Consider the following 52,079-nt stretch of genomic DNA (forward strand, 5'->3'; position numbering starts at 1 on the left):
GTCGGCGACATCTGCGATCTCTTCGAACCCGACGAATGCTGGAACTACTTCAAGGCCGCAGGATATGCCCACGATTAAACGCACGAAGCTCTAGCTAGTCTCGGTCTCGGTTTCCGTCTCTGTTTCGACCTCGGGCGCCGGATCGGGCGCCGGCGGCGCGGTGTTGGCCGGCGGCGCCGGGGAAATCGGCACTTCCAGGGCGCCGCCCCCCATCACCAGCGTGTACCAGACCTTGCCGGTGCTTTCCTGGTGATAGGCAAAGCCCAGATCCTCCGCGTCCGGATGCAGGATGACCTCGCGCGTTGCGGCCTGCTTCATCCAGGCGGCCAGCGTCTCGGTATCCGTCTCGTAGGTTTCCGAGATGTTCTCGCCCAGCATCCGCTTCTGATACCCGGCCCTTGCCACGCGCTCGACCGGAGACGAGCCGTTGGAGCCGAAATGCCACGGCCGGTTCTGCCGGGCCATGTCGTTCGAATGGGTCAGCGCGGCCGCGTTCAGCGCCGAATCGAGCTGGACCGCGGGCAGCCCCTTCGCCCGGCGCAGCGCATTCACCGAGTCCAGCATCCGAAGCTGGACCGGACCCTGGTTGCTGTTGCTCAGGCGAAACACGCCGCCGCTGCCGTCAGGCGCCGGGGCGCCGCAGCCCGCAAGCAGAATCATGCCGGTCAGCAGCAAGAGAATTGGACGCATCATTGCCTGTCACCCTGGATTTGGCCCACAAACCACCTAGCTCGCTGGCCCGTGGGGTTCAAACCGTAGAGGCCCGCGTGCGCGAAGTAGCGCTTGTTTGAATTGCGACTGCGGCTTTGTAGCCATAAGATGCGGGCGCAGCAAATAATACATGGCTGGAGAGACCGATGTCCTCGGACAAAAAACCGAACCTGACCCGGCGTGTCTTCCTGGGTGCGAGCGCCGCCGCCATAGGCGGCCTGTCCGCGCCCGCGGTCGCCCAGACCGAGAACACGACGATCTACGATGCCGACAACCCCAAGCGGAACATCTCCAGTTTCCGCGCGCTGGATTGGCGGCCCTATTTCAGCAACACCCGCAACGGCGCGATCCTCGTCGACACCCGCTCGCGCGCGCTGCATTTCTGGTCCGAGGACCAGACGGTGTACAAGCTGTACCCGACCAGCGTGCCGCTGACCGAGGAGTTGACGCGCCGCGGCCGCACCAGCGTCGTTCGCAAGGTCGAAGGCCCGTCCTGGCGCCCGACGCCGTCGATGAAAAAGCGCAACCCGGAATGGCCGGACTATGTCGGCCCGGGGCCCGACAACCCGCTGGGCACCCACGCGCTGTATCTCGGCTGGACCTATTACCGCATCCACGGCACCCACGACACGCGCAAGATCGGGCGCCGGTCGTCGAACGGCTGCATCGGGCTCTACAACGAGCACATTCAGGAGCTGTTCGGCCTGACGAAAGTAGGTTCTCAGGTGTTGCTAATTTGACGACGCCGCGCCGCTTCACGCGCGCGAGGGCATGTTGGGTTTGCCATGGCGAAGCGGTGGTGCTTATTGAGGAATTGCGGGGTACAGTAGACGTTCCACGTGTATCCAACCGTAAGCCAGATCCAAGTCCTGGAGGATAAAAATGAAAAAAGTCGCACTCGCTGCCGCCTTCGCAGCCGCTGCGTCAACGGCGTATGCCGGCAACTACGAGAAAGTCGTGGTTGTCGAACCCGAAATCGTCGTGGAAGAAGCCGCTTCTTCCTCGAATGCCGGCCTGATCGTGCCGCTGCTGGCGCTGATCGTGTTCGCCGCGGCCGCGGCCAACTGAGTCAGACCAAGGCTTTGTGAAAAGGCGGCAGGGTTCTGCCGCCTTTTTCTATTTCAGCCAGCCCTGCAGCTCGGTCTCGATCACCGTCGACAGCACGTCGATATGCGCCGCGTCGTCGTTCAGGCACGGGAAATAGGTAAAGCTCTCGCCGCCGGCTTCCTCGAAGCTTTCGCGGATCTCCTCGTTGATCTCTTCCAGCGTCTCGATGCAGTCGGCAGAGAAGGCCGGCGCGATCACGGCGATCCGTTTCTTCCCCGCCTCCGCCAGCCGCGCGACCTCTTCCACCGTGTAGGGCTGCAGCCATTCCTCGGGGCCGAAGCGCGACTGGAAGGTGGTCACCAGCTCGTCCGCCGACCAGCCCAGCCGCTCGCGCAGAAGGCGAGTCGTCTTCCGGCACTGGCAATGGTACGGGTCGCCCTCCTCGGTCAGGTAGCGTAGCGGCAGACCGTGATACGAGGCGACCAGAACATCCGGCTTCTGGTCCAGCGCGGCATAGCCCCGCTCCACCGTTTGCGCCAGCGCGTCGATATAGTCGGGGTGGTCGAAATAGGGCGGCACCGTCCGCACCGCGGGCTGCCATTTCTCCGCCATCAGCGCGCGGAACAGCTGATCGTTCGCGGTGGCCGTGGTGGCGCCGGCATATTGCGGATAAAGCGGGAAGAACAGGATCTTGCGACAGCCCCGCGCGACCATCCCGCGCAGCACCGACTTCGTCGAGGGATTGCCGTAGCGCATGCAGTAATCGACGATCACGTCGTCGCCGTAGCGCGCCTGCATCTTCTGTGAAATCCCCGCCGTCTGCGCCTTGGTGATCGTGGCCAGCGGGCTTTCCCCCGCCTCCTCGTTCCAGATCGACCTGTAGGCCGCGCCCGAGGAGAACGGCCGCTTCGACAGGACGATCCCCTGCAGGATCGGCTGCCATTTCCACTTGGGATAGTCGATCACCCGCTGATCCGACAGGAACTCGTTCAGATAGCGCCGCATCGACCAGTAGTCATAGCCGTCCGGCGTGCCCAGGTTCGCCAGCAGCACGCCGACCTTGTCCTGCGCGATCTTCGGATGATCCGCCGGCGCGTGCTCCGGCCGCTTCTCCACGATGTCTTTCATGTGCATCCCGTCCTGTGATCCCGGGGGAGATAACGGCTGTGCCGTCCCGGTCAATTGCGCAACTTTGTCTCGGTCGTGCCCAGCGCGTCCGCCAGGCTCTGCGTGGCCGAGCCGGGGCGCAGCGGTTCCGGCTGATCCGGGCCGGGCGCCCAGCCGGTCAGCAGGATGATCTCGAAGGTCGCGGGAATACGCCCGTCTTCCGTCCCGAACGCCTCCACATAGCGCCGCGCCGCCTCCAGCAGCACCGCGCGCCGGGTGAACCGCCGCGGCCGCTCGGTCATCGCGTTCGTCTCGCCCATCGCCCGCAGGTCGCGCATCAGGCGCAGGGGGTCGGCATAGCTGACCGTCTTCGGCAGGTTGTCCGCCACCGGCAGCGCGAAGCCCGCCCGCTGCATCAGCGCGCCCACGTCGCGGATCTCGGCCATCGGCGCCACGCGCGGCGACAGCCCGCCGGTGACGGCCGCTTCCGCCTCGGCCAGCGCACCGCGCAGCTCGGTCAGCGTCTGCCCCCCGAACAGTGCCCCCAGGAACAGCCCGTCGGGCTTCAGCGCCCGCCGCGCCTGGATCAGCTGCCCGACGGGATCGTCGGCCCAGTGCAGCGACATCGCGTGAATCACCAGGTCATGCGCGCCGGGTTCCAGCGAAAGCGTCTCTAGATCGGGCGAAATCGCCGCCTCGGGCAGGCGCGCGCGCCACAGATCGGGCCAGGCGGTCACCACGGCCGGCGCCGTAAACCGCCTGTTAACCATCATGAGTCTTTCCTGGATCTCGTCGGCCGCTTCCTCCTGCAGGAACAGCGCCGCGTCGCCGGTGGCCCGGGCGCGGGCCCGCTGGCGGTCAAGCGCGGCGCGGTCGGTGAGGGGTCTGGTCATGCGATACGGGCCCGTGTTGTCCGGCCGCCTAGATAGGAGTCTCGTGCCCGAATGCAAAGCCTGCTGCGCATCGCCTTCCCGCCGCAATGCGTCAGCTGCGGCGCGCTGGTGGAGGAGACGTTCGGCCTCTGCGGCCCCTGTTGGCGCGACACGCGGTTCGTCACCGGGCTGGTCTGCGACCAATGCGGCGCGCCGCTGCCGGGCGAATCGGACGGGCAGGCCGAGCTGTGCGACGATTGCATGAGCATCGGACGCCCCTGGGCGCACGGGCGGGCGGCGCTGCTCTACCGCGACAACGCGCGGCGGCTGGTGCTGGCGCTGAAACACGGCGACCGGCTCGACCTGGTGCGCCCCGCGGCGCGCTGGATGGCGGGCGTGGCGGGGCCGTGCCTCGACGCGGACAGCGTGATCGTCCCGGTTCCGGCGCATTACCTGCGCCTGCTCCGCCGCCGCTACAACCAGTCCGCCGCGCTGGCGCAGGCCGTGGCGAAAAGCGTGCGCCGTCCCTGCCTGCCCGACCTCCTGCGCCGCAGCCGCCGCACGCGGATGCAGGACGGCATGAGCCTGGAGGACCGGTTCCGCAACCTGTCCGACGCGATCCGCCCCGCGCGCAACGCCCGCGACCGCCTGGCAGGCCGTGCCGTTCTGCTGGTCGACGACGTGATGACCTCGGGCGCCACGCTGGCCGCCTGCGCCGAGGCCGCCCATGCCGCCGGCGCGCGGCAGGTTTGCGTCCTGGTACTGGCGCGCGTTGCGAAGGATGCCTAAGTCCCTATAGGTTAACGGACCAAGGGGAAACGGGCGAGAAATGCAGCCAGTCGAAATCTACACCACGCCGTTCTGCGGCTTCTGCCAGATGGCGAAACGGCTTCTGACCCAGAAGGGCGTCGATTTCTCGGAAATCGACGTGTCGGGCGATTCCGGGAAACGGCAGGCGATGATGGCCCGCGCGAACGGCGGCTATACCGTGCCGCAGATCTTCGTGGGCGACCGGCATGTCGGCGGCTGCGACGAGCTCTACGCGCTGGAGCGGGCGGGCAAGCTGGACCCGCTCCTGGCCGCATAGGTGCGCGCCGCCCTGCTGCAGATGACGGCCTCGGACGACCCCGAGGCGAACCTGCCGGACACGCGGCAGGCGGTGGCCGACGCCGCCGGGCAGGGGGCCGAACTGATCCTGACGCCGGAGGTCACCAACTGCGTCTCGGCCAGCCGCACGCGGCAAAACCAGGTGCTGCGGCCGGAGGCCGAGGATGCCACGCTCGCCGCGCTGCGCGAGGACGCGGCGCGGCTCGGCGTGTGGCTGAACATCGGCTCGCTGGCGCTGAAGACGGACGATCCCGACGGGCGGTTCGCCAACCGGTCCTTCTTGATCGGCCCGACGGGAGAGATCGCCGCGCGCTACGACAAGATCCACATGTTCGACGTGGTGATCTCCGAGACCGAGAGCTACCGCGAATCCGCCGGCTATCGCCCCGGCGACCGGGCGGTGCTGGCCGAGACTCCCGTTGGCCGGATCGGCCTGACGATCTGCTACGACATCCGCTTCCCGCATCTCTACCGGCAGCTGGCGCAGGCCGGCGCCGACATCCTGCTGGTCCCGTCGGCCTTCTCCGCCGTGACCGGCGCGGCGCATTGGGAAAGCCTGCTGCGCGCCCGGGCGATCGAGACCGGCTGTTTCGTGCTGGCCGCCGCGCAGACCGGCACGCACCCGGCGACCCGCGGCAAGGCGCGGCAGACCTACGGCCATTCGCTGGCCGTCGCGCCCTGGGGCGAGGTGCTGGCCGATGCGGGCGAAGCGCCGGGCGTGACCATCGTGGACCTGGACCTCGCCGAGGTGGCCTCAGCCCGGTCCCGCGTCCCGTCGCTCGACCACGACCGCACGTTCGAGCCGCCGGCATGAGCGATTCCAACGAAAGCCTCTCGGTGGCCCTGTTCAGCGAGCTGTTCATGGCCGATCAGCTGGCGCGGGTGAAGCTCGCCCGCGTGCTGCCCAAGGGGATGGAGTTGAGCCATTTCTCGGTGCTCAACCACCTGTCGAAGTCGAAGGGCGAAAAGACCCCGGGCCAGCTCGCCCGCGTGTTCCACGTCACCCGCGGCGCGATGACCAACACGCTGAACAAGCTCGCCTGGGCCGGCTATGTCCATATCCGCCCCGACTGGGACGACGCCCGCCGCAAGTTCGTCGCGATCAGCCCCGCCGGCCGCCGCGCCTGCGAGGAGGCGTTCCAGGTCATCGCCCAGACCGTCAGCGAGATGGTCGAGGATATCGGCGCCGACAAGGTCCGCGCCGCGCTGCCCGTCCTGCGCGAGGTGCGCGAGCGGCTGGGCGACGAGGACTGAGTCGCGTTCACGCTTTCCGTGAAATCGAGTCCCATCGGTTGAATTCATGCTATGATCGAGTCGCCTCTCGATTGTGAGAGCCGATTGAACACAGTGATTTCGACAGGAGGACGCCATGGCGAAGCCCGACAAGCACAGCGCCGCATCCGGCGCCGCGGCCAAGGAACTGGAACTGCGCAAGGCCGAGGACGCCGCCGAGGAGGCCGCGAAGCTTCTTCACGTCTATGCCCGCGGTGCGATCTGCGAGACCGAGACCCGCGGCTTCCCCACGCCCGACAACCGGTCGCCGACGGAACTCGTGGTGGACGCGACCGAAGGCTTCATCCCGCTCTGGGCCCCCGGCACCACCCTGCGCTGGCGCTTCAACGCGCTGTCGATGACCGCCTTCGTGAACCCCGAGGCGGCCAAGTCCTATGTCCGCACGCTGATGGCCGACGCGATCCTGGCCTGGGGCAACGCGGCGCCGGTGCGGTTCAAGGAGGCGCACGACGCCTGGGATTTCGAGATCGTGGTGCGGGCGCAGGAGTACTGCTCGCCCAACGGCTGCGTCCTGGCCTCGGCCTTCTTTCCCGACGGCGGCCAGCACGAGCTGATGATCTATCCGACCATGTTCCAGCAGAGCCGCGAGGAACAGGTCGAGACGATGGCCCACGAGATCGGCCATATCTTCGGCCTGCGCCACTTCTTCGCGCAGGTGAGCGAGACCGCCTGGCCGGCCGAGATCTTCGGCACGCACGAGCGCTTTTCGATCATGAATTACGGCGAGGACAGCCGCCTGACCGACACCGACCGCGAAGACCTGATCCGGCTTTATCACCATGTCTGGTCGGGCAACCTGACCGAGATCAACGGCACCCCGATCCAGCAGGTACATCCCTACAGCCATACCCGCGCGACGCCGGTGAACCCGATGGTCGCGATGGTCCAGCCGACGGTGGCGCGGCGCGCCTGATCCTCCCCGGGGCGGCGGGCGCGGGGCTAGTCCGGCTTCACGCTCGCCGTCACGTAATTCACCGACAGGTCGCGGTCCGAGATCGACCACGACCAGCCCAGCGGGTTGAACACGAACCCCTTGCGGTCGACCGGCTCTAACCCGGCCTGTCGCAGCAGGTCGAACAGCTCGTCCGGGGTGATGAACTTCGCCCAGTCATGCGTGCCCTTGGGCAGCCAGCGCATCACGTGCTCGGCGCCGACGATGGCCATGACATAGCTCTTCGGAGTCCGGTTCAGGGTGGAGCAGATCATGATCCCGCCCGGCTTCAGCAGTCTCTGACACGCCGCCAGATAGGCCGGCGGGTCCGAGACATGCTCCACCACCTCCATGTTCAGCACCGCGTCGAATTGCTCGCCCGCCTCGGCCAGCGCCTCGGCGGTGGTGTGGCGATAGTCGATCTCCAGCCCCGACTGCTCGGCATGGATGCGGGCGACGGGGATGTTGCGTTCGGCCGCGTCGGCGCCCACGACCTCGGCCCCCAGCCGCGCCATCGGTTCCGCCAGCAGCCCGCCGCCGCAGCCGATGTCCAGGATGCGCAGCCCGGCGAACGGCGAGGGGTCCGCCAGATCCCGCCCGAACTCCGCCGCGATCTGCCCGGTGATGTAATCCAGCCGGCAGGGGTTCAGCATGTGCAGCGGCTTGAACTTGCCGTTCGGGTCCCACCACTCGGCGGCCATCGCCTCGAACTTGGCGACTTCCTCACTGTCCACGGTCGTCGTTTCGGCAGCCATCGCATCCCCTCGATTTCCATGCCCGGCCCCATGGCGGGGGCGGGCCGGACACTATATAGGGGGCTTATGGATAAGGTCGCGACCAGACGAAAGGGAATCCAGCATCTGTACCCGCCGATCGACCCCTTCGATCAGCGGATGATGGATGTGGGCGACGGGCACAAAGTGTATGTCGAGCAATGCGGCAACCCCGCCGGCATCCCCGTCCTGGTGCTGCACGGCGGCCCCGGCGGCGGCTGCAGCCCTGCCATGCGGCGCTATTTCGACCCCGACATCTACCGCGTGATCCTGTTCGATCAGCGCGGCTGCGGCCGGTCACGCCCGCATGCCAGCACCGACGCCAATACCACCTGGCACCTCGTCGATGACATAGAAATGATCCGCCGTGTGCTGAAGGTGCGCCAATGGGTCGTGTTCGGCGGCTCCTGGGGCGCGACGCTGGCACTGATCTATGCCCAGGCGCATCCCGAGCGCACCGCCGCGCTGATCCTGCGCGGCGTGTTCCTGATGACCCGCTCCGAGCTCGACTGGTTCTACGGCGGCGGCGCCGGGCGGTTCTTTCCCGAGCTCTGGGCGCGGTTCGAGTCGCTGGTCCCCGAGGACGAGCGCGACGACCTGATCTCGGCCTACAACCGCCGCCTGTTCTCCGAGGACATGATGGTCCAGACCCGGTACGCCCGCGCCTGGACCGCCTGGGAAAACGCGCTCGCCTCGATCGACAGCGAGGGCATCGGCGGCGACAGCCCGGCCGATTACGCCCGCGCCTTCGCCCGGCTGGAGAACCACTATTTCACCAATGCCGGGTTCCTGGAGCGCGACGGCCAGATCCTCGCCCGGGCCGACCGGCTGACGGGGATCGCCGGCCATATCGTCCAGGGCCGCTACGACATGATCTGCCCGCCGCATTCGGCCCATGCGCTGCACCACGCCTGGCCGGGATCGAGCCTGTCGATGATCGGCCGCGCCGGCCACGCCCTCTCGGAACCGGGGATCAGCGCCGAGCTGGTGCGGATCATGGACAAGCTGCGCTTCGACGCCGGGCTGCGCGGCCTGGCGCAGGGCCTGCGCTGAGATCACAAGGCTTTACACAGGTCCGGTTTTTGTTAACTTGCCAGTCAACGAAAAATCGGGACGGAGGTGACGGGGGCCGTGCACCCGGTATTGAAGATCGTCATTCAAAGGCTTCTGCTGGGTCTGCTTACGCTCCTCGTGGTCTCGATCGTGATCTTCCTCGCGGTCAACGCCCTGCCCGGTGACTTCGCCCAGGCGATCCTCGGACAATCCGCCACGCCCGAGGCCGTCGCCGCCATCCGCCGCGATCTCGGCCTCGATCAACCCGCCGTCACGCGGTATTTCTCCTGGCTGGCCGACATGCTGACCGGCGACCTGGGCGTCAGCTTCGCCCAGGCCAACTTCGCCAGCTTCGTCGGCACCAGCGCCGAGAGCGGGTCAGGTCCGGTGACCGTGCTGCAGCAGATCACCCCGCGCTTCCAGAACACCATGTTCCTCGCCGGCGTGACGGCGATCATCGCGGTCCCGGTGTCGCTGACCCTGGGCATCCTCGCGGCGCTCTACCGCAACTCGGCCTTCGACCGCGGCGTGAACATCTTCGCGCTGTCCTCGGTCTCCAGCCCCGAGTTCTTCCTGGCCTATATCCTGATCCTGTTCCTGGCGGTGCTGAACCCGGTGCTGCCGTCGCTGTCGAACATCTTCTCCGACATGGGGCTGGGAGAGCGGCTGCGCGCCACGCTCCTGCCGGCGCTGACCCTGACGCTGGTGGTGACGGCCCAGATGATGCGGATGACGCGGGCGGCGATCATCAACCTGCTGGCCTCGCCCTATATCGAGATGGCGCGGCTCAAGGGCATCTCGCCGACACGGGTGATCGTGACCCACGCGCTGCCCAACGCGCTGGCGCCGATCATCACCGTCATCGCGCTGAACCTCGCCTATCTCATTACCGGCGTCGTGGTGGTCGAGGTGGTCTTCGTCTATCCCGGCATCGGCCAGCTCTTCGTCGACAGCGTCAAGATCCGCGACATCCCGGTGGTGCAGGCCTGCTGCCTGATCTTCGCCTCGGCCTATATCCTGCTGAACCTTCTGGCGGACGTGCTGTCGATCTTGTCCAACCCGCGTCTGAGGCACCCGAAATGAGCCTCTGGGTCTGGATCCTCCTGGCGCTGGCCGCCATCGCGCTGGGCGGCTGGCTGTTCCGCTATGCGGGGCAGCGGATCACCGCAAACCGTCCCTATTTCCGCGATATGCCCTATGGCGTCGCCTTCGGCTACGTCTTCGCGGGGGCGGCGGTGCTGGGCGGCATCTGGCTCTATTTCCAGGACGGCGCGGTGTTCTTCCGCTGGGCGGTCCACGGGCTTCTGGGCTTCGCCGCCGCCGCCTGGGTCTTCCGCACGCTGGGCCGCACCGTCGGAACGGACCGGACGCGCAAGTTCTTCCGGTCGATGCCGCTGACGGCGTCCTTCGGCCTGCTGATCATCCTGATCTACGCGGTCCTGGCGATCTTCGCGCCGCTCATCGCGCCCTACGGGCAGGAAGAGGTGTTCCAGCAGGTCAACGCGCTGCCCGGCGGCGACCCGGCGGCCGGCGGCAACCCCGACCACCTGCTCGGCACCGACCAGATCGGGCGCGACCTGCTCTCCCGTCTGATCTACGGCGCACAGAACACGGTGGGCATCGCTTTCGCCACCACCTGCCTCGCCTTCTTCCTCGGCGGCTCCTTCGGCTTTCTCGCGGCGACGCTGGGCGGCTGGCTGGACCAGGTGCTCAGCCGCACGGTCGACGTGCTGATGGCGATCCCGTCGCTGATCTTCGCGCTTCTGCTGATGACCATCGCCAGCGCCTGGGCCGGCACGCAAAGCTGGCAGCTGACCTTCTATATGATCGTCATCATCGCGGTGATCGATTCCACCCGCGTGTTCCGCCTGTCGCGCGCCGTGGGGGCGAATATCGTCGTGATGGACTACATCGAGGCCGCGAAGCTCCGGGGAGAGGGGCTGCGCTATCTGATCTTCCGCGAGATCCTGCCCAACGCCTACGCGCCGCTTCTGGCCGAATTCGGGCTGCGCTTCTGCTTCGTCTTCCTGACCATCGCCTCGCTGTCCTTCCTGGGCGTCGGCATCCAGCCGCCGCTGGCCGACTGGGGCACCATGGTCCGCGACCTGGCGCAGTTCATCAACTTCGCCGCCTTCTCGCCGCTGGCCGCCGCGCTTCCGCTGATGGCGGCGGGGGCGATCGCGCTGCTGACCGTGGCGGTGAACTTCGTGGTGGACTGGATGCTGCAGAAATCCTCGGGGCTGAAGGAATGAGCAATCTCGTCGAAATCCGCGATATCTGGATCGAGGGCCGCTCCGACGAGGACTGGCTGCCGATCATCAACGGCATCGACCTGACCCTGGCCAAGGGCGAGGTGCTGGGCCTGATCGGCGAATCCGGCGCGGGCAAGTCCACGCTGGGCCTCGCCGCGATGGGCTATACCCGCGACGGCGTGCGCATCAAGTCGGGCTCGGTCACCTTCGACGGCATCGACCTGATCGCCGCCTCCGCCGCCACGAAACGTGACCTGCTGGGCAAGCGCATCGCCTATGTCGCGCAATCCGCCGCGGCCAGCTTCAACCCCGCGCACAAGCTGATCGACCAGCATATCGAGGCGCCGGTGCAGCACGGCATCTCCGGCCGAACCGAGGCCACGCAGGACGGCATCGAGCTCTACCGCCGCCTGCGCCTGCCGAACCCCGAGGAGATCGGGTTCCGCTATCCCCACCAGGTCTCGGGCGGACAGCTGCAGCGCGCGATGACGGCGATGGCGATGTCCTGCCGTCCCGACCTGATCATCTTCGACGAGCCGACCACGGCGCTCGACGTGACGACCCAGATCGAGGTGCTGGCGGCGATCCGCGACATCGTCGAACAGTTCGACACCGCCGCGATCTACATCACCCACGACCTCGCCGTCGTCGCCCAGATGGCCGACCGCATCAAGGTGCTGCTCCGCGGCGACGAGGTTGAGACGGCCGACACCCGCACCATGCTGTCGGCGCCGCAACAGGATTACACCAAGAGCCTCTGGGCCGTGCGCAGCTTCGACCGGCCGGCGAAACCGGCGCCCGCCACCGATGCGACGCCGGTGATCTCGGTGCAGAACATCACCGCCGCCTACGGCAGGATGCCGGTGCTGTTCGACGTCAGCTTCGACATCCACGAGGGCCGCACCGTCGCCGTCGTGGGCGAATCCGGCTCCGGCAAGTCCACCGCGGCGCGGGTCATCACCGGCCTTCTGCCGCAGAGTCAAGGCGTGATCGAGTACCGGGGCGACCCGCTGCCCGCCGACTACCGCAAGCGCGACCGCAACCAGCTGCGCCAGGCGCAGATGATCTACCAGATGGCCGACACGGCGCTGAACCCGCGCAAGACCATCGGCGAGATCGTCGGCCGGCCGGTCGAGTTCTACATGGGGCTGAAGGGCCGCAAGAAACGCGAACGGACGCGCCAGCTTCTGAACCAGATCGAGCTGGAGCCCGACCAGTTCATCGACCGCCTGCCGTCCGAGCTGTCGGGCGGCCAGAAACAGCGCGTCGGCATCGCCCGGGCACTGGCCGCCGAGCCGGAATTCATCATCTGCGACGAGGTGACCTCGGCGCTCGACCAGCTGGTCGCCGAGGGCATCCTGCGCCTGCTCGCCCGGCTGCAGGACGAGCTTCACCTCAGCTACATGTTCATCACCCACGATCTCGCCACCGTGAAGGCCATCGCGGACGAAGTTGTGGTGATGAAGGACGGCCGCGTGGTAGAACACGGGCCGAAGAAAGAGATGTTCACGCCGCCGCACCATCCCTACACCGACCTGCTGCTCAGCTCGGTGCCCGAGATGGACCCGGACTGGCTGACCGAGCTGCTGGCCGAGCGGGGGCGGGAGAATATCGGCGACGCCGCCGTCGGCAAGATGTAATGATCCAAGGCCACAGGAATCGCCGAGACGCGCGGACCGGGACGGCCCCATGAAGACGAAACCAAGGGAGTTCTACCAATGACACGTTTCACGAGACGCGGACTGCTGGGGACCGGCGCCGCCGCCGGTGTGCTGGCCGCCACCGGCCTGCCCGTCCGGGCGCAGCCCAAGCGCGGCGGCCGCCTGCGCATGGGCCTGAACGGCGCCAACACCTCGGACAGCTGGGACGGCCGGACCCATTCCGACATCTTCATGTCCTCGGCGGCCTCGGGCTGCGTGTTCGACACGCTGACCGTCGTCGCGGCCGACGGCTCGCTGCAGGGCGAATTGTCCGAAAGCTGGGAGGCGTCCTCCGACGCCAAGACCTGGACCTTCAACCTGCGCCAGGGCGTGACCTTCCACAACGGCAAGGGCTTCGGCGCCGACGACGTGATCGAGTCGCTCAAGATGCATGTGGGCGAGGGCGTGAAATCGGCCGCCAAGCCGATCGTCGAATCGATCGCCGAGATGAACAAGATGACCGACCACCAGGTGCAGTTCGTGCTCGACGAGGGCAATGCGGACTTCCCGTATCTCTTGGCCGACTATCACCTGCTGATGTACCCCGCCGGCCAGATCGACGAGGCCATCGCCAAGGGCATCGGCACCGGGCTGTACCGGGTGCAAAGCTTCGATCCCGGCGTCCGCTTCGTCGGCACCCGGGTCGACAGCCACTACAAGGACGGCGAATTCGGCTGGTTCGACGAGGTCGAGATCATCGCCGTCAACGACATCACCGCCCGGATGAACGCGCTGCTGACCGGGCAGGTGGACGTGATCAACGACATCGACTTCAAGACCGAGTCGCTGCTGTCGGCGAACCCGAACACCGAGATCTTCGAGGTCACCGGCAACCAGCAGTTCACCTTCCCGATGCTGACCGACGTGGCGCCGTTCGACGACAACAACGTCCGCATGGCGATCAAGCACGCGGTCAACCGGCAGGAGATGGTGGACAAGATCCTGCTCGGCCACGGCTCGGTCGGCAACGACAGCCCGATCGGCCCGGCGAACCAGTACTATTTCGCCAACATGGAGCAGCACAGCTACGACCCCGAAAAGGCGAAGTGGTATCTGAAACAGTCCGGCATGGACTCGCTTTCGGTCGACCTGTCGGTGTCGAACGCCGCCTTCACCGGCGCGACCGACGCGGCACAGCTCTACCAGGCCTCGGCCAAGGGTGCGGGGATCACCATCAACCTCGTGCAGGAGCCGGCCGACGGCTACTGGTCGAACGTCTGGCTGAAAAAGCCGTGGTGCGCCTGCTACTGGTCCGGCCGCGCGACCGAGGACCTGATGTTCTCGACCGCCTACGCCACCGGCGCGCCGTGGAACGACACGCATTTCGAGAACGAGCGCTTCATGGAATTGCTGGTCCAGGGCCGCACGACCTTCGACCCGGACAAGCGGCGCGACATCTACTACGAGATGCAGCAGATCGTCCACGACGAGGGCGGCGCCGTCATCCCGATGTTCGCGAATTTCGTCGGCGCGAAGTCGTCCAAGGTGACCAATTCGGGCACCATCGGCAACGTCTACAAGGTGGACAACGCCCGCGTGGCCGAGCGGTGGTGGATGGCGTAAACCGCCTTTGACCTGCTTACGAAACGCCCCGTCCTCGCGGCGGGGCGTTTCCGTTTCGGTCGCGCCTCAGCCGAACCGCGACCACGCCTGCCGCATCGCCGACTCCATCTCGGACCAGGACTTGTCGAGCCCCTTCTTCATGTCCCAGAAAGCATCCTGCCCGGACTTCTGGTATTGTTCCAGCTGCGCCTGCATCTGGTCGCGATGCGCCTTCAGCTCCTCCAGCTTCTGCTGATAGTGGATGCGCGCATCCGCCTCGGCCTTGTCGGCCTGGGCCTTGAGCTTCTCGATCTCGGCGCGCCATTCCTCCAGCTGGGCGCGGGCCCGCTTTTCGTAGGCGTCCTTGTCGGTTTCGTCGGTCATGATGGGTTCCTCCTCTCGGTTGACCGTCAGGATATCAGATAGACTGCGTCGCGTATGCCGCAATCTCGCCCCTTGCAGAGTCGCATCGCCGCGCGTATATCCCCCCTCAACAGCGGCGCCTTGGCTTCCACCCCCACGGCTCCACCGGACAAGTGTGACGGGCCGCGCGCCCGTTTTTTCGTTTCTGGACCCTGCATGTCTGACCTGATCGCCAAAGCCCCCATCGACAAGCGCCTGGCCGAGATCCTGACCCCGATCATCGAGGGGATGGGGTTCGAGCTGATCCGCGTGCGGCTGATGGGCGGCAAGTCCAAGACCGTGCAGGTGATGGCCGAACGCCCCGAGGGCGGCGGCATCGAGGTGGACGACTGCGCCGAGATCTCGACCGCCGTCTCCGCCGTGCTCGACGTCGAGGATCCGATCGAGGACGCCTACACGCTGGAGGTCTCCAGCCCCGGCATCGACCGGCCGCTGACCCGGCTCAAGGATTTCGACACCTGGGACGGCTACGAGGCAAAGCTGGAGACCGCCGAGCTGATCGACGGCCGCCGCCGCTTCAAGGGCATGCTGGCCGGGACCGAGGGCAGCGAGGTGCTGATCGAGATCGAGGATCAGGGCGCGCCGGTGACCATCGGGCTGCAGTTCGACTGGCTGAGCGACGCCAAGCTGGTGCTGACGGACGAGCTGATCCGCGACGTGCTGAAGAGCCGCAAGGATGCCGGCATCGTGGATGAGGACAAGTTCGACGAGATCGAGACAGAAGAGGGCGACGGAGACGACGCCGGTGCGGTATGAGTGGGATGCGGACAAGCGCAGAGCCAATCTGGACAAGCACGGACTGGATTTCGCCGATGTGGAGCGCGGGTTCGATTGGGAGCTTGCCCTCTTGGACGAAGACGACGCCCGCGCGGAGCAGCGCGATCAGGCCATCGGGTATCTGTTCCAGCAGGTCGTCGTCCTTGTCTACACGCTACGCGGCGATGCATGCCGCATCATTTCGCTGAGACGCGCCGATCCGAGGGAGCGCAGAGCTTATGAACGAAGCTGAACACGGGATGCCCGACGAAGAGAACCCGCCCTTCGATTTCGCCAGCGCCCGCGCGTGGCGCCCCGGCGATCCGCCGTCCTCGCCCGAGGCGCGGCTGTATCGTGCCCTGCGCCAGGTCGTCGCCGCCCGGAAGTCCGGGCAGGAAAAGGAACTGACAGAGGCGCTCGACGCCGCCGAGAGCGTCCTCTCCCGTTACGAAGACAAAGGATAAGAGCAATGGCCATCACCTCTGCCAACCAGCTGGAACTGTTGCAGACCGCCGAGGCGGTCGCGCGCGAGAAGATGATCGACCCGGGCCTCGTGGTCGAGGCGATGGAGGAATCGCTCGCCCGCGCCGCCAAGAGCCGCTACGGCAGCGAGATGGACATTCGCGTGTCCATCGACCGCAAGACCGGCAAGGCCACCTTCACCCGCGTCCGCACCGTGATCGGCGAGGACGAGGAGCTGGAGAACTACCAGTCGCAGCTGACCGTCGAGCAGGCCAAGCAGTACCTCGACGACCCGCAGCCCGGCGATGTCATCACCGACGAGGTGCCGCCCGTGGAAATGGGCCGGATCGCCGCGCAATCGGCCAAGCAGGTGATCCTGCAGAAGGTCCGCGAGGCCGAGCGCGACCGCCAGTTCGAGGAATTCCAGGACCGCGTCGGCACCATCATCAACGGTGTCGTCAAGCGCGAGGAATACGGCAACGTCATCGTCGATGTGGGCCGGGGCGAGGCGATCCTGCGGCGCAACGAGAAGATCGGCCGCGAAAGCTATCGCCCGAACGACCGCATCCGCTGCTACATCAAGGATGTGCGCCGCGAGCCGCGCGGCCCGCAGATCTTCCTCAGCCGCACCGCGCCGGAATTCATGGCCGAACTGTTCAAGATGGAAGTGCCGGAAATCTACGACGGCATCATCGAGATCAAGGCCGTGGCCCGCGACCCGGGCTCGCGCGCGAAGATCGCGGTGATCTCCTACGATTCGAGCATCGACCCGGTCGGCGCCTGCGTCGGCATGCGCGGCAGCCGGGTGCAGGCCGTGGTGAACGAGCTTCAGGGCGAGAAGATCGACATCATCCCGTGGAACGAGGATCAGCCGACCTTCCTGGTGAACGCGCTGCAACCCGCCGAGGTGTCGAAGGTGGTGCTGGACGAGGAAGCCGAGCGGATCGAGGTCGTGGTCCCCGAGGAGCAGCTGAGCCTGGCCATCGGCCGGCGCGGCCAGAACGTGCGGCTGGCCTCGCAGCTCACCGGTCTCGACATCGACATCATGACCGAGGAAGAGGAAAGCCAGCGCCGGCAGGCCGAGTTCGAGGAGCGCACCAAGCTGTTCGTCGACACGCTGGATCTGGACGAGTTCTTCGCCCAGCTGCTGGTGGCCGAGGGCTTCACCACGCTGGAAGAGGTCGCCTATGTCGAGCTGGACGAGCTGACGGTGATCGACGGCGTCGACGAGGAGACCGCCGAGGAATTGCAGGCCCGCGCCAAGGACTTCATCGACGAACAGAACCGCAAGGCGCTGGAACATGCGCGCGAGCTGGGCGTCGAGGACAGCCTCGTCGGGTTCGAGGGGCTGACGCCGCAGATGATCGAGGCGCTGGCGCTGGACGATGTGAAGACGCTGGAGGACTTCGCCACCTGCGCCGACTGGGAGCTGGCCGGCGGCTGGACCACCGTCGACGGCGAGCGGGTGAAGGATGACGGCCTGCTGGAGAAATTCGACGTCAGCCTCGCCGAGGCGCAGGAACTGGTGATGAACGCGCGGGTCCAGCTGGGCTGGGTCGACCCGGCCGATCTGATATCCGAGGCGGACGAGGCCGAAGGCGAAGCCGCCGCGGAAGTCCAGGAGGTCGGGGCCTGATCCCAGGCCCCGGAGGCGCCGGATGGCTCGGGGTGGCCAGCGGAAAGACCGCGATGCGGGACCGGAGCGGCGCTGCATCGCCACGGGAGAGGTCCGGCCCAAGGCCGGGCTGATCCGTTTCGTCGTGGGGCCGGACGCGGAAATCGTCCCGGATGTCCTTGAAAAACTTCCCGGAAGGGGCATCTGGGTAGGATCGGAAAAGTCCGCGCTGACCCTCGCGGTCAGGAAGCGGCTATTTTCCCGGGCGGCGAAACAGTCGGTTTCCATCCCGGAAACGCTTATCGAGCAGGTCGAACGGCAGCTCCTGCAGCGGGTGATCGAGCTGATCGCCCTCTCGCGCAAGGCGGGCCAGGCGGTGGCCGGATACGAGAAGGTCCGCGCCTGGCTGGACGCGGGCGAGGCCGAGGTTCTGATCCAGGCGTCGGACGGGTCCGAGCGGGGGAAGACGAAACTGAGGACGCCCGAGGACGGCCAGTTCATCGGCTGCCTGACGGCGCAGGAATTGGGTTTGGCATTCGGGCGCGAACATGTGATACATGCGGCGCTTGCGGCTGGCGGACTCACCACACGTGTAGTAGAGGATGCCGCACGGCTTTCCGGCCTGCGCATGACGGACGGGGGAGATGGGGCCCCCGGAAAGGATTTGAAGACGCGATGAGCGATACCGACGGCAAGAAGACACTTGGGATTCGCGGCGGCCCCCGGTCGGGGCAGGTGAAGCAGAGCTTCAGCCACGGCCGGACCAAGAACGTCGTTGTGGAGACCAAGCGCAAGCGCGTTGTCGTGCCCAAGCAGGGTGCGGGGGACAAGTCCGGCGGCGGCGGCAAGCAGGGCGGCGATCCGTCCAAGCGCCCGGCCGGGATTTCCGACGCCGAGATGGAGCGCCGGATGAAGGCGCTCGCCGCCGCCAAGGCGCGCGAGGCCGAGGAACAGAAAAAGCGCGAGGAAGATGAACGCCAGCGCGCCGAGGAGCGCGAGCGCCGCCGCGCCGAGGCCGAGGCCAAGGAACGCGAGGAGCGCGAGCGCGAGGAGAAGGCGCGCCAGAAGGCCGAAGAGGACGAGCGCCGCAAGCGCGAGGCCGAAGAGGCCAAGGTGAAGGCCGCCGAGGAAAAGGCCAAGCCGGCCGAGCCCGAGGCCCAGCCCGCCGCGCCGGTCGAGGACGCCCGCTCGGGCAAGCCCTCCTCCGCCCCGCGCAAGACCGAGCGCCGCGACGACAGCCGCGAGAAGCAGGGCAAGCCCGGCAAGGGCGCCCGCGACGGCGGCGGCCGCCGCTCGGGCAAGCTGACGCTGAACCAGGCGCTGTCCGGCGGCGAAGGCGGCCGGCAGAAATCGCTCGCCGCGATGAAGCGCAAGCAGGAGCGCGCCCGCCAGAAGGCGATGGGCGGCGCCGAGAACCGCGAAAAGATCGTGCGCGACGTGCAGCTGCCCGAACATATCGTGGTGTCCGAGCTCGCCAATCGCATGGCCGAGCGGGTGCCCGACGTGGTCAAGGCGCTGATGCAGAACGGCATGATGGTCACCCAGAACCAGACCATCGACGCCGACACCGCCGAGCTGATCATCGAGGAATTCGGCCACAAGGTCGTGCGCGTCTCCGACGCCGACGTCGAGGACGTGATCGACACGGTCGAGGACAAGGCCGAGGATCTGCAGCCGCGGCCGCCGGTCATCACCATCATGGGCCATGTCGACCACGGCAAGACCTCGCTTCTGGACGCGATCCGCAAGACCAAGGTCACCAGCGGCGAGGCCGGGGGCATCACCCAGCATATCGGCGCCTATCAGGTGCAGACGCAGGACGGCACGACGCTGTCCTTCCTGGATACGCCGGGCCACGCCGCCTTTACCTCGATGCGCGCCCGCGGTGCGGACGTGACCGACATCGTGGTGCTGGTCGTGGCCGCCGACGACGCGGTGATGCCGCAGACGGTCGAGGCGATCAATCACGCCAAGGCCGCCGGCGTCCCGATGATCGTGGCGATCAACAAGATCGACCTGCCGGCCGCGAATCCCGACAAGGTGCGCACCGACCTGCTGCAGCACGAGGTGATCGTCGAGAAGCTGTCGGGCGACGTGCAGGACGTGGAAGTCTCCGCGCAGTCCGGCGACGGGCTGGAGGAACTGCTGGAATCCATCGCGCTGCAGGCTGAGATCCTGGAGCTGAAGGCCAACCCCGAGCGCGCCGCGCAGGGCGCCGTGATCGAGGCCCAGCTGGACGTGGGCCGCGGCCCCGTCGCCACGGTCCTCGTGCAGAACGGCACGCTGCGGCAGGGCGACATCTTCGTCGTCGGCGAGCAGTGGGGCAAGGTCCGCGCGCTGGTCAACGACAAGGGCGAGCGCGTGAAGGAGGCCGGGCCGTCGGTGCCGGTCGAGGTGCTTGGCCTGAACGGCACGCCCGAGGCCGGCGACGTCCTGAACGTGGTCGAGACCGAGGCGCAGGCGCGCGAGATCGCCGAGTACCGCCAGAACGCGGCCAAGGAGAAGCGCGCCGCCGCCGGCGCCGCGACCACGCTGGACCAGCTGCTGGCCCAGGCGAAAGAGGACGAGAACGTCGCCGAACTGCCGATCCTGGTGAAGGCCGACGTGCAGGGCTCGGCCGAGGCGATCGTCCAGGCGATGGAGAAGATCGGCAACGACGAGGTCCGCGTGCGGGTGCTGCATTACGGTGTCGGCGCCATCACCGAGACCGATATCGGCCTGGCCGAGGCGTCGAAGGCGCCGGTCATCGGCTTCAACGTGCGGGCCAACGCGCCGGCGCGTCAGGCCGCGAACCAGAAGGGTGTCGAGATCCGCTATTACAGCGTGATCTACGACCTCGTGGACGACGTGAAGAAGGCCGCGAGCGGCCTGCTGGGCGCCGAGATCCGCGAGAACTTCATCGGCTATGCCGAGATCAGGGAGGTCTTCAAGGTCTCCAAGGTCGGCAATGTCGCGGGCTGTCTCGTCACCGAGGGCGTCGCCCGCCGGTCCGCCGGGGTGCGCCTGCTGCGCGATGACGTGGTGATCCACGAAGGCACGCTGAAGACGCTGAAGCGCTTCAAGGACGAGGTGTCCGAGGTCATCTCGGGCCAGGAATGCGGCATGGCCTTCGAGAACTACGAGGACATCCGCCCCGGCGACGTCATCGAGATCTTCGAGCGGGAAGAGGTCGAGCGCACGCTCACCTGATCCCGGCCCGAGATCCCGGCCCGAGACGGAAATGACAAAGGGGAAGGCCGCGGCCTTCCCCTTTGCGTTTCGTCCGTGATGTGGTGGTGGTCAGGCGGCCAGAGCATCCACCGGCCGGCCGGTGAAGATCTTGTCACCGACCCGCACCGATACCGAGCCGTTCGGCAGGGTCTTCACAAGAAGGCCCTGGACCGAAACACAACTCCCGATGGTGATCGTCCTCAGCATGGCATGCGTCCCCAGATGTCATGGTAATGCCAAAAATAGGCTCAAATCGTTCTAAAATCACTAACAAATTCGGCGGAGACCCGCTTTTCTGCCAAAATGACAGGCCGGAATCGGCTAAGGCCACAAAACATAGGTAAAATCCCTTCGCGACAAAATCGCGAAAATCACAACCAGTCGCGCAAGACCGGGATCAGCGGTACATCCGCAGGTGGCATAGGATAGCTGCGCAGGTCTCGTGCGGCGACCCATTTCAGCTGCTGCCCCTCGCGCGATTGCGGCACGCCCTCCCACTTGCGGCAGGCGAAAAGCGGCATCAGCAGATGGAAATCGTCGTAGCCATGGCTGGCGAAGGTCAAGGGCGCCAGGCAGCTTTCCCAGGTGTCGATACCAAGCTCTTCCTCCAGCTCGCGGATCAGCGCCGCCTCGGGCGATTCCCCGGGTTCCACCTTGCCGCCGGGAAACTCCCACAGCCCGGCCATCGCCTTGCCCTCGGGGCGCCGGGTCAGAAGCACGCGGCCGTCGCGGTCGATCAGCGCGACGGCCGAGACCAGGACGACCTTCATGACCGGTAGTCGGCGTTGATCTCGATATAGGCGTGGGTCAGGTCGCAGGTCCAGACGGTCGCGGCGCCGTCGCCCAGCCCCAGGTCGACCCCGATCACCAGGTCCTCGCGCTGCATATAGGCCGCGCCGTCCTCCTCGCGGTAGCCCGGGTCGACCCAGCCGTCGCGCGCCACCTGGATGTCGCCGAAGGTGATCGCCAGCCGGTCGCGATCCGCCGCGGCGCCGGACTTGCCGACGGCCATGACGATCCGGCCCCAGTTCGGGTCTTCGCCGGCGATGGCGGTCTTGACCAGCGGCGAGTTGGCGATCGCCATCGCCGCCTTCTTCGCGTCGGCCGGCCCGGCCGCGCCGGTCACCCGGACCTCGACGAACTTCGTCGCCCCCTCGCCGTCGCGCACCACCTGATGCGCCAGGTTCCGCATCACGTCGCCCAGCGCCGCCTCGAAGGCCTGCCCCGCGCTCGTCCGCCCGTCGCCCACGGTCACGCCCGACGCGCCGGTCGCGGCGAGCAGCACGGTGTCCGAGGTCGAGGTGTCGCTGTCCACGGTGATCGCGTTGAAACTGGTCTCGGTCAGCTTCGACAGCATGCGCTGCAGATCCTCGCGCGCGATCTGCGCGTCGGTGAAGAGATAGACCAGCATCGTCGCCATGTCGGGCGCGATCATCCCCGAGCCCTTGGCGATGCCGGCGATCTTCACCTCCTGCCCGTCGATATCCACGACCATCGACGCGCCCTTGGGGTAGGTGTCGGTCGTCATGATCGCCTGCGCGGCCCCGGCGATGCCGTCGGGGGACAGCGCGTCCTTCAACTCGGCCAGCTTCGCGGCGATGCGGTCATGCGGCAGCTTCTCGCCGATCACCCCGGTCGAGGAGGTGAAGACCCGCGACTGCGGCACGCCCAGCACCTTCGAGGCCTCGACGCACAGCGCCTTCACCGCCTCCATCCCGTGAGTGCCGGTGAAGGCGTTGGCGTTGCCGGAATTCACCACGATGGCGGCGCCGCTTTTCGACGTGCCGGCGATCTTGTCCTGGCAATCCAGCACCGGCGCCGCCCGGGTGGCCGACTTGGTGAAGACGCCGGCGATCTCGGTCCCCGGCGCCAGCTCGGCCAGCATCACGTCGGTCCGCCCGGCATAGCGCACCCCGGCCTGCGCCGCGGCAAAGCGGACGCCGCCGATCTCGGGCAGGTCGGGAAACCCGCCCGGCGGCGCGAGCGGCGAGACGGCCGGCGCCGTCTTGGTCCCGGGTGCGGCGGGCTCGGCCGCCTGCACCCGTGCCTTCAGCGCCTTCAGCTTGCGCTTGAGCTTCCGGATCGTCTTTTTCTTGCCGGCCATCCGCTGTCCGCCCCTGTCACTCGGTGATCAGCGACAGATCCTTCAGAACCGCCGGGTCGATCTCGGACACGTCGGCGCGGTCGATCTCGGCGGCTTCGACGATCTCGTTGATCTCGGCGCGCAGCTTCTGCTCCCACAGCTCGGTCTCCAGCGTGCCGCGGACCTCGGCCAGCTCCGGCGCCTCGGGCAGGCGGGTCTCGTTCAGCTTGACCACGTGCCAGCCGAACTGCGTCTGCACCGGCGCGGAAATCTCGCCCGGCTCCAGCGTCACGACGGCTTCCTCGAACTCCGGAACCATCTGGCCCGGCCCGAACCAGCCCAGGCTGCCGCCATTGGCGCCCGACGGGCCGGTGGATTTCTCCTTGGCCACGGCGGCGAAGTCGGCGCCGCCCTCCAGCTCCTCGATCACGGCCTGCGCCGCCTCCTCGGACTCCACCAGGATATGCGAGGCGTTGAATTCCTTCACCGGCTCGTAATCGGCATACTTCGCGTCATAGGCGGCCTGCAGGTCCTCTTCGGTGACCGCGATGGTCGAGGCCAGCGCGTTCACCTTGCTGGCGGCGATCAGCGAGCTTTCCTCGTTGTCGATGGTCAGCTCGGTCGCCTTGTCGACCTCGTCCACCGACAGGCTGACGGCGCGCTGCTGGATCAGCCGCTCCATCAGGCCCTCGAAGATCACCTCGTCCGGCAGGCCCTTGTTCTGGTCCGACAGCGTCTCGCGCATGGCGATCATGTGGCCGATGGTGATGTCGACGCCGTCGACGGTGGCCACGACGGTGTCGGCGGTGACCTCGGCGGGCGCGCTGTCGTCCTGCGCCAGGCCGGGGGCGGCCAGCGTCAGGCTGAGTGCGGCGCTTGCCAGAAGGGTCTTGCAGTTTGCCATGGGTCGGTCCTTTTTTCGATCCGGGCCGCGGCCGTCCGCGACGTTGACACTATTGGGGCGGCCCCTTACATCGCCGTATGGCGCGCAGGGCCGCCGTCTCCCCGCATTTCCTATGGGCTTGGGCGAGGGCGGGCAACCATTCGTCGCACACTTTGACGTCAGAAAAGCATCCAGGCGGAGAACACATGCTGGGTTTCGGAACAATCGCCAAGAAGGTCTTCGGCACGCCCAACGACCGCAAGATCAAGGCGACCCGCCCGCTCGTCGCGAAGATCAACGCGCTGGAGAGTGACTACGAAGCCAAGAGCGACGACGAGCTGAAGGCCAAGACCGCCGAACTGGTCGATCGGGTGGCGAACGGCGAGGCGCTGGACGACCTGCTCCCCGAGGCCTTCGCCAACTGCCGCGAGGCCGGCAAGCGCGCGCTGGGCCTGCGCGCCTTCGACGTGCAGCTGATGGGCGGCATCTTCCTGCACCAGGGCAACATCGCCGAGATGAAGACCGGCGAGGGCAAGACGCTGGTCGCCACCTTCCCGGCCTATCTGAACGCGCTGACCAAGAAGGGCGTGCATATCGTCACGGTGAACGACTATCTCGCCAAGCGCGACGCCGAGTGGATGGGCAAGGTCTACGAGGCGCTGGGCATGACCACCGGCGTCGTCTATCCGCAGCAGCCCGAGGCCGAGAAGAAAGCGGCCTATGCCTGCGACATCACCTATGCCACGAACAACGAGCTGGGCTTCGATTACCTGCGCGACAACATGAAGCCCGAGCTGGACGACATGAACCAACGCGGCCACCACTATGCCATCGTCGACGAGGTCGACTCGATCCTGATCGACGAGGCGCGCACGCCGCTGATCATCTCCGGCCCGTCGCAGGACCGCTCCGAGCTTTACACCACGATCGACAAGATCATCCCCGAGATCCAGGACGAGCACTACAACCTCGACGAAAAGTCGCGCAACGTGACCTATACCGAGGAAGGCAACGAGTTCCTGGAGCAGCGGCTGAAATCGGCCGGCATCCTGGACGAGGAGCACACGCTCTACGACCCGGAATCCACCACCGTCGTCCATCACGTGAACCAGGGCCTGCGCGCCCACAAGCTGTTCACCAAGGACAAGGACTATATCGTCCGCGGCGGCGAGGTGGTGCTGATCGACGAATTCACCGGCCGGATGATGCCCGGCCGCCGCCTGTCGGACGGCCTGCACCAGGCGATCGAGGCGAAGGAGGGCTGCAAGATCCAGCCCGAGAACGTGACGCTGGCGAGCGTGACCTTCCAGAACTACTTCCGCCTCTACGACAAGCTCGCCGGCATGACCGGCACCGCCTCGACCGAGGCCGAGGAATTCGCCGAGATCTACGGGCTGGGCGTGGTCGAGGTACCGACCAACCTGCCCATCGCGCGGCACGACGAGCACGACGCCGTCTACCGCACCGCGACCGAGAAGTTCGACGCCATCATCGCCGAGATCAAGGCGTCGCACGAAAAGGGGCAGCCGGTGCTCGTCGGCACCACCTCGATCGACAAGTCGGAATACCTGTCGCAGCTTCTGAAGCAGGAAGACATCCCGCACAACGTTCTGAACGCCCGCCAGCACGAGCAGGAGGCGCAGATCATCGCCGATGCCGGCAAGCTCGGCGCCGTGACCATCGCGACGAACATGGCCGGCCGCGGCACCGACATCAAGCTGGGCGGCAACGTGGAATTCCAGGTGATGGAGGCCATCGCCGCCAACCCCGAGCGCGACCCCGAGGAGATCCGCAAGGAGATCGAGGCGCAGCACGAGGACGAGGAAAAGGCGGTGATCGAGGCCGGCGGCCTGTTCGTCCTGGCCACCGAGCGGCACGAAAGCCGCCGCATCGACAACCAGCTGCGCGGCCGCTCCGGCCGGCAGGGCGACCCGGGTCGGTCGGCCTTCTTCCTGTCGCTCGAAGACGACCTGATGCGCATCTTCGGGTCGGAACGGCTGGACAACATGCTGGGCAAGCTGGGGATGAAGGAAGGCGAGGCCATCGTTCACCCCTGGGTCAACAAGTCGCTCGAACGGGCGCAGGCGAAGGTCGAGGGGCGCAACTTCGACATCCGCAAGCAGCTGCTGAAGTTCGACGACGTGATGAACGACCAGCGCAAGGCGATCTTCAGCCAGCGCCGCGAGATCATGGAGGCGACCGACCTGTCCGAGATCGTGCAGGACATGCGCCACCAGGTCGCGGACGATCTGGTCGACACCCATATCCCGCCCAAGACCTATGCCGACCAGTGGGACGCCGAGGGGCTCTATGTCGCCGCGCTGGAGAAGCTGGGCGTGGACGAGCCGATCATCGCCTGGTCCGAAGAGGAAGGCGTCGATGCCGAGGTCTTCAAGGAGCGGCTCTACAAGGCGTCGGACGAATTGATGGCCGGCAAGGCGGCGCAGTTCGGGCCGGACAACATGCGCTCCATCGAGAAGCAGATCCTGCTGCAGACCATCGACGCGAAATGGCGCGACCACCTCCTGATGCTGGAGCATCTGCGCTCGGTCGTCGGCTTCCGCGGCTATGCCCAGCGCGACCCGCTGAACGAATACAAGACCGAGGCTTTCCAGCTGTTCGAGTCGATGCTCGACAGCCTGCGCGCCGAGGTCACGCAGAAGCTGTCCCAGATCCGCCCGCTGACCGACGCGGAACGCGAGCAGATGATGAAGGACATCACGGCCCAGCGGGAGGCCATGCAGAAGCAGACCGAGAACGCGCAGGCCAAGCAGCCCGAGGTCGTCGGCGCCGGCGGCGAGGCGACCGAGCGGACGCCGCAGACGGCCGAGCCGGTCGGCGCGGCGAAGCCCGGCTTCGACGAGAGCGATCCGTCCACCTGGGGCAATCCCGGCCGGAACGAGGCCTGCCCCTGCGGCTCGGGCAAGAAGTTCAAGCATTGCCACGGGCGGCTGACCTGACCTGACGCGGGCCGAGTCGGCTGGATGAACCGACTCGCCACGGTGGACCAGCCCGGACTGCTATACACGTTATGCGTGTACGGCGCGTCTGTTGCACCCGGGTAACAGACGAACCCACAACTCGTTAATTGTTTCGCACCTGCAACACAAATTCGGGGGGCCGCCATACTGTTTCCTCAATTGCGCGGCATGACCGCGGCCGTGTGGGTAAAGAGAAAAGAACATGAGGGCATGGGCATGAAGCAGAAGAAACGTATCGTGACGGCGCTGGTGACGGTCGGCGCCATCGTCGCGGCCGCCCAGCTCATGCAGCACGGCAACAGCCTCTCCGCGCTGAACCCCGCCGCGCCGCCGGTCACGACCGCCGGAATGGTCACCACGCCCACCCCGCAGCCCGAGGAGACGGCCGCCGCCGAGACCCCCGAGACGGCCGCGCCGGACCCCGAAGAGACGGCCGCCGCCGAGGCCCCGGAGACGGGCCTGCCCGAGACTACCGCGCCCGAGACGGCCGAGGCGCCGGAGGCCACGGACATCCCCGACCCCGCCATCGTGACCGAGGCCGTGCAGCCCGAACCGCTGGTCCCCGCGCCGCCGGTTCCTGCCCCCGACACTGCGCCCGACACCGAGACGGCGGACGCCGCCCCCGAGACCACGCCCGAGACCGGCCCCGCGCCCGAGACCGACAGCGAGATGGCCGAGGCGCCCGAAAGCCCCGCGCCCGAAACCCCGGCCGGCGAGACCGGGGCGGTGGCCGAGGCCCCCGAGACGGTCGTGCCCGAAACCCCCACCGAATCCGAGCCCGAGATCGCCGAGGCTCCCGAGGACGCGCCCGACGAGGCGACCGATCCCGACGGCATCGCCCTCGCCGCGCTGGACGAAAAGCCGACCCCGGCCGCCCCAGAAACCCCGGTCGTCGCCCCCGAGATGCCGGCCGAGGCCGAGGCGCCCGGCCCGCTGCCGCTGCCCAAGCGCGACCTGCCCGACCGCGTGACCGCGGCCGACACCGCCGTCCCCGACGACATGGCCGAGCCGCCGGCGCGCAACGAATACGGGCTGACCTGCGGCATCGTCCTGTCCGCCTCCGAACAGCGCAGCGCCATGGTCAAGCTGACCGTCACCGCCCCCTGCCGCCCGGACCAGCGGATCACCGTCCGCCACGCCGGCATGGTGTTCTCGGCCGAGACCGACGGGCTGGGCGACTACCGCGTGGTGATCCCGGCGCTCGCCGCCGAGGCGGAGTTCGAGGTAACCTTCCTCGACGGCACCCGGGCCGAGACCGCGCTGACCGTACCGCAGGCCGCCGCGACCGAGCGGGTGGTGCTGCAGTTCAACGGCAAGACCGGGCTGCAGATCCACGCGCTGGAATTCGGCGCCGACTATGGCGATCCCGGCCATATCTGGTCGGGCAACGCGCGCGACGCGACGCTGGCGATGAAGGTGGGCGGCGGCTTCCTGACCGCGCTGGGCGATCCCGGCCTGAAGGACGCCTTCATCGCCCAGGTCTACACCCTGCCGCCGCAGACCTCCGGCCGCGACGGCGTGGTGCGCCTGAACGTCGAGGCCGAGGTGACCGAGGACAACTGCGGCCACGACATCGCCGGGCAGACGATCCAGCGGACGGCCGAGGGCACGATGCGGCCTGTGTCCCTCACGCTATCCATGCCGGACTGTGATGCGGTCGGCGAGTTTCTGGTGTTGAAAAACCTCCTGCGAGACCTGAAGATCGCCTCCAACTGAGACCGAGGCACTCGCGGTAGCCCGACATGCGCCATCTTCGTGCGGCGGTTCTCGCCGCACTTTCCCTGATTCCAACGGTCTGCCCCGCACCTGCGGCCGACGTCACGCTGACCTCCCGCGACGGCACGGTGGAGGTGGAAGGCGACCTGCTGGGCTATGACGGCGAGTTCTACCGGGTCGACACGGTCTATGGCGTGCTGACGGTCGACGGCAGCGGCGTGGTCTGCGAAGGCCCCGGCTGCCCCGACCTGACGGCGTTCGTCGCCCGCTTCACCTTCTCCGGCGCGCGGACCATGGGCGAGGTGCTGTTGCCCTCGCTGGTCGAGGCCTTCGCCGCGCGCGCGGGCTACCTGGTCGAGCGGCAGATCATCGACGACACGCATTTCGCCTATATCCTGACCGACCAGACCACCGGCGCCAAGGCCGCCGAGATCGGGTTCCGCGTGACCTCGACCGAGGAAGGCTTTGCCGACCTTTTGGCCAACGAGACCGACATCGTGCTGTCCACCCGCCCGGTCAACGCCACCGAGGTGCGGCTGGCGCGCGAGGCGGGGCTGGGCGACCTGTCGGACCCGCGGCGCAGCAAGATCCTGGCGCTCGACGCGATGGCGGTGATCGTCTCGGCGGAGAACCCGATGCAGGGGCTGACCCTGTCCCAGATCGCGCGCATCTTCTCGGGCGAGATCGCCGACTGGTCCGATCTGGGCGGCCCGGAGGCGCCGATCGCGGTGCACCTGCGCGGCGAGGACTCCGGCCTCGCGCAGGCCTTCGACGCGCGGCTGCTGGCCCCGCGCGAAAAGGCCGCGGCCGAGGGCACGATCCGCCACGACAGCAACCGCGAGCTCGCCGACGCGGTGGCCGACGACCCGCTGGCCATCGGCATCGCGCCCTATTCGGAAACCGGCAACGCCCGCGTGCTGGACATCTACGGCACCTGCGGCATGGTCTCGGTCCTCGACGAGCTGACGGTGAAGACCGAGGACTATCCGCTGACCCTGCCGCTCTTCGTTTACACCCCGGCCCGGCGCCTGCCGCTGCTGGCCCGCGAGTTCCTGAAATTCGCCCGCTCGCCGGCGGCGCAATACGTGGTGTCGCGGGCCAATTTCGTGGACCTGCGTCTCTATCGCGTGCCGGTGGCCGAGCAGGGGCACCGGCTGGTCAACGCCATCGCCGAGGCGGGCGACGAGATCATGCTGGACGAGCTGCAGCGCCTGGTCCGGGCGATGGAGGGGACCGAGCGGCTGACCCTGTCCTTCCGGTTCGAACCCGGCGGCACCCAGCTCGACGCGCAGTCGCGCTCGAATGTCGAGGTGCTGGCGCAGCAGATCGAATCCGGCCAGTTCGACTATCGCCCGCTGATCTTCGTGGGCTTTTCCGACAGCGAGGGGCCGGCCGACGGCAACGAGCGGCTGTCCGGCCGCCGGGCCGCCGCGGTGCGCGACGCGGTGCTGGACGCCGCGCCGACGGCGGATCGCGACAAGCTGGTGATCTCGGTCGACGCCTTCGGCGAGGCGATGCCGATGGCCTGCGACGACGCCGAATGGGGCCGCGAGATCAACCGCCGGGTCGAGGTCTGGACGACTCAGAGATAGCCCTCGGCGCGAAAGCTGAGCTCGGTCGATTTACCGACGATCAGGTGGTCGTGCAGCGTCAGCCCCAGCGCCCGCGCCGCCGTCTCGATCTGGCCGGTCATCGCGATGTCCTGCTCCGACGGGCTGGGGTCGCCCGAGGGGTGGTTGTGCAGGAGTCTACTCAAGTTGCTCTTTTAATTGATATATAAGCAGAAATAGAGATTTCGCCAATGCACTGGTGCCGGTACTTGGGATCGGTATTGAAGGGCTGACCGTGAGCATTACTGTTCGTCTTGGTCCGTCACGTCCAAGCGTTGAGAGGCACGGCAGATCACGAGATTCGTTCTATCCCATTCGTCGAGCTCTTGAACAGGGTAGAGAACCGCCTTTCCGACTTTTACGTATGGTGGGCCAACGCGCATAGCACGCCAATTGCGCAGCGTGCCTACGCTGATCTCTTGGCGATATCGCTCTGCGACTTCCTCCGCTGTGAGATATTTCCGTCCTTCCATCATCACCACTCCTGGGCATCGTGACGCATGGGCGTAAGATGACAGTCCCGGCAGATCATGGAAGAGCTTGAGGAGCGGAGTAGTACGAAGACGAGCAATCGGCGGAGAAAGGCGAACATGCGTAAGGATTCTCCGGTGCTTGCTTATTTGCGTAGCAAATTCCTGGCAGTTGATTGAGCGCTGCCCTCCGAAGGCGAAGGCCCCAGGTTCGAATCCTGGTGGGTGCGCCATCTTCCACCAAAAACCGATGACATACGCCGCTGTCGACTGAGGCATCCGTGTGCGGCGCCCGAAGACCTCACGGCATTGGTTGGGTTTGGGCCTCCGGGTGACTGCGCTTACCACCGGCCCAGACGCCGCCCCTGGCGGGCGATATTTCTCGAACGGTCGGCTGGCCGAAGCCTGATTGATAGCGGACTGTGCATGTTTAGGCGCTCATCGGATTGTGTGCCGGCGCTTCCTGCTTGCGGCAAGGACCTCCATCCTGCGGATCGCCGTCCAAAGTTCGATCGAAATTCGGAAGCGTGGATCTTTTGAACTGTTTCTGCGTGTGTGGACACCTCTCAACCGAGGCTTCCCGACCCTCTCGCGTGCTTGGTCTCAGCCGCCTCGCCTCACTCGCTGCCCGCCACCTCCTGTCGCGATAAACGACATGACCGCGTTTTGGTGATGGCTTTGAATATCCCCCGGTTATTCCGTACTCTGCCTGGAGCGAATCTCCTTTACCAAATCGATCAGTGCTCGCAAAGCGGCAGGCACGTGGCGGTGGCCGGGATAGTAGAGCACCAAGCCCGAGTCTGGTGGGCACCAGTCATCAAGGACTGCCACCAGACGGCCCGCTGCAAGGTGCTCGCACGCGGCGGTTTCGGGCACGTAGGCGATACCCAAACTGCGAATTGCCGCTTCGGCTATCAGGTCGTTATCGTTCAGTGTCAGGGTTCCTGGGGGATCCAGGGCGATTTCCTGCCCACGCTTCTCGAATTCCCATCGATAACGCTTGCCGCTCGGCAAGCGCTGGCGGATACAGCGATGGTTTCGCAGGTCATCGGGAATGTCAGGCTTGCCGAAACGGTTCAAATAGTCCGGTGAGGCGACGGCGAGAAATCGGAAATCATCGCTGAGGCGCACCGCGATCATATCCTGGGGCACCGCCTCGGCGAGCCGTATGCCCGCATCGAACCCTTGTTCCACAATGTCGACAAGCCGTCCATCGCAGACCAGATCAATTTCTACATCCGGGTATCTTTCCAGATAGGTCGGCATGACATGACGGAGCATCATCCGGGCGCCCCCCTTGTCCGCATTGATGCGTAACACTCCACTGGGAGTGCCGCGCTCATCCGCTAGCGTATCGATCGCGGAATCAAGGTTCCGCAGAACCGGCTCGATCCGTTTCAGCAGTCGTGATCCGGCGTCTGTCGGCGAAACACTGCGGGTGGTCCGGTTGAGAAGCCGCAGTCCCACTTGCTGTTCCAGCTTCTTCATGCGGTGACTGAGCGCGGATCGCGATACACCCATGAGATCGGCGGCGCGCCGGAAACTGCGCTCGGCGGCAACGACGGCAAATGCCTCCAGATCAGCCAGCGACGGTTTTTCCATTCGTGAATTTCTTTCACCTAATCATGCAACAATAGCGCTCTTATAGCACCAATCATGGCGGACTACATTATGATTTACTCATGAAAGGAGTGTCATATGAGCAAAACATGGTTGATTACCGGCGCATCCTCGGGCCTCGGTCGGGAGATGACGGCGCAATTGCTGGCGCGAGGAGATCGCGTCGTGGCGACGGTGCGGCGCGAGGACACGCTTGCCGATCTCGCGCAGCAGCACGGTGCGAACCTTATGGTTCTGACGCTGGACGTTACCGATTTCGCGCGTGCGCGAAGCGCGATGGATGACGCATTCGCCAAGGCGGGGCGGATCGATGTTATCGTCAGCAATGCCGCCTACGGGCTGTTCGGCGCGGCGGAAGAACTCACCGACGAACAGATCGAACACCAGATCGCCACAAACCTCACGGGATCGATACACATCATCCGGGCAGCGCTGCCGCATTTGCGCCGTCAGGGCGGCGGACGTATCGTCCAAGTCTCGTCGGAAGGCGGGCAGATCGCCTATCCCAATTTCAGTCTGTATCATGCCACCAAGTGGGGGATCGAGGGCTTCATCGAATCCGTTGCGCAGGAAGTCGCGCCCTTCGGTATCGACTTCATCATTGCCGAGCCCGGCCCGACAGGGACGAACTTCGGCCCCAACCTTGTGCGCCCGGCGTCGATGGCGGTCTACGAGGACACGCCGGCCGGAGACGTGCGGCGCGCCGTCGACAGCGGGAGTTTCGAGATAAAGGGCGACGCGGTACGGACGGTGGAGGCCATGATCGCAGCCGCCGACAGCGAGGCCCCTGCGCTGCGTCTCACGTTGGGCAGCATTGCCTATGAGTCCATTTCCAAGGCACTGGCCGAGCGGCTCGCATCCCTGCAGGCGCAACGTGACGTTGCCTTTTCTGCGGACCGCGATGCGCAATAGCGCTGCCAAGTCTGGCTGGTCACCGATATCGCCTGGGCAACGCAAAGCCCGGGCGCGTTCCGGAAAATCATGACTCATTACTTCGCAAAGGAAATCGGCTGTCGCCAAGATCCTTCAACGCCATCAGACACGTCGGATGGGGAAACCAATTTCAGCGGAGGGCGGTGCGTGATGCGCCCGATCGAAATCGTGAAGTTGTAAGCCAAGATCTGGGGACGCGGATGAGCAAGGCGTGGTGCATCACACCAGTCCAGCTGTTTGCGGTGCACAAGCGCGAATCGAAAATAACGCACTATGATCGAATTCCGTCATCTTCGTTACTTTGTGGCAGCGGCAGAGCACGGTAGCCTTCGCAAGGCGGGCATGGCCCTAGGCATACAGGAGTCGACTATTAGCCGGGCGATCCGTGATCTCGAAGACCAGCTCGGCGCTTCTCTCTTCCAGCGTCACATCGGTGGCGTCCGCCTGACTATCGCCGGCGAACGCTTCCTCCACCGGACGCGTACCGCGCTTCAACAAATCAGTGCCGGTGTCAGGGACGTAGGTGCAATCGGACGGTGTGAGGACGGACGCGTTAGGGTCGGCATACTTTCCTCGATTGCGTCTGGATTCCTGTCAGACCTACTGCGGGAGTACAACAAAGATCATGCCGGTATCCGAATCGATCTCGTTGACGGGCATCCTACAGACCATGTCACAGCGATCCGCCATTCCCAACTTGATGTCGCGTTCGTTGTTGGGACAAAGGCGTGGACGGACTGCGAATCTGATTGGTTGTGGGTTGAACGAGTTTTTGCGGTGCTGCCGGAGACCCATTCTCTTGTGGGTAAACAGGAACTCGACTGGTCTGATCTTGTGGGAGAAAGCTTCATCGTAGGCGATGCCGCGCCCGGTCCGGATATCCATAATTACTTGGTAAATCGGTTAGTGGATTTCGGAAACCATCCCGAGGTCGAAGTTCAACGCGTGAGCCGAGACAATCTCCTGTCTCTCGTCGCGGTAGGACGCGGGCTGACACTCACCAGCGAAGCAACAACTCTTGCACAAGTGCCCGGCGTCACTTATCGCCCAATATCTGGAGAAGCTCTTCCTTTCAGCGCAATTTGGTCCGCTCGGAACGACAATCCGGCAATGCGTCGCCTACTCAGCATGGCGCGCTCAATGTCAAATGCCGCCATTTCCTGATCGCTGCACGGTAGTTGCTGCTTTCGATCGACGCCCTTCCTTCCGCGCTTTGGCAAAACCTCGATCTGTCGCCATGAAGCGCGCCAGCATCGGTGCGACAAGCTTTACCGGCTCGTTCTTCTGTCCGGTTTCGCGCGCCAACACCTCTGCATAGGCGACGAGATCGCGATGAATGTCAGCGGGGAGTTCAATGTTCAGTTTGACAGGTTTGTCGTCGGGAATGGCGCCCAGTTTGAGCTTGGTCATGGATCAACTCCGATAGGGTTCAAGAATAAGGTCACGCGTGACCATGACGCGCACCGGGAAGCCGGGGTCCACGGTCAGGGTCGGCGGGATTGAAATCTGACGGCGGACAATTTCGTCGCCGGCGCGACCGACCGTGTCCTGCGTTCCTTCACGGATAGCGCGGGCGATGTCGTCATCATCGTCGGCGCCCAGTTCAACGCCGATATTCAGGATAGTGGCGAGCCCGGCCGCCATGAACAGACGCCCCCAATGATGATCGACGCCATCTTCGAGCCCGGCGTAACCGGCTTCGTCGGCGCCAGGCTGGCGTTCAAGAGTGATGGAACGGCCGTTGGGCAGAATCAGCCGGGTCCAGGCAAGAAGCACCCGGCTCTGCCCGAAGGCGACGCGGCTGTCATATTCGCCGATGAGACGCGAGCCTTGAGGGATCAACAGGAAACGGCCGGTCGGGCTGTCATAGACATGGGATGTCACCTGGGCGGTGATCTGGCCGGGAAGATCCGAGCGAAGGCCGGTAACAAGCGCCGCCGGAATGACCGCGCCGGCCTGGACGACATAAGGGCTCGGCGGATCGGTAAGCCGGTCGGTACTCGTCGTGCGGCGATCGACAGGTTCGTCGAGAAAGGCCTCGTGCCGTTGCGTCGCGTCCGGCGCAGCGGAAGCCGCATTGGCAGGAAAGAATGACTCGGTGGTGGACGGAGCGGCAGCCACTTGCGAGGCTTGCGACTGTGCCTGCACGGTGGTGCTGGCTTCGGCGAAGAGTTGGCTGAGGCGGGCCGCTTCCATTTCCTGGGCGCGGCGCTGTTCCTCCGGATCGGCGGCCGGGGTGGTGACGACTGGGGAGGGGACCGGCTCGCCGCGCCGTTGTGCTGACAGGATCGGCCGTCCGAGTTCGCCAGGCAGCGGCGGCCCGAGCTGCGGCACATCCGTGTAATCCGCCGGCAGGCGCGACAGGCCTTCGGCTTCCTGAATGCGCTCTGTGGAATAGAGCTCTTGCGGACCATCGACAGGTTCGCGGTCCTGCAGGGCAATGATCAGGATGGCCCCGAGCCCAAGACCGCCTACCGTTCCCAGAACCATGAGCGTCCGGCGTGAGAGCCGCATCGCACGCGGCGGATCGGCGCGCAGTCTCAGCGACGCAGCGATGTCCTCCCCGTCTTCGATCTCCGGACTTTTCTCGGGTTTCTCGCTCATTCGCGACCTCCACGGGAGGAATGGCGGGCGGCTACGGCCTGTCGCACGCCGTCGGTGCGGACGATCCGTACCCGTTTCTGTTCGTCGCCGAGGCGTAGCTCGGCGGCGGCGAAGAGCCGGTCGACGATCATGTAGTTGCGGCGGATGCGGTAATTGACGAGCTGGCCTTCACCTTCGGGTCCAATGACAAAAAGCGGCGGCATCTCTCCCTGACCGATCCCTCGCGGAAACTCGATGAAGACCTGCCGCCCGTCATCGAAGGCGCGCCGCGGCCGCCAGGGTGCACGGTCACCTTCGATCCGGTAGCGGAAGCGTAGAGAGTCGAGCGCGATGTCGCGTTCGATCGGCAGCGCGGCCTCCGCCTCGGCATTACGTCGCCTGAGGGCGATCAATGCGTCTTCGGCGTAGGTCCAGGAGACCGATGCCATATAGGCGGACGGGTTCGCCCTCAGTTCGAGATGATAGGTGCGCCGGTCGGTATTGATGACGAGGTTGGTCTGAAGATCGGGCCGCGTCGGTTTGACGAGGATATGGATGCGCTGGCTGTCGCCCGAACCGCTTAGCGTGTCACCGATGATCCAGCGGGCGGTGTCGCCGGCGGCGATCGGGCCGGCGCCGACGAGCTTCTCGCCAGGCTGAAGAGCGATGTCAGTGATCTGCCCTGGCGAGGCATAAACCTGATAAAGCGCGCCGGCGCTATACGGATAGAGCTGGACAGCATTGATGAAGCCGTCGCGCACCGGCTCCATACGGGCGGCGTCGTTCGCCTCGGTCACGCGTTCGGCAGGATCAATAGGTTCGGGGTCTCCTGCCTTGCCATCAACCGGCTTGAGCTGCCCTGGTAGTGGCAGCGGTTCGGTCTGCTCGACGATCCGCACCGGGCGTTCCGGTTCCGGGAGGAGCGTCGCTTCGATAGCGGGTTCGTCATAGGCGATTTCGGGCGGTTTGAAGGTCGCGCATCCCGACAAGGCGGTGGCGGCCAAAAGGACGGCGATGGAGGCTTTGCGAGGCGGACGTGTTCTTGTCATTGGGCAGTCTCCCGGGACCAGTTGATGGCGTTGACGAAAATGCCGAGCGGGTTCTTGCGCAGGCGCTCGGCGTCGCGCGGTTGTTGCAGGACGATGGTGAGAATGGCGGTCCATCGTTCGGTCGCAGCGAGTTGCCCGTTCGTGTAACGGCGCTCGATCCAGGCGACGCGGAAACTGCTCTCCGAAGCGCGGATCACGCTTGAGACCTCGACCGAGACCTGCGTTTCGCCGACCTCGGCGAAGGGGTCGTTCACGCGGGCATAGTCATTGAGAGCGACCGCCCCTCTGTCTGTGGTGAAGTCATAGGCGCGCAGCCAGTTCTGGCGCAGCACGATCGGATCGGCGGGGATCTGGCGCACATTCTCGATGAAACGCGACAGGTGATAGGCGATCTGCGGGTCCGTCGGGCGGTAATCCGCGGTCGCGGGTGCCACGGCTTGCGCCGAACCGAGCCGATCCACTTCGACGACGTAGGGCGTGATCGTCCCTTGCGTGGATTGCCAGGCCAAGGCAGCGCTGAGTCCTGCCGACAGCAGCAAGGACCCGAACGCCATCAGCCGCCAGTTCTTGGCCTGGACGCGCGCCGACCCGATCCGTTCATCCCAGGCCTGGGCGGCTTTCTGATAGGGCGTGACGGGCTCGGGGGTCTTGGAATAGCGAACGCTCGGGCGACGGAACATCATGATTTCTCCGAAAGGCTGACAGCGGTCCCGCCACCGCCATGGTCGCCGGAGCGAATAATATGGGCGGCGGTGGCGGCGCCGTGGTGAAGGGATTGTTGGTGTTTCATGCGGCGCGCCCAGGCGGGCGGTCCGGTTGGTGATCGTGGCGCGGACGTCTGTGTTTCTGGGCTATTGGTGAACTTGCCGCCGGTGGCCTCGAATGCGGCGCGCGAACCGGACCGGTAGCTCTCGCTCATGGAACGGCGAAGGGGGCTCGTTGCGGCGCCGACACCGGCCTGTCCGACACTGGCTATGCCTGCGACGACACCGGAAGCGCCACCGCCCGCGGCCGTGCTGCCCACGCGATAGGCGGTCGATGCCCCGCCAGCGAGCGCCGCGGTTCCACGGGCCCCTGCGCCTGCTGCGCCAACGGCGAGCTTTGCGCCCGCCACGCCACCCATTGCCATGCCGCCTGCGGCGAGACCGGTTCCGACCGCGGCGCCGGCGCCGAGTTGCGGACCACCGGAGACGATCCCGTTGGCGATGCCGGGGCCGAAAATGCCGAGCGCCAGCATGGAGAGCGCGGCGAGCACGATCGCCATGGCATCCTCGATGGTGGGCTCGCCCGCAAAGCCAGCCGTGAACTCGCCGAAAATGGTCGAACCGATGCCGACGATCACGGCGAGCACCAGCACCTTGACGCCTGACGAGATCACCAGCCCGAGCACGCGCTCGGCCATGAAGGCGGTCTTGTTGAAGAGCCCGAAGGGCACGAGAATGAAGCCGGCCAGTGTCGCCAGCTTGAATTCGATGAGGGTGACGAAGAGCTGGATCGCCAGAATGAAGAAGGAGAGGAGAACGACGAGCCAGGCGAATAGCAGGATCGAGATCTGGATGAAGTTCTCGAAGAAGGAGACGAAGCCCATCAACTCGGCGATCGAAGCGAGGATCGGCCGACCGGCCTCAAGGCCGATTTCGGCGATGCGGCCGGGCTGAAGAAGCTCGGTGGCGCCCAAGGCTCCGCCCGATGCTATGAGACCAAGCCCGGCGAAGCTTTCGAAAACGATGCGGGCGAGCGTGTTCCAGTTGCCGATGATGTAGGCGAAGACGCCGACGAAGAGCGTCTTCTTGATGAGCCTGGCGAGAATGTCGTCGTCAGCGCCCCAGGCCCAGAACAACGCGGCGAGCGTCACGTCGATGACGATCAGCGTGGTCGCAAGGAAGGCGACGTCGCCGCCGAGCAGGCCGAATCCGCTATCGATGTAAGAGGTGAAGACCTGCAGGAACCGGTCGATGACGCCAACGCCGCCCATGTCCTACTCCTTCTCGGGATCGCGGCTGGAAAGCCCGAGAAATCGGCGGCGTTGCTCAGCCCACGCGGCGCGGCAGGTCGTGTCGGTGTTCATATCTTCCGGGGTCATCGTCCGGCAACGTGAAAGCTCTGCCTGCAACGGATCGTCGCCCGCCGACGGCTCCAGCGGCGCTTGCGGCGTGACAGTGTTCGCCAGTTCGACGGCCGCGAAGAGCGCGGCGATCGCGGCGAGGCCGAAGGCGACGAGCCGGAGAATATGGTCGGGGGAGCGGCGCATCGGCCCCTACCGGAACATGGTGACGGTGGTCGGCCGGTAGCCGCTTCCATAGTCGAGGAAGCGGTTCAGATTCTCGCGGGCCTGAGCCTCGGCGGAGGCTCGGCGAGCCGCGTCCAGCGCCTGCGCGCGGTTCTGCGCAGCGATGGCGGCGGTCAAATCCGTCATCTGCTGACTTTGCAGCGCGAGAAGCTGATTACCGGCCTGCGCCGCCTGCAAGGCACCGGTCGCGCCCTGGCTCTGGGAAACAAGATTGCTGAGCTCAGCGCGCGTTCCTTCGATGTTGCCGACAACGCCCGCCTGAACCTTCAGGGCGTCTTCGTATCCGGCAACAGAGTTGCGCCAGCGCGCTTCGGCGTTGGCGATCATGTCAGCGAAATCGCCGTTCGCCGCCGCCTCGCCATACTGCGCGCTGAAAGCGGTCTCGATCTCGGAGACCTGATAGGCGATGTTCTGCGCCTCGTTCAGGAGATCCTGGGTGCGGGCGATCGTGGCCTGAAGCTGGGCGAGCGAGGAATGCGGCAGGCTCGCGAGATTGCGCGCCTGATTGATCAGCATCTGCGCTTCGTTTTGAAGCTGCTTGATCTGGTTGTTGATCTGTTCGAGCGTTCGCGCCGCGGTCAGCACGTTTTCGGCGTAGTTCGACGGATCGAACACGATGCCGCCGAAGCCGAACTGGGCTTGGGCCGGCTGGGTCGCGGCGACAGCGATGGTGCCGGACATCAATATAGCGGCGAGTTTCTTACGCATGGGTGGTCTCCTCAGTTTGGATTGAAGGATCTGGATCGGGGACCGGGCCGAGCAGTTCGACGGCCCAGTCGAGGCCGCGCCGGGCGAGCCAGGCGGCGGCGAAGCCTTCCCGCCCGTGTTCGGCGAGAATGTCGGTGATGGCGGCCTGATCGGCCTTCGACGATGCGGCGGTGAAGGCGAGCGCGACCTCGGCGAGGCCGAGCGAGAAGAGCCGGTTGCCGCGTCGCGACTGGCAGTAATAGTCACGCTTCGGCATGGCCCGCGCGACGATCTCGATCTGGCGCTCGTTGAGACCGAAGCGCCGATAGATGTCGGCGATCTGCGGCTCGAAGGCGCGTTCATTCGGCAGGAATACTCGCGTCGGGCAACTCTCGACGATGGCGGGCGCGATAGTCGAACTGTCGATATCGGCGAGCGACTGAGTGGCGAAAAGGACGGAGGCGTTCTTCTTTCTCAGCGTCTTCAGCCATTCGCGGAGCTGACCGCCGAAGGTGCCATCATCGAGTGCGAGCCAGCCTTCGTCGACGATGATCAGGCTCGGGCGTCCATCGAGGCGCTCCTCGATCCGATGGAACAGATAGGCGAGCACGGCAGGCGTTGCGGCCGAGCCGATCAGCCCTTCGGTCTCGAACGCCTGAAAGTCGGCTGTTCCCAGTTCCTCGGTCTCGGCGTCCAGCAACCGTCCGAAAGGGCCGCCGAGACAGAATGGCGCCATCGCCTGTTTGAGCTCGGTCGACTGCAACAGAACCGAGAGGCCCGTCAGGGTGCGTTCCTCGACCGGCGCCGAGGCGAGCGAGGTCAGCGCCGACCAGAGATGATCCCGCGCCACCGGATCGACAGTGACGCCTTCGCGCGCGATCAGGCCGGACAGCCAATCCTGCGCCCAGGTGCGATCGCTCGTCTCGTAGATATTGCGGAGCGGCTGGAGTTGGACGGCCGCTTCATCCTCCGACAGCGCCCCGGCGAGATCTTGCCAGTCGCCCCCGCAGGCAACCGTCGCGCAGCGGATCGAACCGCCGAAATCGAAGGCAAACACTTGCGCGTCGGGATAGCGCCGAAACTGCAGCGCTATCAGAGCCAGGAGGACCGACTTGCCCGAACCGGTGGGGCCGACGACTAGCGTATGGCCGACATCGCCGACATGCATCGAGAAGCGAAATGGGGTCGAGCCCTCCGTCTCGGCATAGAAAAGCGGCGGGCCGTCCAGATGATCGTTGCGCGCCGGCCCCGCCCAGACCGCCGAAATCGGGATCATGTGGACGAGATTGAGGGTCGAGACCGGCGGCTGGCGGACATTGGCGTAGAGATGACCAGGCAGTGAACCGAGCCAGGCCTCAATGGCGTTGACGGTTTCCGGCATGCAGGTGAAATCGCGGCCCTGTATGACCTTCTCGGCCGCCTTCAGCTTGGCCTCGGCAACCGCTTCGTCCTCGTCCCAGACCGTCAGCGTGGCCGTGACATAGGCGGCGCCCGCCATGTCGGCGCCGAGCTCCTGCAAGGCTTCGTCAGCATCGGCGGCCTTGTTCGATGCGTCGGAATCGAGCAGCGCCGAAGCCTCGTTGGTCATCACCTCCTTCAGGATCGCGGCGACGGATTTGCGCTTGGCGAACCATTGGCGGCGAATGCGGGTGAGAAGCCTAGTCGCGTCTGCCTTGTCGAGGCAGACGGCGCGGGTCGCCCAACGATATTCGAAGGCTTGGCCGTTGAGTTCGTCGAGCAGGCCTGGCCATGTGGCGGTCGGGAACCCAATGATGGTCAGCGTACGGAGATGGTCATCACCCAGTTTCGGCGCCAACCCGCCGACAAGCGCACTGTCGGCCAGGAGCGCGTCGAGATGCATCGGCGTTTCCGGAACGCGCACGCGCTGGCGCCGGGTTGAAATCGTCGAATGGAGATAGGTCAGCGTCTCCTCGTCGGAGAGCCAGACCGCTTCCGGCATGAAGCTATCCAGCAGGTCGAGCAGACGATCCGTGCGCGCGGTAAAGCTTGCGACATGCTCCTGAGGGTTCAGACCCTTGTCTGGCGCGTCCTCATAGAGCCAGCGCCCGGCGCGGCTGGCGTCGTCCGCCGGCGGCATCCAGACGAAGGTCAGGAAATAGGCGCTCTCGAAATGGCTCGACGCTTCCTCAAATTGTGCCCGTCGTTCCGCATCGACCAGAGCCGAAACCGGATCGGGAAACTGCGAGAGCGGATAGTCCCGGGCGGGCAGTCGTTGCGCTTCGATGAAGACAGCCCAGCCGGAGCCGAGGCGGCGGAGGGCGTTGTTCAGCCTTCCTGAGACGGCGACGAGCTCCGCAGGCGTCGCGGAGTCAAGGTCCGGCCCGCGAAACCGCGCTGTGCGCTGCAAGCTGCCGTCCTTGTTCAGGATGATGCCCGGCCCAATGAGCGCTGCCCAGGGCAGGAAGTCGGCGAGCAAGGAGGCTTTGGAGCGGTATTCGGCAAGGCGCATCATCGCTCAGACTCCGAACCAGGTTGGAAAACGAAGATGCCGCCGGGCAACGTCGACGATCTGGGCGTCATGCTTGGCAGCCCAGACCGCGAGCAGATGGCCGACGAGCCAGAGCGCGACCCCGACCACCCAGAGCCTGAGCCCAAGGCCTACTGCGGCCGCGAGTGTGCCGTTGGCGATGGCGATCGCACGCGGCGCGCCGCCGAGCAGGATCGGCTCGACCAGCGCGCGGTGAACCGGTGCATGAAAGCCAGGGATTTCGGTCGCGCCCTCCATCAAATCAGCGCTCCGCCGCCGAAGGAGAAGAAGGACAGGAAGAAGCTCGACGCGGCGAACGCGATGGAAAGGCCGAAGACGATCTGCACGAGGCGCCGGAAGCCGCCCGAGGAGTCGCCGAAAGCGAGCGTCAGACCAGTTATGATGATGATGATCACCGCAACGATCTTGGCGACCGGTCCTTCAATCGATTCCAGGATCGATTGGAGCGGTGCCTCCCAGGGCATGCCCGACCCGGCTGCATGGGCGGGCGCAGCAAGCAGAACGCCTAATGCGAGGGCCGTCGCATAGAGTGGCCAGCGTGGGTAAAGAATGGTGGTTCTCGTCATGGATGGTCTCCTATCTGGGGGTGAAGAAGATGCTGGAGCCGATAGTCGCCGCTCGTATCGAGGCTTTCGACACGGGCGAGTTCGGACAGCCGACGGGCCGATCCGCGACCTGACAGGACGGCGATCAGGTCGATCGTCTCGGCGATCATCGCGCGGGGCACGGTGATGACGGCTTCCTGAATGAGCTGTTCAAGCCGGCGCAGCGCACCGAGCGCCGAGTCGGCGTGGATGGTGCCGATCCCGCCCGGATGGCCGGTGCCCCAAGCCTTCAGAAGATCGAGCGCTTCGGCGCCGCGCACCTCGCCGATGGGAATGCGGTCGGGCCGTAGGCGGAGCGAGGAGCGAACCAGATCGGAGAGTGATGCCACACCATCCTTGGTTCGAAGCGCAACCAGGTTCGGCGTCAGGCATTGGAGTTCGCGCGTATCTTCGATCAGAACGACGCGATCCGCGGATTTGGCGACTTCGGCGAGCAGCGCATTGGTGAGCGTGGTCTTGCCGGTCGATGTGCCGCCGGCGACGAGGATGTTGGCGCGCGTTGTGATGGCCTCGCGCAACGCTGTCGCCGCATCGTCCGACATGATCCCGGCGCGTACATAGTCCTCGAGCGTGAAGACTGCGACCGCCGGCTTACGGATGGCGAAGACCGGCGCGGAGACGACGGGCGGTAGCAGGCCTTCGAACCGCTCTCCCGTTCCAGGCAGTTCCGCTGAGACGCGCGGGGCTCCGGCGTGGACCTCGGCGCCGACATGGTGCGCGACCAATCGCACGATACGTTCGCCGTCAGCGGCGGAAAGCTCTTCGCCCGTGTCGGCGAGGCCTTCGCTCAGCCGGTCGACCCATAGACGACCGTCGGGATTGAGCATCACCTCAATAACCGCAGGGTCTTCGAGCCACGCAGCAACGTCTGCCCCTAGCGCGGTCCTGAGCATGCGCGCGCCGCGGGCGAGAGCTTCGGATTTGAGTGTGTGGACGGTCATCGGCGGCCCCGCATTGAATTACGGGACACATCAAGAAGACCGTTAATGGGTCAGCGGCAACAGCCTAGAAGGCGTAGTAGTAGAAGGGCGTGTGAAGGCAGGAAATCGCGTAGGTCGCAGGGATAAATGAAGGCGGCTTTGCCGGAAGAGTGGTCATACACCGAGCAACCGAGTCCAGCTATCCTAGTGCAACTAGTTCTTTGAAGTCTGTCTCGCGGATGATGCGGAGCGGCTGACCGGCGGAGACAAGGCCCTCTGCCTTCCGATGTTTCGAGGACTTGCCATGCCCGGCCAACCTGGTCACGTCCATGTCACCGACGACGAGCATGGTCGTCTTCTTGGTGACACTGTTTGTCACCGTGCATCCGACTGACGCTGCAAGATCAGCCGCCTCACGGCGCGGTATCTCAAGCGCACCTGTAAACACGATTACCTCACCTGCAAAAAGCCCATCAGGATTTCCGTCGCGTGTGATCGAGGCCGCGCCACTTGACGAAGGGTCTATGGGTTGCAGGACACGTCTCTGCATCGCGTCGAGGTCGAGGCCGCTTTCCAGCATCGCGGCAAGCATGACATGACCCGCAGCCTTGGCGTCCTCCAAAGCGTTGTGGTGCTCGAAGGTGTAACCGATCATCTTACAGACGTTAGCAAGCCCGTAGCCCGACCGTGCGCATTCCGCCCAAGTGCGACGCGCGACGCGTGCGGAATCGAGCCATGTGCAGGAAGGGGCAGTGATCGACCACCGACCCGCCGCTTGGTGCATCGCGACACGATCGAAGTGCGTATGAGTGACTACGACGTGCCCGCCAAGGAAGCGGTCAATTTCGGATGCTGCATTGCGGAATGTCGGCGCGCCTTGCACGTCTCGCTCCGAAATGCCGTGGATTGAAATGTTGACGGGATCGAAGAAGTCATCCGGATCGATCAGGGAGTACCATTCCGACGCAAGCGCGCCATTTTCGAACGCAGCTACACCAATAGAGCAGATGGACGCCATGTCAGCGTTCGCGGTTTCAACGTCGATCGCTATAAATCGCATAGGCAAGCCTTTTGCAGTTCACGCATACAAGTACGTGCAACTAGATCATTGCAGGTATTGTTTATCCGTCAATCATGGCGGAAAGCATCGATCTCCAAAAATGGGCTCGAAGCCGTCATTGCTCAGATCGGAGACCTGCGATGTCCTCCGAAATTTCCTTCGTCAGCGTGTTCCCCTTCGCCAACCGCCGTCCGAGGGTCTCCACAAAGCCTTCATAGCGTTCCCGGCCTTTTGCCTGTGCCGCCTCGCGCTTTGTATCAGGCAATGGCGGAGTCGTGGTGAGCCAGAACCGGACGAAGAGCGCCAGCGCTTCGGTGGCGATGGTCTGGTTGCGCTCCAGGCGTTCGACGGCGCGGTTCAGGCGATCGAGACGTCGGGTGATTGCGGCCTCACGTTGATCAGCGGCATCCGGCGAAAGATAAGAGGCGAGCGCTGCCTCCACGACTTGCGATTTGGAAACCTTTCGGCGTGCTGCCAACGCTTCCAGCTCCGCTGTCAGCAATGGGTCGAAATACACATTGAGCCGGTCCTTCTTCATGGCGGACCTCAAAGTTCGATGCCGTCATCGGGATCGAGCGAGGCTTGGCGCGCGACGCTTTTGAACCGCCCCTGCATCTGCCGGGCACGCTGCGCATCATCATCCGGCTCATCGTCGAGACCTGCGAATTCTTCCCGTGCCGGCGCTGTTCGTTCCGGTGCGATGGCTTCATGCTCGGGCAGTTCCGGTTCGCGACGAATGCCGCCGTCACTGTCTTCACTCCCCTCGCGGAAGACCTTCTTCCTAGGCCTAGGTGCAGTGACGGTAGCTTGTCCGCTCCAATCATCCCTTTGCGGATTGTGGGGCGCGGCGTGATCGGCAACCAGTTGCGGCGGTTCGACGATGCGTGTCTTGAATTGCGGGTCAGCATAGTAACGCGCCTTCTTCCCCCGGATCGGCGGTGCGCCGGAGACGAGGACGATCTCATCGTCCGGCGGCAATTGCATGATCTCGCCGGGCGTCATCAGCGCGCGCGCCGTCTCCTGCCGAGAAACCATGAGATGGCCGAGCCAGGGCGACAATCTGTGTCCGGCATAGTTCTTCATCGCCCGCATCTCCGTCGCCGTGCCCAAGGCGTCGGAAACCCGCTTGGCGGTGCGCTCGTCATTGGTCGCGAAGCTCACCCGCACATGGCAATTGTCGAGGATGGCGTTGTTCTGGCCATAGGCTTTCTCGATCTGATTGAGGGACTGGGCGATGAGAAACGCCTTGAGGCCGTAGCCCGCCATGAAGGCGAGCTGGCTTTCGAAGAAGTCGAGCCGCCCGAGCGCCGGAAACTCGTCGAGCATCAGCAACAGGCGATGGCGCCTGCGATCGGTGTTCAGTTCTTCGGTCAGTCTGCGCCCGATCTGATTGAGCACGAGCCGGACCAGCGGCTTGGTGCGGCTGATGTCGGAGGGCGGCACGACGAGATAGAGCGTCGTCGGCCGTGTTCCGGAAACAAGGTCCTCGATCCGCCAATCGCAGCGGCTGGTGACTTTGGCGACGACCGGGTCACGATAAAGGCTGAGGAAGCTCATCGCGGTCGACAGCACGCCCGAGCGTTCGTTCTCGGCCTTGTTGAGCAGTTCGCGGGCGGCTTGCGCCACGACCGGATGCGGCCGGTCGCCGAGATGGGGCGTGCGCATCATGGCCGCAAGCGTCAACTCGACCGGCCGTCCTGGATCGGAGAGCAAGGCGGCGACGCCGGCGAGCGTCTTGTCGGCCTCGGCATAGAGGACATGGAGGATCGCACCGACAAGCAGCGAATGGCTTGTCTTCTCCCAATGGTTCCGGCGTTCGAGCAGTCCTTCCGGATCGACGAGGATATCGGCAATGTTCTGGACGTCACGCACTTCGCTGTCGCCGCGCCGGACTTCGAGCAGCGGATTGTAGGCCGCACTCTTCGCATCGGTCGGATCGAACAGGAGGGTGCGGGAAAAGCGCGACCGCCAGCCGGCCGTGAGATCCCAGTTCTCGCCCTTGATGTCATGGACGATGGCCGAGCCCGGCCAGGTCAGCAGGCTCGGCACGACGAGCCCGACGCCCTTGCCGGAGCGGGTCGGCGCGAAGCAGAGCACATGCTCCGGGCCATCATGCCGGAGATAGCGGTTCTCGAAACGACCGAGCACCACGCCGTCCGGGGCGAGCAGTCCGGACGCTTCGACATCTATGCGCTCTGCCCACCGGGCCGAGCCATAGGTGGTCACGTCCCGCGCCTCGCGAGCGCGCAGGACAGAAAGGAAAATGGCCACAGCGATCGCGGCGATCCCGCCGCTGCCGGCAACGATCGCGCCTTCCACAAATACACGCGGTGCGTATGCGTCATAGAAATACCACCACACGAAGAAGCTCCAGGGCGAATAGACGGGCCATCCGAGGACGTCCGTCATTGGCTCGCCGAGCTGCGGCTGAAAGCCGAGCCGCCATGCCGTCCACTGCGTCGCCGTCCAGATGAAACCGACCGCGACCAGCGTGACGATGATGATCTGACCCCAGAGGATCTTGGTGGCCTGTGTTTGCTGAGTCTTGATCGCCATATCTTTTCCTTCCGGGGGGATTGTTCAAAGGCTGAGCCCGCGCTTGCGACCGAGGCTCCAGTCGACTCCGCCGCCCGGCGTCATCGTTCCCGTCACGGTCTGGCTGAGGTGACGTTCGAGCTGCGGTTTCCACGGGACGAGTTCGAAGCCGAGCCCGTCATCGACCATGGCGAAGCGGCCCGAGGCGAGATCGAGCCGCTTGCGATAGGTTCCGGCGATGCGCTCCCCGTCAGCAGGTTTGCGGCGCGGCAGACCCGTCTCGGTTTCGATCTTCGCGGCAGCGGTGTCGAGCTCTCGTTCGCGGAGCCTCTTCAGAAGGTCGCGGGCGAAGGTGATGCGCCGACCGTTCCTGGTAGCCAGCCCTTCGGCGACGAGATGATCGCCACGCCGATGCAGTGCCTCGCGGACCTCGGCGCCGAACCCACCCATGCTGAGCGGTGCTTGGGTCTTGGCGAGTTGCAGCCGGTCGAGCCAGGTCGCGCCGTTCGCGCCGATCTGGGTTTCGAGGTTGAGATCCGAGCGGCCGACGAGGGCCATGCGCTGACGCCCGCCATCCTCTGAACGCCAGACACGCGTTTCGACAATGCCGCCTTCGGGCGTGTCGCCCGTGGCATCGAGATCGTGGAAGCGCAGATGATGGACCCGACCGTCCACCGCGTCGATCACGGCATAGGCTTCGCCGCTCAGCTCGTCATGGAGGCCACGTTCGACGAGCCTTCCAAGCACCGGGGCGTGAGGCGTGTCCTCAATCGCGAAGTCTGTTTGCGCTCGATCGGGTCCGCCCGCCATGGCGCGGTGCATGGTCTTGATGATGTCGCCCCGGATGGAAAGCTCGCGCAGCGTCTGTTCTGCGCCGGGCTTCAGTGACCAGACTGCCGGCGCGAGCCTGTCGGCGAGACCGAGCCGTTCCAGCGTCTGCGCACGGCCGATCAGCAGACTGCGCAATTCCGGATCGCGCGGCTCCGGCGATCCTGGTCGCAGATCGGCGACGCCGGCGCCGTCATCGGCGAGGCCCTGCAGCGCGCGGTCGAGGCCCGTCCAGCGCTCGGCCGTAACCTCGGCCTGAAGCTCCACGGCAATTTCGCGTTCGTTGCGCGGCCCGAGCTCCAGCTCGACCAACGTCTCGGCGCGGCCGCGAAGACCCCGGCTGATATAGTCGCGAGCGATGACAAGGTCTTTTCCGTTCTCGGCACGGCCACGCACCAGCACGTGCACATGCGGATTGTCGGTGTTCCAATGATCGACGCCGATCCAGTCGAGCCTGGTGCCGAGATCGCGTTCGGCCTGTTTCATCAGGTCGCGCGTGAAGGCGCGGATATCCTCGAGGCGGTCGGCGTCTTCGGGCGAGACGATGAAGCGGAAATGATGCCGGTCACCCTCGCATCGCCCGGCGAAGGCACGATCATCAATGCCATCCGCGTCGGCACTGAACATGCCGGCCTCACGGCCGTCACGAGTCACGCCCTCGCGCTTGAGATAGGCGATATGCTTGGCGAGCGGCGCGGAGCGAAAGCGTGCACCGCGATGACGGACGACGCGCGCCTTGACGACGACGCGTCGCTGCGTGCGGGAAAGCCCGCGCGTCGCACCGGCGAAACGCCCTCGGCCGAATTGTGAGCTTCGTCCACGCGCCTTCGATCCGTTGAGTCTGTATCCGGTGTGCCCGGCCTTGCGGGCGGCGCCCATGACCTGGCCGACGAAGCTTTGGGCCTTGCGAGAGCTCGTCCCCTTATTGCGGATGCGCCCCGGCCGGATACGCAGATCATTGTCGCGGTCGCTCATGATGAAGGCTCCACCGTCGAGCATGCGGCACGGCGAAAACCGCAAGAAAACAGCTGACTAGGCCGCGAGGCGGCACCGTTCCCCTCGCCGCGGCGGGAAAAATATCGAACGCCAACAACGACATAGCGCGTATCAGTGCCGCGCCTTTTATCTCGCCCTCCCGTTGTTGTTGCGGCGTCCGTCCCCGTCCTTTCTCCCGGAAACACGCTGATGCGCGACGGACCGCGTCGGAATGCGATCAGCGGTCTCATTGCTGATCCCCGGTTCCATTTGGCGGGAACAGGCTGTCCGAAGCACCGGATGTGTGCGGAGGATAAACGCCTGCACCGCCGGTCGGGCGCGTTGCATCGGCAGAGTTTTGTCGGTCGGCATGCGTGGCGAAGAGCGGCGCCGTGTGCCAGTCCACGACCATGACAGCGCTCTGCTGTTGTGGTTCTGCTGCATCCGGAAGACCAATGAGCGGTGCGAGCGCCGCCACATAGGCGCGGGTCTCGCGGGGTAGCGGGCGGCCTGTCGCCAAGTATTCGGCATAGCGTGTCGGTCCGGCATTGTAGGCGGCGAGAAAGCCCGGCGACCCGAAGCGGTCATGCAGTTCATTTAGGTATGCGGCGCCGGCGAGAATGTTGTCGCGCGGATCGAACGGATCGCGCCCCAGGCCGTAACGCGCGCGCAACTCATCCCAGGTATCGGGCATGATCTGCATCAGCCCCATGGCGCCTTTCGGGCTGACGGCGCGCGCATGCCCGGCGCTTTCTGCGCGCATGACGGCGGCGACCCAGTGCGCCGGAATACCGAACCGCTGCGCGGCTTCGGCGATATAGGCCGCATAGGGATTGCTGCTTTGTGTCGTCCTGGAGGAGGTAGTTTCTGCGCGCGCGGCATCGGAAATGACGGCGCCCGCGAGCAGGCCGCAGAGGACTATTCGCGCCACCAACGCGCGGTATCGAGACGGCTTAGCGGTGGTCATCGCGCTTCTCGGGGCGCTTTGCGGGACGGTTCCAATGCAGCGCCCAATGCCCGTCCTTGGCGTCCGTCTCGAAGAGATTGGCGCGGATCGGAAAAGCGAATGTCGGATCGTCGATCTGCAAAGAGATGTATTCGCCGGCCTTCTCGCCGGTGCGTTTCCAGCCGGCGCCGATCTCCGGTCCCTCGTGACCGCCATGATGGATACGATAGTCGGGAGCGTTCTCGCTGTCCGACGGCGCTGCCGGGACGAGGGCGAGTTCACGGTAGAGAATGAGCGTGTGAAGTCGGCCGACGAAGCCGGTTTTCGTGCGGGTGAATTGGCCGATCTGAGCCATGGGAAGGTTCCTTTCATTTGCGGTCGGAAAGATTTGGAGGGATGTCGGGGTGTGCATCGGCGCGCCAGACATAGCGGCCGTCGCCGTCTTCATCGGTGAGGATCGGGATGGCGCGCCCGATCACGGCGTCTGCCGGGAGCGCGCCGAAATATCGACCGTCGAGACTGTCGGGATGGCTCGGATTCAGGAGGAATAGTTCCGTCTTGGCGACGATACGGCATCCCTGCCATATGGGCAGATCGCGTCCGAAGCGGTCGCTTGGTTGCGCCTGCGCCATGGTAATGTCGTCGACCGTGACGACGGCGCCGTCACGACAAACGCGCTGTCCGGGAAGCGCAACGATGTGCTTGAGGAGCGGTACGCCGTGGGGCAGGTAGCCGCGCTCGTCGAGATAGATCGCAAGCGATTTCGGAGGATCGACAACGACTAGATCGCCGACAGAAAGATCCTTGTCCGAAGTGACGGCGTAGAGACCGACGGGCGCGCTTGCGGAGGTATTCCAGATCAGCTTCGGACTGACATGGACGAAGGCCAGACCGCCGATCGCGAGCACCGAGAAACAGGTCGCCATGGCGTAGCCCAAGCGGGTCATGACGCGCTCCTCGCCGATGCGGCGCACGATGCCTGTGGATCGGGCGAACAAGCTTTGCGCAGAAGCCAGGCGCGATGCTGCGCAGTTGTGTAACTGCGGGGCTCCAGGCCCGCAGACAGTCTGTTGTGAACGTGGCGCCAGTAGTCCGGCGCGGCGTCCGCCGAGTCGATGCCGAGCGCTTCGATTTCATCGACGATCTGGAGAACCCGTTCGACCTTGGGCCAGCCGGACAGGCGCAGCAAACTGTCGCCGCCGGGTGTCACATACGGAACGGTCGCGTAGGGCTCGCCCGGTCGGGGCGCCCGCAGTATGTCGATCCGGCTTATCGCCGTGCCGAAGTCATTCGCCTGCCAGCGGACAAAGGCGAAGATGGCGCCGGGATCGAAAGCGACGGTGCTGCGACTGCGGCTCTGAATCGTAGTCCGCACGATTCGGCCGAAGCGAATCCAGTACTCGATCCGCTTCTCGATCCAGACGAGCTCGACGGTGGCGCCGCGGCTCATGAGCGGGCCTTCCGCACATAGGCGGGTGAGATCGCGGCATGTCGCTTGGCGGGCAGAACCTCTTGGCCCGTGTCATCCGAAGTTGAATGCTTCTCACCGCGGCTGACCCAGGCCTGCAGATCCTCGATCGCATAGACCACACGCCCGCCGATCTTCGAATAGCGCGGCCCCGTGCCATAGGTGCGGTGCTTTTCGAGGGTTCTGCCCGACAGGCCGAGAAAACGGGCCGCCTCGGGTGTTCTCAGATAGCGTGGGGGAAGTCCGGCATTGGGGTCTGGCATGGGTCGCGTCTCCGGTTAGGCCGTCCCGCTGCAGGATGCGCGGGACTGTCGGAGACGAGAAAAGCGTGAGATGACCCCCTGGAGGGATGATGATCAGCGTACAGCGAAAACGTCACCCCCTAACAGGCTGCTGAAGAAGTCGGGTTGGAAGGACGTTATTCCTGTCGCCGGGGCTGGAAGGCGGGTCGCTCGCAGATGCGAACGTCGGGTC

General features: G+C 65.5%; 53 protein-coding genes and 1 pseudogene. 23 read left to right on the forward strand and 31 right to left on the reverse strand.

Annotated features, from left to right (window positions below; all coding sequences use genetic code 11):
* Positions 1-90: 90 nt before the first annotated feature.
* Positions 91-693, reverse strand: a complete 603-nt coding sequence (dalA, locus tag P1J78_RS12720) for a divisome-associated lipoprotein DalA (RefSeq protein WP_309568130.1) — start codon at positions 691-693, stop codon at positions 91-93.
* Between the two features lie 164 nt (positions 694-857).
* Between dalA and P1J78_RS12725 the strand changes: the two genes are divergently transcribed.
* Both P1J78_RS12725 and P1J78_RS12730 read left to right on the forward strand, forming a co-directional pair.
* On the forward strand, positions 858-1,451 hold the full coding sequence (locus tag P1J78_RS12725; RefSeq protein WP_275567745.1) for a L,D-transpeptidase: 594 nt from the start codon (positions 858-860) through the stop codon (positions 1,449-1,451).
* A gap of 142 nt (positions 1,452-1,593) precedes the next feature.
* Positions 1,594-1,779: a hypothetical protein gene (locus P1J78_RS12730; RefSeq protein WP_275567746.1), complete on the forward strand. Its 186-nt coding sequence runs from the start codon at positions 1,594-1,596 to the stop codon at positions 1,777-1,779.
* A gap of 48 nt (positions 1,780-1,827) precedes the next feature.
* On the opposite strand, the gene hemH is transcribed toward P1J78_RS12730, so the two are convergent.
* Positions 1,828-2,886 (reverse strand): ferrochelatase, encoded by a 1,059-nt coding sequence (gene hemH, locus P1J78_RS12735; protein ID WP_275567747.1) that lies wholly within the window; start codon positions 2,884-2,886, stop codon positions 1,828-1,830.
* 50 nt (positions 2,887-2,936) lie between these two features.
* Positions 2,937-3,758, reverse strand: coding sequence for a methyltransferase domain-containing protein (locus P1J78_RS12740; RefSeq protein ID WP_275567748.1), 822 nt, complete (start codon positions 3,756-3,758; stop codon positions 2,937-2,939).
* A 51-nt stretch (positions 3,759-3,809) separates the two neighbouring features.
* Between P1J78_RS12740 and P1J78_RS12745 the strand changes: the two genes are divergently transcribed.
* From P1J78_RS12745 to P1J78_RS12765, 5 genes are all read left to right on the forward strand, one after another.
* Entirely contained in the window at positions 3,810-4,526 is a 717-nt protein-coding gene (locus P1J78_RS12745) for a double zinc ribbon domain-containing protein (RefSeq protein ID WP_275567749.1), read from the forward strand.
* A gap of 40 nt (positions 4,527-4,566) precedes the next feature.
* On the forward strand, positions 4,567-4,824 hold the full coding sequence (gene grxC / locus P1J78_RS12750; RefSeq protein WP_275567750.1) for a glutaredoxin 3: 258 nt from the start codon (positions 4,567-4,569) through the stop codon (positions 4,822-4,824).
* Positions 4,825-5,658, forward strand: coding sequence for a carbon-nitrogen hydrolase family protein (locus P1J78_RS12755; RefSeq protein ID WP_275567751.1), 834 nt, complete (start codon positions 4,825-4,827; stop codon positions 5,656-5,658).
* The gene (locus P1J78_RS12760; RefSeq protein WP_275567752.1) at positions 5,655-6,098 is read left to right on the forward strand and encodes a MarR family winged helix-turn-helix transcriptional regulator; all 444 of its coding nucleotides are present in this window, start codon (positions 5,655-5,657) and stop codon (positions 6,096-6,098) included. Before P1J78_RS12755 ends, P1J78_RS12760 begins: the two co-directional genes overlap by 4 nt.
* A gap of 115 nt (positions 6,099-6,213) precedes the next feature.
* Positions 6,214-7,050, forward strand: coding sequence for a matrixin family metalloprotease (locus P1J78_RS12765; protein ID WP_275567753.1), 837 nt, complete (start codon positions 6,214-6,216; stop codon positions 7,048-7,050).
* 26 nt (positions 7,051-7,076) lie between these two features.
* On the opposite strand, the gene ubiG is transcribed toward P1J78_RS12765, so the two are convergent.
* Positions 7,077-7,823, reverse strand: a complete 747-nt coding sequence (gene ubiG, locus P1J78_RS12770) for a bifunctional 2-polyprenyl-6-hydroxyphenol methylase/3-demethylubiquinol 3-O-methyltransferase UbiG (protein ID WP_275567754.1) — start codon at positions 7,821-7,823, stop codon at positions 7,077-7,079.
* Positions 7,824-7,889: 66 nt separating this feature from the next.
* Here ubiG and pip point away from each other — a divergent pair, with 66 nt between their 5' ends.
* The 5 genes from pip (at position 7,890) to P1J78_RS12795 (ending at position 14,409) form a co-directional block, all read left to right on the forward strand.
* Complete coding sequence (pip, locus tag P1J78_RS12775; RefSeq protein ID WP_275567755.1) at positions 7,890-8,894, forward strand: prolyl aminopeptidase; 1,005 nt, start codon at positions 7,890-7,892, stop codon at positions 8,892-8,894.
* 78 nt (positions 8,895-8,972) lie between these two features.
* A complete protein-coding gene (locus P1J78_RS12780) occupies positions 8,973-9,977 on the forward strand; it encodes an ABC transporter permease (RefSeq protein WP_275567756.1) in 1,005 nt (334 codons plus the stop codon).
* A complete protein-coding gene (locus P1J78_RS12785) occupies positions 9,974-11,146 on the forward strand; it encodes an ABC transporter permease (RefSeq protein ID WP_275567757.1) in 1,173 nt (390 codons plus the stop codon). The genes P1J78_RS12780 and P1J78_RS12785 overlap by 4 nt, the downstream gene beginning before the upstream one ends.
* Positions 11,143-12,786, forward strand: a complete 1,644-nt coding sequence (locus P1J78_RS12790) for an ABC transporter ATP-binding protein (RefSeq protein WP_275567758.1) — start codon at positions 11,143-11,145, stop codon at positions 12,784-12,786. Before P1J78_RS12785 ends, P1J78_RS12790 begins: the two co-directional genes overlap by 4 nt.
* 78 nt (positions 12,787-12,864) lie before the next feature.
* A complete protein-coding gene (locus tag P1J78_RS12795) occupies positions 12,865-14,409 on the forward strand; it encodes an ABC transporter substrate-binding protein (protein WP_275567759.1) in 1,545 nt (514 codons plus the stop codon).
* A 66-nt stretch (positions 14,410-14,475) separates the two neighbouring features.
* Here the strand turns inward: P1J78_RS12795 and P1J78_RS12800 are convergent, their stop codons facing one another.
* The gene (locus tag P1J78_RS12800) at positions 14,476-14,772 is read right to left on the reverse strand and encodes a sll1863 family stress response protein (protein WP_275567760.1); all 297 of its coding nucleotides are present in this window, start codon (positions 14,770-14,772) and stop codon (positions 14,476-14,478) included.
* A gap of 195 nt (positions 14,773-14,967) precedes the next feature.
* Here P1J78_RS12800 and rimP point away from each other — a divergent pair, with 195 nt between their 5' ends.
* Genes rimP through infB form a run of 6 tightly spaced genes read left to right on the forward strand, consistent with a single transcriptional unit; the run spans position 14,968 to position 20,833 of the window.
* Positions 14,968-15,567, forward strand: coding sequence for a ribosome maturation factor RimP (rimP, locus tag P1J78_RS12805; RefSeq protein WP_275567761.1), 600 nt, complete (start codon positions 14,968-14,970; stop codon positions 15,565-15,567).
* Positions 15,557-15,820: a BrnT family toxin gene (locus tag P1J78_RS12810; RefSeq protein WP_275567762.1), complete on the forward strand. Its 264-nt coding sequence runs from the start codon at positions 15,557-15,559 to the stop codon at positions 15,818-15,820. The genes rimP and P1J78_RS12810 overlap by 11 nt, the downstream gene beginning before the upstream one ends.
* Positions 15,821-15,827: 7 nt before the next feature.
* Entirely contained in the window at positions 15,828-16,031 is a 204-nt protein-coding gene (locus tag P1J78_RS12815; protein ID WP_275567763.1) for a hypothetical protein, read from the forward strand.
* Positions 16,032-16,036: 5 nt separating this feature from the next.
* Positions 16,037-17,665 carry a transcription termination factor NusA gene (gene nusA / locus P1J78_RS12820; RefSeq protein WP_275567764.1) on the forward strand — a complete coding sequence of 543 codons (1,629 nt, stop codon included), beginning with the start codon at positions 16,037-16,039 and terminating at the stop codon, positions 17,663-17,665.
* Between the two features lie 22 nt (positions 17,666-17,687).
* The gene (locus tag P1J78_RS12825) at positions 17,688-18,323 is read left to right on the forward strand and encodes an RNA-binding protein (protein WP_275567765.1); all 636 of its coding nucleotides are present in this window, start codon (positions 17,688-17,690) and stop codon (positions 18,321-18,323) included.
* Positions 18,320-20,833, forward strand: coding sequence for a translation initiation factor IF-2 (infB, locus tag P1J78_RS12830; RefSeq protein ID WP_275567766.1), 2,514 nt, complete (start codon positions 18,320-18,322; stop codon positions 20,831-20,833). Before P1J78_RS12825 ends, infB begins: the two co-directional genes overlap by 4 nt.
* 90 nt (positions 20,834-20,923) lie before the next feature.
* Here infB and P1J78_RS12835 read toward each other — a convergent pair whose 3' ends face one another.
* From P1J78_RS12835 to P1J78_RS12850, 4 genes are all read right to left on the reverse strand, one after another.
* Complete coding sequence (locus P1J78_RS12835) at positions 20,924-21,061, reverse strand: hypothetical protein (RefSeq protein ID WP_275567767.1); 138 nt, start codon at positions 21,059-21,061, stop codon at positions 20,924-20,926.
* 164 nt (positions 21,062-21,225) lie between these two features.
* On the reverse strand, positions 21,226-21,624 hold the full coding sequence (mutT, locus tag P1J78_RS12840) for an 8-oxo-dGTP diphosphatase MutT (protein WP_275567768.1): 399 nt from the start codon (positions 21,622-21,624) through the stop codon (positions 21,226-21,228).
* On the reverse strand, positions 21,621-22,958 hold the full coding sequence (gene argJ / locus P1J78_RS12845) for a bifunctional glutamate N-acetyltransferase/amino-acid acetyltransferase ArgJ (RefSeq protein WP_275567769.1): 1,338 nt from the start codon (positions 22,956-22,958) through the stop codon (positions 21,621-21,623). Before argJ ends, mutT begins: the two co-directional genes overlap by 4 nt.
* Before the next feature lie 16 nt (positions 22,959-22,974).
* A complete protein-coding gene (locus P1J78_RS12850) occupies positions 22,975-23,841 on the reverse strand; it encodes a peptidylprolyl isomerase (RefSeq protein WP_275567770.1) in 867 nt (288 codons plus the stop codon).
* A gap of 185 nt (positions 23,842-24,026) precedes the next feature.
* Here P1J78_RS12850 and secA point away from each other — a divergent pair, with 185 nt between their 5' ends.
* From secA to P1J78_RS12865, 3 genes are all read left to right on the forward strand, one after another.
* The gene (gene secA / locus P1J78_RS12855) at positions 24,027-26,780 is read left to right on the forward strand and encodes a preprotein translocase subunit SecA (protein ID WP_275567771.1); all 2,754 of its coding nucleotides are present in this window, start codon (positions 24,027-24,029) and stop codon (positions 26,778-26,780) included.
* Between the two features lie 237 nt (positions 26,781-27,017).
* On the forward strand, positions 27,018-28,517 hold the full coding sequence (locus P1J78_RS12860) for a hypothetical protein (RefSeq protein WP_275567772.1): 1,500 nt from the start codon (positions 27,018-27,020) through the stop codon (positions 28,515-28,517).
* A 26-nt stretch (positions 28,518-28,543) separates the two neighbouring features.
* Positions 28,544-30,109, forward strand: coding sequence for a phosphate ABC transporter substrate-binding/OmpA family protein (locus tag P1J78_RS12865; RefSeq protein WP_275567773.1), 1,566 nt, complete (start codon positions 28,544-28,546; stop codon positions 30,107-30,109).
* Here P1J78_RS12865 and P1J78_RS12870 read toward each other — a convergent pair.
* A pseudogene (locus tag P1J78_RS12870) lies at positions 30,100-30,264 on the reverse strand (JAB domain-containing protein); the annotation flags it as partial. The gene P1J78_RS12865 and the pseudogene P1J78_RS12870 overlap by 10 nt on opposite strands.
* A 1,026-nt stretch (positions 30,265-31,290) precedes the next feature.
* A complete protein-coding gene (locus P1J78_RS12880; protein WP_275567775.1) occupies positions 31,291-32,199 on the reverse strand; it encodes a LysR family transcriptional regulator in 909 nt (302 codons plus the stop codon).
* 96 nt (positions 32,200-32,295) lie between these two features.
* Between P1J78_RS12880 and P1J78_RS12885 the strand changes: the two genes are divergently transcribed.
* Both P1J78_RS12885 and P1J78_RS12890 read left to right on the forward strand, forming a co-directional pair.
* A complete protein-coding gene (locus tag P1J78_RS12885; RefSeq protein WP_275567776.1) occupies positions 32,296-33,129 on the forward strand; it encodes an SDR family oxidoreductase in 834 nt (277 codons plus the stop codon).
* A gap of 294 nt (positions 33,130-33,423) precedes the next feature.
* The gene (locus P1J78_RS12890; protein WP_275567777.1) at positions 33,424-34,314 is read left to right on the forward strand and encodes a LysR family transcriptional regulator; all 891 of its coding nucleotides are present in this window, start codon (positions 33,424-33,426) and stop codon (positions 34,312-34,314) included.
* Here the strand turns inward: P1J78_RS12890 and P1J78_RS12895 are convergent.
* From P1J78_RS12895 to P1J78_RS12990, 20 genes are all read right to left on the reverse strand, one after another.
* A complete protein-coding gene (locus P1J78_RS12895; protein WP_275567778.1) occupies positions 34,294-34,560 on the reverse strand; it encodes a DUF2274 domain-containing protein in 267 nt (88 codons plus the stop codon). The genes P1J78_RS12890 and P1J78_RS12895 overlap by 21 nt on opposite strands.
* Positions 34,561-34,563: 3 nt before the next feature.
* Positions 34,564-35,754 carry a TrbI/VirB10 family protein gene (locus P1J78_RS12900; RefSeq protein ID WP_275567779.1) on the reverse strand — a complete coding sequence of 397 codons (1,191 nt, stop codon included), beginning with the start codon at positions 35,752-35,754 and terminating at the stop codon, positions 34,564-34,566.
* Positions 35,751-36,782 (reverse strand): P-type conjugative transfer protein TrbG, encoded by a 1,032-nt coding sequence (trbG, locus tag P1J78_RS12905; RefSeq protein WP_275567780.1) that lies wholly within the window; start codon positions 36,780-36,782, stop codon positions 35,751-35,753. Before trbG ends, P1J78_RS12900 begins: the two co-directional genes overlap by 4 nt.
* On the reverse strand, positions 36,779-37,468 hold the full coding sequence (trbF, locus tag P1J78_RS12910) for a conjugal transfer protein TrbF (RefSeq protein ID WP_275567796.1): 690 nt from the start codon (positions 37,466-37,468) through the stop codon (positions 36,779-36,781). Before trbF ends, trbG begins: the two co-directional genes overlap by 4 nt.
* Positions 37,462-38,757, reverse strand: a complete 1,296-nt coding sequence (gene trbL / locus P1J78_RS12915) for a P-type conjugative transfer protein TrbL (RefSeq protein ID WP_275567781.1) — start codon at positions 38,755-38,757, stop codon at positions 37,462-37,464. The genes trbF and trbL overlap by 7 nt, the downstream gene beginning before the upstream one ends.
* 3 nt (positions 38,758-38,760) lie before the next feature.
* Positions 38,761-39,033 (reverse strand): putative entry exclusion protein TrbK-alt, encoded by a 273-nt coding sequence (gene trbK-alt, locus P1J78_RS12920; protein ID WP_275567782.1) that lies wholly within the window; start codon positions 39,031-39,033, stop codon positions 38,761-38,763.
* Between the two features lie 6 nt (positions 39,034-39,039).
* A complete protein-coding gene (gene trbJ / locus P1J78_RS12925; RefSeq protein WP_275567783.1) occupies positions 39,040-39,780 on the reverse strand; it encodes a P-type conjugative transfer protein TrbJ in 741 nt (246 codons plus the stop codon).
* Positions 39,773-42,232: a conjugal transfer protein TrbE gene (gene trbE / locus P1J78_RS12930; RefSeq protein WP_275567784.1), complete on the reverse strand. Its 2,460-nt coding sequence runs from the start codon at positions 42,230-42,232 to the stop codon at positions 39,773-39,775. Before trbE ends, trbJ begins: the two co-directional genes overlap by 8 nt.
* Positions 42,233-42,235: 3 nt before the next feature.
* Positions 42,236-42,505 carry a VirB3 family type IV secretion system protein gene (locus tag P1J78_RS12935; RefSeq protein ID WP_275567785.1) on the reverse strand — a complete coding sequence of 90 codons (270 nt, stop codon included), beginning with the start codon at positions 42,503-42,505 and terminating at the stop codon, positions 42,236-42,238.
* A complete protein-coding gene (locus P1J78_RS12940) occupies positions 42,505-42,834 on the reverse strand; it encodes a TrbC/VirB2 family type IV secretion system protein (protein ID WP_275567786.1) in 330 nt (109 codons plus the stop codon). Before P1J78_RS12940 ends, P1J78_RS12935 begins: the two co-directional genes overlap by 1 nt.
* Positions 42,831-43,766: a P-type conjugative transfer ATPase TrbB gene (gene trbB / locus P1J78_RS12945; RefSeq protein ID WP_275567797.1), complete on the reverse strand. Its 936-nt coding sequence runs from the start codon at positions 43,764-43,766 to the stop codon at positions 42,831-42,833. The genes P1J78_RS12940 and trbB overlap by 4 nt, the downstream gene beginning before the upstream one ends.
* A 226-nt stretch (positions 43,767-43,992) precedes the next feature.
* Positions 43,993-44,853 (reverse strand): exonuclease domain-containing protein, encoded by an 861-nt coding sequence (locus P1J78_RS12950; protein WP_275567787.1) that lies wholly within the window; start codon positions 44,851-44,853, stop codon positions 43,993-43,995.
* Positions 44,854-44,968: 115 nt separating this feature from the next.
* The gene (locus P1J78_RS12955; protein ID WP_275567788.1) at positions 44,969-45,391 is read right to left on the reverse strand and encodes a ribbon-helix-helix domain-containing protein; all 423 of its coding nucleotides are present in this window, start codon (positions 45,389-45,391) and stop codon (positions 44,969-44,971) included.
* Positions 45,392-45,399: 8 nt separating this feature from the next.
* On the reverse strand, positions 45,400-47,409 hold the full coding sequence (locus tag P1J78_RS12960; RefSeq protein WP_275567789.1) for a conjugal transfer protein TraG: 2,010 nt from the start codon (positions 47,407-47,409) through the stop codon (positions 45,400-45,402).
* Between the two features lie 24 nt (positions 47,410-47,433).
* Complete coding sequence (locus P1J78_RS12965; protein WP_275567790.1) at positions 47,434-49,191, reverse strand: relaxase/mobilization nuclease domain-containing protein; 1,758 nt, start codon at positions 49,189-49,191, stop codon at positions 47,434-47,436.
* A gap of 247 nt (positions 49,192-49,438) precedes the next feature.
* Positions 49,439-50,158, reverse strand: coding sequence for a lytic transglycosylase domain-containing protein (locus tag P1J78_RS12970; RefSeq protein ID WP_275567791.1), 720 nt, complete (start codon positions 50,156-50,158; stop codon positions 49,439-49,441).
* Entirely contained in the window at positions 50,145-50,492 is a 348-nt protein-coding gene (locus P1J78_RS12975) for a DUF736 domain-containing protein (RefSeq protein ID WP_275567792.1), read from the reverse strand. The genes P1J78_RS12970 and P1J78_RS12975 overlap by 14 nt, the downstream gene beginning before the upstream one ends.
* A 13-nt stretch (positions 50,493-50,505) precedes the next feature.
* Entirely contained in the window at positions 50,506-51,084 is a 579-nt protein-coding gene (traF, locus tag P1J78_RS12980; RefSeq protein WP_275567793.1) for a conjugative transfer signal peptidase TraF, read from the reverse strand.
* Positions 51,081-51,587: a DUF2840 domain-containing protein gene (locus P1J78_RS12985; protein ID WP_275567794.1), complete on the reverse strand. Its 507-nt coding sequence runs from the start codon at positions 51,585-51,587 to the stop codon at positions 51,081-51,083. Before P1J78_RS12985 ends, traF begins: the two co-directional genes overlap by 4 nt.
* Complete coding sequence (locus tag P1J78_RS12990) at positions 51,584-51,868, reverse strand: helix-turn-helix transcriptional regulator (protein ID WP_275567795.1); 285 nt, start codon at positions 51,866-51,868, stop codon at positions 51,584-51,586. Before P1J78_RS12990 ends, P1J78_RS12985 begins: the two co-directional genes overlap by 4 nt.
* Positions 51,869-52,079: the final 211 nt, after the last annotated feature.

It is taken from the genome of Psychromarinibacter sediminicola (genome assembly GCF_029168335.1).
GTDB classification, from domain to species: Bacteria; Pseudomonadota; Alphaproteobacteria; order Rhodobacterales; family Rhodobacteraceae; genus Psychromarinibacter; species Psychromarinibacter sediminicola.

Coding starts and splice junctions, on each gene's coding strand:
- dalA (WP_309568130.1), bottom strand. CDS start 693: ATGATGCGTCCAATTCTCTTGCTGCTGACCGGCATGATTCTGCTTGCG.
- P1J78_RS12725 (WP_275567745.1), top strand. CDS start 858: ATGTCCTCGGACAAAAAACCGAACCTGACCCGGCGTGTCTTCCTGGGT.
- P1J78_RS12730 (WP_275567746.1), top strand. CDS start 1,594: ATGAAAAAAGTCGCACTCGCTGCCGCCTTCGCAGCCGCTGCGTCAACG.
- hemH (WP_275567747.1), bottom strand. CDS start 2,886: ATGAAAGACATCGTGGAGAAGCGGCCGGAGCACGCGCCGGCGGATCAT.
- P1J78_RS12740 (WP_275567748.1), bottom strand. CDS start 3,758: ATGACCAGACCCCTCACCGACCGCGCCGCGCTTGACCGCCAGCGGGCC.
- P1J78_RS12745 (WP_275567749.1), top strand. CDS start 3,810: ATGCAAAGCCTGCTGCGCATCGCCTTCCCGCCGCAATGCGTCAGCTGC.
- grxC (WP_275567750.1), top strand. CDS start 4,567: ATGCAGCCAGTCGAAATCTACACCACGCCGTTCTGCGGCTTCTGCCAG.
- P1J78_RS12760 (WP_275567752.1), top strand. CDS start 5,655: ATGAGCGATTCCAACGAAAGCCTCTCGGTGGCCCTGTTCAGCGAGCTG.
- P1J78_RS12765 (WP_275567753.1), top strand. CDS start 6,214: ATGGCGAAGCCCGACAAGCACAGCGCCGCATCCGGCGCCGCGGCCAAG.
- ubiG (WP_275567754.1), bottom strand. CDS start 7,823: ATGGCTGCCGAAACGACGACCGTGGACAGTGAGGAAGTCGCCAAGTTC.
- pip (WP_275567755.1), top strand. CDS start 7,890: ATGGATAAGGTCGCGACCAGACGAAAGGGAATCCAGCATCTGTACCCG.
- P1J78_RS12785 (WP_275567757.1), top strand. CDS start 9,974: ATGAGCCTCTGGGTCTGGATCCTCCTGGCGCTGGCCGCCATCGCGCTG.
- P1J78_RS12790 (WP_275567758.1), top strand. CDS start 11,143: ATGAGCAATCTCGTCGAAATCCGCGATATCTGGATCGAGGGCCGCTCC.
- P1J78_RS12795 (WP_275567759.1), top strand. CDS start 12,865: ATGACACGTTTCACGAGACGCGGACTGCTGGGGACCGGCGCCGCCGCC.
- P1J78_RS12800 (WP_275567760.1), bottom strand. CDS start 14,772: ATGACCGACGAAACCGACAAGGACGCCTACGAAAAGCGGGCCCGCGCC.
- rimP (WP_275567761.1), top strand. CDS start 14,968: ATGTCTGACCTGATCGCCAAAGCCCCCATCGACAAGCGCCTGGCCGAG.
- P1J78_RS12815 (WP_275567763.1), top strand. CDS start 15,828: ATGCCCGACGAAGAGAACCCGCCCTTCGATTTCGCCAGCGCCCGCGCG.
- nusA (WP_275567764.1), top strand. CDS start 16,037: ATGGCCATCACCTCTGCCAACCAGCTGGAACTGTTGCAGACCGCCGAG.
- P1J78_RS12825 (WP_275567765.1), top strand. CDS start 17,688: ATGGCTCGGGGTGGCCAGCGGAAAGACCGCGATGCGGGACCGGAGCGG.
- infB (WP_275567766.1), top strand. CDS start 18,320: ATGAGCGATACCGACGGCAAGAAGACACTTGGGATTCGCGGCGGCCCC.
- P1J78_RS12835 (WP_275567767.1), bottom strand. CDS start 21,061: ATGCTGAGGACGATCACCATCGGGAGTTGTGTTTCGGTCCAGGGCCTT.
- mutT (WP_275567768.1), bottom strand. CDS start 21,624: ATGAAGGTCGTCCTGGTCTCGGCCGTCGCGCTGATCGACCGCGACGGC.
- argJ (WP_275567769.1), bottom strand. CDS start 22,958: ATGGCCGGCAAGAAAAAGACGATCCGGAAGCTCAAGCGCAAGCTGAAG.
- P1J78_RS12850 (WP_275567770.1), bottom strand. CDS start 23,841: ATGGCAAACTGCAAGACCCTTCTGGCAAGCGCCGCACTCAGCCTGACG.
- secA (WP_275567771.1), top strand. CDS start 24,027: ATGCTGGGTTTCGGAACAATCGCCAAGAAGGTCTTCGGCACGCCCAAC.
- P1J78_RS12860 (WP_275567772.1), top strand. CDS start 27,018: ATGAAGCAGAAGAAACGTATCGTGACGGCGCTGGTGACGGTCGGCGCC.
- P1J78_RS12865 (WP_275567773.1), top strand. CDS start 28,544: ATGCGCCATCTTCGTGCGGCGGTTCTCGCCGCACTTTCCCTGATTCCA.
- P1J78_RS12880 (WP_275567775.1), bottom strand. CDS start 32,199: ATGGAAAAACCGTCGCTGGCTGATCTGGAGGCATTTGCCGTCGTTGCC.
- P1J78_RS12885 (WP_275567776.1), top strand. CDS start 32,296: ATGAGCAAAACATGGTTGATTACCGGCGCATCCTCGGGCCTCGGTCGG.
- P1J78_RS12890 (WP_275567777.1), top strand. CDS start 33,424: ATGATCGAATTCCGTCATCTTCGTTACTTTGTGGCAGCGGCAGAGCAC.
- P1J78_RS12895 (WP_275567778.1), bottom strand. CDS start 34,560: ATGACCAAGCTCAAACTGGGCGCCATTCCCGACGACAAACCTGTCAAA.
- P1J78_RS12900 (WP_275567779.1), bottom strand. CDS start 35,754: ATGAGCGAGAAACCCGAGAAAAGTCCGGAGATCGAAGACGGGGAGGAC.
- trbG (WP_275567780.1), bottom strand. CDS start 36,782: ATGACAAGAACACGTCCGCCTCGCAAAGCCTCCATCGCCGTCCTTTTG.
- trbL (WP_275567781.1), bottom strand. CDS start 38,757: ATGGGCGGCGTTGGCGTCATCGACCGGTTCCTGCAGGTCTTCACCTCT.
- trbK-alt (WP_275567782.1), bottom strand. CDS start 39,033: ATGCGCCGCTCCCCCGACCATATTCTCCGGCTCGTCGCCTTCGGCCTC.
- trbJ (WP_275567783.1), bottom strand. CDS start 39,780: ATGCGTAAGAAACTCGCCGCTATATTGATGTCCGGCACCATCGCTGTC.
- trbE (WP_275567784.1), bottom strand. CDS start 42,232: ATGATGCGCCTTGCCGAATACCGCTCCAAAGCCTCCTTGCTCGCCGAC.
- P1J78_RS12935 (WP_275567785.1), bottom strand. CDS start 42,505: ATGGAGGGCGCGACCGAAATCCCTGGCTTTCATGCACCGGTTCACCGC.
- P1J78_RS12940 (WP_275567786.1), bottom strand. CDS start 42,834: ATGACGAGAACCACCATTCTTTACCCACGCTGGCCACTCTATGCGACG.
- trbB (WP_275567797.1), bottom strand. CDS start 43,766: ATGCTCAGGACCGCGCTAGGGGCAGACGTTGCTGCGTGGCTCGAAGAC.
- P1J78_RS12950 (WP_275567787.1), bottom strand. CDS start 44,853: ATGCGATTTATAGCGATCGACGTTGAAACCGCGAACGCTGACATGGCG.
- P1J78_RS12955 (WP_275567788.1), bottom strand. CDS start 45,391: ATGAAGAAGGACCGGCTCAATGTGTATTTCGACCCATTGCTGACAGCG.
- P1J78_RS12960 (WP_275567789.1), bottom strand. CDS start 47,409: ATGGCGATCAAGACTCAGCAAACACAGGCCACCAAGATCCTCTGGGGT.
- P1J78_RS12965 (WP_275567790.1), bottom strand. CDS start 49,191: ATGAGCGACCGCGACAATGATCTGCGTATCCGGCCGGGGCGCATCCGC.
- P1J78_RS12970 (WP_275567791.1), bottom strand. CDS start 50,158: ATGACCACCGCTAAGCCGTCTCGATACCGCGCGTTGGTGGCGCGAATA.
- P1J78_RS12975 (WP_275567792.1), bottom strand. CDS start 50,492: ATGGCTCAGATCGGCCAATTCACCCGCACGAAAACCGGCTTCGTCGGC.
- traF (WP_275567793.1), bottom strand. CDS start 51,084: ATGACCCGCTTGGGCTACGCCATGGCGACCTGTTTCTCGGTGCTCGCG.
- P1J78_RS12985 (WP_275567794.1), bottom strand. CDS start 51,587: ATGAGCCGCGGCGCCACCGTCGAGCTCGTCTGGATCGAGAAGCGGATC.
- P1J78_RS12990 (WP_275567795.1), bottom strand. CDS start 51,868: ATGCCAGACCCCAATGCCGGACTTCCCCCACGCTATCTGAGAACACCC.